This window comes from Comamonas sp. C24C (assembly GCF_053345995.1).
This window is the reverse complement of the sequence record NZ_JBKFBC010000015.1, coordinates 95581-152638: the sequence shown is the minus strand read 5'-3', so window position 1 is coordinate 152638 and position 57058 is coordinate 95581. Positions and strand designations below refer to the sequence as shown.

The 57058-nt window shown below is 64.0% G+C and carries 47 protein-coding genes, 2 tRNA genes and 1 pseudogene (1 of these 50 cut by a window edge); 24 read left to right on the top strand and 26 right to left on the bottom strand.

Annotation, left to right across the window (positions count from 1 at the left end):
- The 8 genes from ACLBXN_RS22945 to ACLBXN_RS22910 form a co-directional block, all read right to left on the bottom strand.
- On the bottom strand, positions 1-345 hold the 5' portion of the coding sequence (locus ACLBXN_RS22945; RefSeq protein ID WP_447613673.1) for a Bug family tripartite tricarboxylate transporter substrate binding protein. Its footprint begins 669 nt before the window's first position; only the first 345 of its 1014 coding nucleotides appear in the window; it begins with the start codon at positions 343-345; its stop codon lies beyond the left edge, outside the window.
- A 212-nt stretch (positions 346-557) separates the two neighbouring features.
- The gene (locus ACLBXN_RS22940; RefSeq protein WP_407714050.1) at positions 558-1574 is read right to left on the bottom strand and encodes a Bug family tripartite tricarboxylate transporter substrate binding protein; all 1017 of its coding nucleotides are present in this window, start codon (positions 1572-1574) and stop codon (positions 558-560) included.
- Between the two features lie 78 nt (positions 1575-1652).
- Positions 1653-2906 (bottom strand): CaiB/BaiF CoA transferase family protein, encoded by a 1254-nt coding sequence (locus ACLBXN_RS22935; protein WP_211456795.1) that lies wholly within the window; start codon positions 2904-2906, stop codon positions 1653-1655.
- A gap of 39 nt (positions 2907-2945) precedes the next feature.
- Entirely contained in the window at positions 2946-3737 is a 792-nt protein-coding gene (locus tag ACLBXN_RS22930; RefSeq protein WP_447613672.1) for an oxepin-CoA hydrolase, alternative type, read from the bottom strand.
- Between the two features lie 47 nt (positions 3738-3784).
- Positions 3785-4918, bottom strand: coding sequence for an acyl-CoA dehydrogenase family protein (locus ACLBXN_RS22925; protein WP_447613671.1), 1134 nt, complete (start codon positions 4916-4918; stop codon positions 3785-3787).
- Between the two features lie 140 nt (positions 4919-5058).
- Entirely contained in the window at positions 5059-6258 is a 1200-nt protein-coding gene (locus ACLBXN_RS22920; protein WP_447613670.1) for an acyl-CoA dehydrogenase family protein, read from the bottom strand.
- 157 nt (positions 6259-6415) lie between these two features.
- Positions 6416-7612 carry an acetyl-CoA C-acyltransferase gene (locus ACLBXN_RS22915; RefSeq protein ID WP_447613669.1) on the bottom strand — a complete coding sequence of 399 codons (1197 nt, stop codon included), beginning with the start codon at positions 7610-7612 and terminating at the stop codon, positions 6416-6418.
- A gap of 261 nt (positions 7613-7873) precedes the next feature.
- Positions 7874-9991 carry a 3-hydroxyacyl-CoA dehydrogenase NAD-binding domain-containing protein gene (locus ACLBXN_RS22910; RefSeq protein WP_447613668.1) on the bottom strand — a complete coding sequence of 706 codons (2118 nt, stop codon included), beginning with the start codon at positions 9989-9991 and terminating at the stop codon, positions 7874-7876.
- Between the two features lie 112 nt (positions 9992-10103).
- Between ACLBXN_RS22910 and ACLBXN_RS22905 the strand changes: the two genes are divergently transcribed.
- A complete protein-coding gene (locus tag ACLBXN_RS22905) occupies positions 10104-11021 on the top strand; it encodes a LysR family transcriptional regulator (RefSeq protein ID WP_167005125.1) in 918 nt (305 codons plus the stop codon).
- A gap of 73 nt (positions 11022-11094) precedes the next feature.
- Here the strand turns inward: ACLBXN_RS22905 and ACLBXN_RS22900 are convergent, their stop codons facing one another.
- A complete protein-coding gene (locus ACLBXN_RS22900; protein WP_343678286.1) occupies positions 11095-12111 on the bottom strand; it encodes an AraC family transcriptional regulator in 1017 nt (338 codons plus the stop codon).
- 349 nt (positions 12112-12460) lie between these two features.
- On the opposite strand from ACLBXN_RS22900, the gene ACLBXN_RS22895 reads away from it, so the two are divergent.
- On the top strand, positions 12461-13303 hold the full coding sequence (locus ACLBXN_RS22895; RefSeq protein WP_003052153.1) for a TauD/TfdA dioxygenase family protein: 843 nt from the start codon (positions 12461-12463) through the stop codon (positions 13301-13303).
- 427 nt (positions 13304-13730) lie between these two features.
- Here ACLBXN_RS22895 and ACLBXN_RS22890 read toward each other — a convergent pair whose 3' ends face one another.
- Positions 13731-14789 (bottom strand): 3-keto-5-aminohexanoate cleavage protein, encoded by a 1059-nt coding sequence (locus tag ACLBXN_RS22890; protein WP_447613667.1) that lies wholly within the window; start codon positions 14787-14789, stop codon positions 13731-13733.
- Between the two features lie 285 nt (positions 14790-15074).
- Entirely contained in the window at positions 15075-15554 is a 480-nt protein-coding gene (locus ACLBXN_RS22885) for a VOC family protein (protein WP_003062636.1), read from the bottom strand.
- A gap of 412 nt (positions 15555-15966) precedes the next feature.
- Between ACLBXN_RS22885 and ACLBXN_RS22880 the strand changes: the two genes are divergently transcribed.
- From ACLBXN_RS22880 to ACLBXN_RS22865, 4 genes are all read left to right on the top strand, one after another.
- The gene (locus ACLBXN_RS22880; RefSeq protein WP_211456803.1) at positions 15967-16575 is read left to right on the top strand and encodes a (2Fe-2S)-binding protein; all 609 of its coding nucleotides are present in this window, start codon (positions 15967-15969) and stop codon (positions 16573-16575) included.
- 2 nt (positions 16576-16577) lie between these two features.
- Positions 16578-18872 carry a molybdopterin cofactor-binding domain-containing protein gene (locus ACLBXN_RS22875; RefSeq protein WP_447613666.1) on the top strand — a complete coding sequence of 765 codons (2295 nt, stop codon included), beginning with the start codon at positions 16578-16580 and terminating at the stop codon, positions 18870-18872.
- A 23-nt stretch (positions 18873-18895) separates the two neighbouring features.
- A complete protein-coding gene (locus ACLBXN_RS22870; protein WP_447613665.1) occupies positions 18896-20191 on the top strand; it encodes a c-type cytochrome in 1296 nt (431 codons plus the stop codon).
- Positions 20192-20349: 158 nt separating this feature from the next.
- Positions 20350-21423 (top strand): XdhC family protein, encoded by a 1074-nt coding sequence (locus ACLBXN_RS22865; RefSeq protein WP_407714060.1) that lies wholly within the window; start codon positions 20350-20352, stop codon positions 21421-21423.
- Between the two features lie 11 nt (positions 21424-21434).
- Here the strand turns inward: ACLBXN_RS22865 and ACLBXN_RS22860 are convergent, their stop codons facing one another.
- Positions 21435-22163, bottom strand: a complete 729-nt coding sequence (locus ACLBXN_RS22860; RefSeq protein ID WP_447613664.1) for an aspartate/glutamate racemase family protein — start codon at positions 22161-22163, stop codon at positions 21435-21437.
- 57 nt (positions 22164-22220) lie between these two features.
- Between ACLBXN_RS22860 and ACLBXN_RS22855 the strand changes: the two genes are divergently transcribed.
- Together ACLBXN_RS22855 and ACLBXN_RS22850 are read left to right on the top strand one after the other, a co-directional pair.
- Positions 22221-23021 (top strand): helix-turn-helix domain-containing protein, encoded by an 801-nt coding sequence (locus tag ACLBXN_RS22855; protein ID WP_447613681.1) that lies wholly within the window; start codon positions 22221-22223, stop codon positions 23019-23021.
- A 118-nt stretch (positions 23022-23139) separates the two neighbouring features.
- Positions 23140-24177: a DNA/RNA non-specific endonuclease gene (locus ACLBXN_RS22850; RefSeq protein WP_447613663.1), complete on the top strand. Its 1038-nt coding sequence runs from the start codon at positions 23140-23142 to the stop codon at positions 24175-24177.
- 126 nt (positions 24178-24303) lie between these two features.
- On the opposite strand, the gene ACLBXN_RS22845 is transcribed toward ACLBXN_RS22850, so the two are convergent.
- Positions 24304-24603 (bottom strand): hypothetical protein, encoded by a 300-nt coding sequence (locus ACLBXN_RS22845; protein WP_447613662.1) that lies wholly within the window; start codon positions 24601-24603, stop codon positions 24304-24306.
- 199 nt (positions 24604-24802) lie between these two features.
- Positions 24803-27019: a hypothetical protein gene (locus ACLBXN_RS22840; protein WP_447613661.1), complete on the bottom strand. Its 2217-nt coding sequence runs from the start codon at positions 27017-27019 to the stop codon at positions 24803-24805.
- 270 nt (positions 27020-27289) lie between these two features.
- On the opposite strand from ACLBXN_RS22840, the gene ACLBXN_RS22835 reads away from it, so the two are divergent.
- The 5 genes from ACLBXN_RS22835 (at position 27290) to ACLBXN_RS22815 (ending at position 32207) form a co-directional block, all read left to right on the top strand.
- Positions 27290-28024 carry a GntR family transcriptional regulator gene (locus tag ACLBXN_RS22835; RefSeq protein WP_447613660.1) on the top strand — a complete coding sequence of 245 codons (735 nt, stop codon included), beginning with the start codon at positions 27290-27292 and terminating at the stop codon, positions 28022-28024.
- Positions 28021-28842 (top strand): 3-hydroxybutyrate dehydrogenase, encoded by an 822-nt coding sequence (locus ACLBXN_RS22830; protein WP_447613659.1) that lies wholly within the window; start codon positions 28021-28023, stop codon positions 28840-28842. Before ACLBXN_RS22835 ends, ACLBXN_RS22830 begins: the two co-directional genes overlap by 4 nt.
- A gap of 108 nt (positions 28843-28950) precedes the next feature.
- Positions 28951-30264 carry a fumarylacetoacetase gene (fahA, locus tag ACLBXN_RS22825; RefSeq protein WP_447613658.1) on the top strand — a complete coding sequence of 438 codons (1314 nt, stop codon included), beginning with the start codon at positions 28951-28953 and terminating at the stop codon, positions 30262-30264.
- A 96-nt stretch (positions 30265-30360) separates the two neighbouring features.
- Complete coding sequence (locus tag ACLBXN_RS22820; protein WP_447613657.1) at positions 30361-31698, top strand: SPOR domain-containing protein; 1338 nt, start codon at positions 30361-30363, stop codon at positions 31696-31698.
- A gap of 161 nt (positions 31699-31859) precedes the next feature.
- Entirely contained in the window at positions 31860-32207 is a 348-nt protein-coding gene (locus ACLBXN_RS22815) for an I78 family peptidase inhibitor (protein ID WP_230630486.1), read from the top strand.
- A gap of 15 nt (positions 32208-32222) precedes the next feature.
- Here the strand turns inward: ACLBXN_RS22815 and hemW are convergent, their stop codons facing one another.
- The 4 genes from hemW to ACLBXN_RS22795 all read right to left on the bottom strand — a co-directional run bounded on the left by hemW (position 32223) and on the right by ACLBXN_RS22795 (position 36254).
- Positions 32223-33452 carry a radical SAM family heme chaperone HemW gene (hemW, locus tag ACLBXN_RS22810; protein ID WP_447613656.1) on the bottom strand — a complete coding sequence of 410 codons (1230 nt, stop codon included), beginning with the start codon at positions 33450-33452 and terminating at the stop codon, positions 32223-32225.
- Between the two features lie 175 nt (positions 33453-33627).
- Positions 33628-34230, bottom strand: a complete 603-nt coding sequence (locus tag ACLBXN_RS22805; protein ID WP_043009205.1) for a non-canonical purine NTP pyrophosphatase — start codon at positions 34228-34230, stop codon at positions 33628-33630.
- Positions 34231-34320: 90 nt separating this feature from the next.
- Complete coding sequence (locus ACLBXN_RS22800; RefSeq protein WP_447613655.1) at positions 34321-35226, bottom strand: PP2C family protein-serine/threonine phosphatase; 906 nt, start codon at positions 35224-35226, stop codon at positions 34321-34323.
- Positions 35223-36254 carry a serine/threonine protein kinase gene (locus tag ACLBXN_RS22795; protein ID WP_043009200.1) on the bottom strand — a complete coding sequence of 344 codons (1032 nt, stop codon included), beginning with the start codon at positions 36252-36254 and terminating at the stop codon, positions 35223-35225. The genes ACLBXN_RS22800 and ACLBXN_RS22795 overlap by 4 nt, the downstream gene beginning before the upstream one ends.
- An 89-nt stretch (positions 36255-36343) precedes the next feature.
- Between ACLBXN_RS22795 and ACLBXN_RS22790 the strand changes: the two genes are divergently transcribed.
- From ACLBXN_RS22790 to ACLBXN_RS22770, 5 genes are all read left to right on the top strand, one after another.
- Positions 36344-37237, top strand: coding sequence for a YicC/YloC family endoribonuclease (locus ACLBXN_RS22790; protein WP_283245766.1), 894 nt, complete (start codon positions 36344-36346; stop codon positions 37235-37237).
- Between the two features lie 61 nt (positions 37238-37298).
- Positions 37299-37928, top strand: a complete 630-nt coding sequence (gene gmk, locus ACLBXN_RS22785; RefSeq protein WP_043009299.1) for a guanylate kinase — start codon at positions 37299-37301, stop codon at positions 37926-37928.
- Positions 37929-37946: 18 nt separating this feature from the next.
- Positions 37947-38150, top strand: a complete 204-nt coding sequence (rpoZ, locus tag ACLBXN_RS22780) for a DNA-directed RNA polymerase subunit omega (RefSeq protein WP_003052081.1) — start codon at positions 37947-37949, stop codon at positions 38148-38150.
- Between the two features lie 104 nt (positions 38151-38254).
- Positions 38255-40510, top strand: a complete 2256-nt coding sequence (locus tag ACLBXN_RS22775; RefSeq protein ID WP_211456818.1) for a RelA/SpoT family protein — start codon at positions 38255-38257, stop codon at positions 40508-40510.
- Positions 40511-40641: 131 nt separating this feature from the next.
- A complete protein-coding gene (locus ACLBXN_RS22770; protein ID WP_447613680.1) occupies positions 40642-41979 on the top strand; it encodes a lytic murein transglycosylase in 1338 nt (445 codons plus the stop codon).
- A gap of 132 nt (positions 41980-42111) precedes the next feature.
- On the opposite strand, the gene greB is transcribed toward ACLBXN_RS22770, so the two are convergent.
- The 3 genes from greB to ACLBXN_RS22755 all read right to left on the bottom strand — a co-directional run bounded on the left by greB (position 42112) and on the right by ACLBXN_RS22755 (position 43080).
- Positions 42112-42678 (bottom strand): transcription elongation factor GreB, encoded by a 567-nt coding sequence (gene greB / locus ACLBXN_RS22765; protein ID WP_003052072.1) that lies wholly within the window; start codon positions 42676-42678, stop codon positions 42112-42114.
- 101 nt (positions 42679-42779) lie between these two features.
- A tRNA-Arg gene (locus tag ACLBXN_RS22760) sits at positions 42780-42856 on the bottom strand.
- 147 nt (positions 42857-43003) lie between these two features.
- Positions 43004-43080 (bottom strand) — tRNA-Arg (locus ACLBXN_RS22755).
- 264 nt (positions 43081-43344) lie between these two features.
- On the opposite strand from ACLBXN_RS22755, the gene pdxR reads away from it, so the two are divergent.
- Positions 43345-44868: a MocR-like pyridoxine biosynthesis transcription factor PdxR gene (gene pdxR / locus ACLBXN_RS22750; RefSeq protein ID WP_447613654.1), complete on the top strand. Its 1524-nt coding sequence runs from the start codon at positions 43345-43347 to the stop codon at positions 44866-44868.
- Between the two features lie 51 nt (positions 44869-44919).
- Here the strand turns inward: pdxR and ACLBXN_RS22745 are convergent, their stop codons facing one another.
- On the bottom strand, positions 44920-46356 hold the full coding sequence (locus tag ACLBXN_RS22745) for an amino acid permease (protein WP_211456820.1): 1437 nt from the start codon (positions 46354-46356) through the stop codon (positions 44920-44922).
- A 190-nt stretch (positions 46357-46546) separates the two neighbouring features.
- Positions 46547-46945 carry a nuclear transport factor 2 family protein gene (locus ACLBXN_RS22740; RefSeq protein WP_043009186.1) on the bottom strand — a complete coding sequence of 133 codons (399 nt, stop codon included), beginning with the start codon at positions 46943-46945 and terminating at the stop codon, positions 46547-46549.
- Positions 46946-47566: 621 nt separating this feature from the next.
- Here ACLBXN_RS22740 and ACLBXN_RS22735 point away from each other — a divergent pair.
- The 4 genes and pseudogenes from ACLBXN_RS22735 (at position 47567) to ACLBXN_RS22720 (ending at position 52263) form a co-directional block, all read left to right on the top strand.
- Positions 47567-48988 (top strand): FAD-binding oxidoreductase, encoded by a 1422-nt coding sequence (locus tag ACLBXN_RS22735; protein WP_343678306.1) that lies wholly within the window; start codon positions 47567-47569, stop codon positions 48986-48988.
- Positions 48989-49551: 563 nt separating this feature from the next.
- Positions 49552-50559 carry a taurine ABC transporter substrate-binding protein gene (gene tauA, locus ACLBXN_RS22730; RefSeq protein ID WP_447613653.1) on the top strand — a complete coding sequence of 336 codons (1008 nt, stop codon included), beginning with the start codon at positions 49552-49554 and terminating at the stop codon, positions 50557-50559.
- 66 nt (positions 50560-50625) lie between these two features.
- Entirely contained in the window at positions 50626-51414 is a 789-nt protein-coding gene (locus tag ACLBXN_RS22725) for a taurine ABC transporter ATP-binding protein (protein WP_447613652.1), read from the top strand.
- Positions 51407-52263: pseudogene (locus ACLBXN_RS22720) on the top strand (ABC transporter permease subunit). Before ACLBXN_RS22725 ends, ACLBXN_RS22720 begins: the two are co-directional and overlap by 8 nt.
- Before the next feature lie 147 nt (positions 52264-52410).
- On the opposite strand, the gene ACLBXN_RS22715 reads toward ACLBXN_RS22720, so the two are convergent.
- From ACLBXN_RS22715 to ACLBXN_RS22705, 3 genes are read right to left on the bottom strand one after another with little or no spacing between them, the layout of a single operon-like run.
- Positions 52411-54111 carry a cobaltochelatase CobT-related protein gene (locus tag ACLBXN_RS22715; RefSeq protein WP_447613651.1) on the bottom strand — a complete coding sequence of 567 codons (1701 nt, stop codon included), beginning with the start codon at positions 54109-54111 and terminating at the stop codon, positions 52411-52413.
- Positions 54108-55091: an AAA family ATPase gene (locus tag ACLBXN_RS22710; RefSeq protein WP_447613650.1), complete on the bottom strand. Its 984-nt coding sequence runs from the start codon at positions 55089-55091 to the stop codon at positions 54108-54110. The genes ACLBXN_RS22715 and ACLBXN_RS22710 overlap by 4 nt, the downstream gene beginning before the upstream one ends.
- Entirely contained in the window at positions 55084-55908 is an 825-nt protein-coding gene (locus ACLBXN_RS22705) for an IclR family transcriptional regulator (protein ID WP_043009178.1), read from the bottom strand. Before ACLBXN_RS22705 ends, ACLBXN_RS22710 begins: the two co-directional genes overlap by 8 nt.
- Positions 55909-56042: 134 nt before the next feature.
- Here ACLBXN_RS22705 and ACLBXN_RS22700 point away from each other — a divergent pair.
- Positions 56043-57058, top strand: a 1016-nt coding sequence (locus ACLBXN_RS22700) for a thiamine pyrophosphate-binding protein (RefSeq protein ID WP_447613649.1), incomplete at its 3' end; no start/stop codon positions are given.

Sequence of the window (57058 nt, the reverse complement as noted above, 5' to 3'; positions counted from 1 at the left end):
CAGATGGGGCGCCAGCAGCGTGGGCGTGGCCAGCATCATCAGCGTGTAGCCGTCGGCCGGGCTCTTGGCGACCTGAACGGCCGCGATGGAGCCCGAGGCACCGGGACGGTTTTCCACGACCACGGTCTGCTTGAGGCGCTCGCCCAGCTTCTGGCCCACGATGCGCGATGCCGTATCGGTGGGACCGCCTGCGGGGAACGGCACGACCAGGCGCAGCATCTTGGTGGGCCAGTCGGTCTCGGCCAGTGCACCTCCGGCCAGGCCGGCCAGCAACGGCGCGGCGGCCAGGGCCAGAACGCTGCGCCGGCTGGTGCAGGCCTGGAGTGCGGGATTGCGCTTGTGCATGAAGTCTCCTGTCAAAGCTGTCTCAGCAGTCGTCGGTGGTGGCCCGCTGCCGCAGGCCGTAAAAATCAGTCACTCAGTGATCCATAGCGTTGCGCGCCACCCGCAACCTATGAAACTGTCGCGGCGCAAGCGCGGGACACCGAGCAAGAGCCGCCTCGCAGCGAGGGTGTCGTCCCCCTTCAAGGGGGAAGGAGCGAAGCGACTCAGGGGGGTCAATCAAGCTTGGCGCCAGCTTGCTCCACCAGCGCCTTCCAGATCGGCATATCGCGCTGGTAGTTGTCGCGGAAGGCCTGGGGGCTGTTCATCATGGGGATGAAGCCGGCACCCGTGATGCGCTCCAGCACCTTGGGGTCCTTGATGATCTCGCGCAGGTGGCCATAGAGCTGATCCACGACCTCCTTGGGCGTTCCCGCAGGCGCACCCATGGCCACCCAGCCGTAGATCGAATAGGCGTCGTCGGTCACTCCCTGCTCGAAGATGGTCGGCAGCTTGGGCAGGATTTCCATGCGCTCCTTGCCGGTCACGCCGATGGCCTTGAGACGGCCGGAATCGATGAAAGGCTTGGTGTTGAGCGCGCTGGAAAAGCACAGCTGCAGCTGGCCGCCGATCAGCTCCTGGATCATGGGTGCCTCGCCCTTGTAAGCGGCGTGGTTCATGTCGGCATCCATGGTCTTGCTCATATAGGCACCGGCCAGATGGGCGTACGAGCCCACGCCCCAGGAGCCATAGGACAGCTTGCCCTTGTGTGCTTTCACATAGGCCAGCAGCTCCTTCATATTGTTGGCAGGCACCGAAGGATGGACCACCAGCGTGACGGGCGCCGCTGCGACCTGGGTGATCAGCGCGATGTCCTTTTGCGGGTTGTAGGGCAGCTTGGTATAGAGGAACTGGTTGATCAGCATGGAGGTGCTGAGCGACAGCAGCAACGTATGGCCATCGGGCGCTGCCTTGGCCACGGCATCGGTGCCGAGGATGCCGGCCGCACCGGCCTTGTTGTCCACCACCACGGGCTGACCCAGGCGCTTGGCCAGCACCTCGCCGATGGTGCGCGCCATGATGTCGGTGGCGCCCCCTGCGTTGAAGGGCACGACCACGCGGATGGGCTTGCTGGGCCATGCCGGCTTGCCGGCCTGTGCGAAGGCGCTACTGGCGCCCGTGACCAGCAGACTGCCGCCGCCGATGGCGGCCAGCCCTTGCAGAAGATCGCGGCGTGTGACTGGGATGCTCATGGTTTGTCTCCTATGAAGTCGCTGTCTTTGTTTGCCGTCTTGTGCGGCTTGATGTGGTCCGGTGCCCGGCCTAAAAAATCAACTCGATGCAGGTTCCTGGGGCAGCGTGAGAACGCCCTTGGCCTGCAGGTCCTGCAATTGCGCATCATCGAGCGTCAGCAGGCGCTGCAGCACTTCGCGCGTGCCCTCACCCAGCGTGGGCGGCGCATGGCGGATGGGCAGACGCTGACCGTCCAGACGGTAGGGCGGCGCGAACACGGGCGTGGTGCCGGCCACAGGATGGGGCATGTCGCGCAGCAGGCCGCTGCGGCGCGTGCGCTCGCTGGTCAGGGCTTCGTGCAGGCCGGCCACGCGGCCGCAGGGAATGCCGGCGGCCGTCAGGCGCTCCAGCAGCAGATCGCGCGGGAAGCTGCCAATCAGCTCCTTGAGCATCGGCAGCAGCTCCAGACGGTTTCTGGCACGGTTGACGTTGGTGGAAAAGCGCTGATCCTCGACGATGTCGGGACGCAGCACGACCTGGCGGCAGAATTTGTCGAACTGGCTGTTATTGCCCACGGCGATGATCAACGGCCCGTCGGCGGCCTCGTACATGCCGTAGGGCACGATGGAGGGGTGAGCATTGCCGTAGCGCTCGGGATCGTGGCCCAGCTGCAGGGCATCCAGGCCGTAGTAGCCGGTGACCGTGATGCCGCTGTCGTACAGCGCCATCTCGATGAGCCGGCCCTTGCCCGTGCGGTCGCGGCGGAACAAGGCTGCCAGCACGGCCTGGGCTGCATACATGCCGGTGACGAGATCCACCACGGCCACGCCGAACTTGAGCGGCGGCATGTTGGCATCGCCGTTGAGCGCCATCAGGCCCGCCTCCCCCTGGATCACCAGGTCGTAGCCGGGACGCTTGGCCTCGGGGCCGCTACTGTCGTAGCCAGCCACGGCGCAATAGATCAGGTCGGGCTTGATCGCCTTGAGCTGTTCATAGCCCAGGCCCAGCTTCTCGGCGCCGCCGGTCTTGAAGTTGTGGATCACCACGTCGAACTGGGGCAGCAGCTCGTGGACGATCTTCACGCCCTCGGGTGTCTGCAGATCCAGCGTGATGGACCGCTTGTTGCGGTTCATGCTGTTGTAGTAGGTGGTCTCGGTCTTGCCGATGCGCATGCCCCAGTCGCGCGTATCGTCGCCACGGCCCGGGTGCTCGACCTTGACCACCTCGGCGCCGAAGTCGGCCAGCACCATGCCGCACAGCGGCCCGGCGAAGACGCGCGACAGATCGAGTACCTTCACTCCTTCCAGCGGGAAGTCGATGTCCTGGTTCTGTTCGGTATTGCTGTCGGCCATGAGCCTTGTCTCCTTGAAAATCTTGGTTTTGTCGAGCGCTCAAGCACGCAATTTGTTGAAATCGGCGCTGCGCTTTTCGAGAAAGGCGGCAATGCCTTCACGGGATTCCTCGCTGCCCTGGGAGCGCACCATGTGCTGCGCCTCCAGCTCCAGCTGCTGCTCCAGCGTGTTGCGCGGTGCCTGGCGGCACAGATCCTTGATCAGGGCCATGGCCTGGTCCGGTCCGGTCGCGATCTGCGCGGCCAGCGCGACGGCATCGGCCAGGGCCTGGCCGGGCTCGGCCAGCCGGTTGACGGGCCCCAGGGCGTGCAGGCGTTCGCCGCTGATGCGCTCTCCGGTCAGACACAGCTCGGTCAGCACCTGGCGCGAGACGAACTCGGCCAGAAAGGCCGTGGCACCGCCGTCGGGCGTCAACCCCACCTTCACATAGGCCACGGAGAACAGGCTGTTGCGGGCGGCCACCAGCATATCGCAGGCCAGGGCCAGCGACAGGCCAGCGCCCGCCGCCGCGCCTTCGACGGCAGCGATGACAGGCTTGGGACAGTCGCGCACGGCGCGAATCAGGTCATGCAGGCCTTCGAGCTTTTCACGGCGCTGCTCCAGCGGCAGCTCCCGGCGTCCGGCCAATTGGCGCAGATCGCCACCGGCGCAGAAATGCCCGCCCTCGCCCGTGAGCACGACCGCGCCCACACTGGCGTCAGCCGCAGCCTCCGCCAGCGCGGTCGTGACGGCCGCGTAGAACGCGGGCGACAACGCATTGCGCGCAGCCGGGTTGTTATTGCTCAGCACCAGCACGGCACCTTCGCGGCGAATCAGCAAAGCGTCACTCATTGATGTTCTCCATGTCTAGCGAAACCGCAGCAACTTAGCCCCGAAGCTCAGGCCTGCGTCAAGGCCATGAAACGCGCCAGGTGATGGTCCTCGTCGCCAAACTGGTGGTCGATCATGATCAGTCGCTTGGCGTAATGCGCCAGCGGCAGCTCCCAGGTCATGCCGATGCCGCCATGCATCTGTATGCTTTCCTCGGCCACCAGGGTCCCCACGGAGCCCACGGTGTACTTGGCAGCAGACAGCATCTTCTCGCGCTGCGTGCCCTGGGCGTTGTCGATGGCATCGGCCGCATTGATGACGGTGGAACGCACCTGCTCCACCTCCAGCAGCAGATCGGCCATGCGGTGCTGCAGCGCCTGGAAGCTGCCGATGGCCACGCCGAACTGCTTGCGCGTCTGCAGATACTCCAGTGTGTTCTGCTTGGCCACATCCATGGCGCCCAGCGCCTCGGCAGCCAGCGCCAGCAAGGCAAATCCCTGAACATGCTCGAGCACGCCATGGCCCTGCCCCTCGGCACCCAGCAGCGCATCCTCGGCCAGCTGCACATTCTCGAAAGTCAGCTCGGCGGCGCGGCCGCCTTCCATGCGGCTATAGCCGCGCTTGGCGATACCGGCGGCCTTGCCGTCGACCAGGAACAGGCTGATGCCGGCAGTATCGAACATGCCGCCTGCGGTGCGCGCGGACACCAGCAGCAGATCGGCTTTTTCGCCAAAGGCGACCACGCTCTTGGCGCCGTTGAGAACCCAGCCCGTGGCGGTCCTGACCGCGGTGGCCGTGACCTTGTTGAGCTCGTAGTGGCTGCCTGGTTCGTCGTGCGCCAGAGCGGTGATCGCGCTGCCGGCGATGATGTCATCCAGCAGGCGCTTCTGCGCTTCGGTGCCGGCCGCAATCAGCGCCTGGCCCACGACCAGCGCGCCCAGCAGCGGCTCGGCCACCAGGCCGCGGCCCAGTGCCTCGAACACCACGCTGATGTCAAAGCCCGAGCCGCCAAAGCCGCCCACCGCTTCGGGAAACAGCGCGCCGATCGCACCCAGCTCGGCAAATTGCGCATACAGCGCGGGGCTGTGACCTTCTGCGCCATAGGCCAAATGGTTGCGCTGCTCGATGCCGTACTGCTCAGAAACAAAGCGGTTCAGGCTGTCCGCCAGCATGCGGCGGTCTTCGGTGTGTGTGAAGTTCATGACAAATTCTCTCTACCCAATCGAACGAATCGGTGTCGCATGCCACCGCCCGGTTCGCCAGGGACGCCCAGCAAGGGCCGCCCCGCAGCGAGGGCGTCGTCCCCCCCGGGGGGAAGGCACGCAGCGACTCAGGGGGGATTTCACAAGCCCAGAATCATCTTGGAGATGATGTTCTTCTGGATTTCGTTGGAGCCACCGAAGATCGACAGCTTGCGGTAGTTGAAGTAGTTGGCCGAGGCCGTGGCGGCTTCGTCGATACCGCCCAGGGGCGCCTGGTCATAGCCTTCGTACTGGGCCTCGTCGATATAGGGCACGGCATACACGCCCATGGCACGGCGGATCAGCGACAGGATCTCCTGGCGGATCTCGGTGCCACGGATTTTCAGCATGGAGCTTTCCGCACCGGGCACGCCACCACCGGCAACGGCAGCGATCACGCGCAGATTGGTGGTCTTCATGTTCTCCAGGTCGATCTCGACGCGCGCCATGCGGGCGGCGAACAGCGGGTCCCGGTTCAGCGGCTGGCCGTTCTTGTGCACCTTGGCGGCGATGACCTTGAGCTTGGCCAGGGCCGAGATGCAAAAGCCCACGCCCGCAATGCCGGTGCGCTCGTAGGTCAGCAGATACTTGGCATAGGTCCAGCCCCGGTTTTCCTCGCCCACCAGATTCTCGACCGGCACCTTCACATCGGTGAAGAAGACTTCGTTGACTTCCTTGTCACCGTCCAGCGTGCGGATGGGACGCAGCTCCACGCCGGGGCTGTTCATGTCCACCAGCAAAAAGCTGATGCCGGCCTGGGCCTTGGCCTCGCGGTTGGTGCGCACCAGGCAGAAGATCATGTTGGCGTGCTGGCCCTGGGTGGTCCAGGTCTTCTGGCCGTTGACGATGTAGAAGTCTCCATCGCGCACGGCCGTGGTCTTCACCGAAGCCAGATCGGAGCCCGCGCCGGGCTCGGAATAGCCCTGGCACCACCAGTCCTGCCCGCTCAGAATGCGCGGCAGCCAGTGCTTCTTTTGCTGCTCGTTGCCGTACTTGATCAGCACCGGCCCGAGCATGTTCACGCCGAAGGGCACGATGCGCGGACCGCCGGCCAGCGCGCATTCGGTGTCGAAGATGAACTTCTCGACCGCTCCCCAGCCCGGGCCGCCATGCTCCTGGGGCCAGTGATTCGCATACCAGCCGCGCTCGTTGAGGATGGCATGCCACTCGTCCTGATCGGCCTTGCTCAGACGCTGGCCGGCCTTGATCTTGAGCGAAATATGCTTGGGCAGCTTTTCCTTGAGAAAAGCCTGCACTTCGGCGCGAAACGCCTCTTCCTGGGGGGTGAATTGCAAATCCATTGCTATTTCCTGGTAATCCATGGCGCAGCGCGCCTTTGCAGCCTCTGACACCGACACGCTCTGAACCAGAGGCGCCGAGCAAGAGCCGTCTCGCAGCAAAGGCGTCGTCCCCCTCCCGAAGAGAGAGGGGGAAGCGGCGCCAGCCGCTCAGGGGTGTTTAGAAAATCTCGAACAGGCCAGCAGCACCCATGCCGCCGGCGATGCACATGGTCACCACGCCGTACTTGACCTGGGGATTGCGGGCCTTGCGGCGCTGGCCTTCGAGCAGGATGTGGCCGGTCAGGCGTGCACCCGTCATGCCGAAGGGGTGGCCGATGGAAATCGCGCCGCCGTTGACATTCAGGCGCTCGTTGGGAATGCCCAGCTGACGCTGGCAATACAGGGCCTGCGAGGCAAAGGCTTCGTTCAGTTCCCAGAGGTCGATGTCATCCACCGTGAGGCCGTGGCGCTTGAGCAGCTTGGGTACGGCAAACACGGGGCCAATGCCCATCTCGTCAGGCTCGCAGCCGGCCACGGCAAAGCCGCGGAAAGCGCCCAGGGGCTTGAGGCCCAGACGCTCTGCCAGCGTGGCTTCCATCACCACGCAGGCGCTGGAGCCGTCGGACAGCTGCGAGGCATTGCCGGCCGTGATGAAGTTGCCAGGGCCCTTCACAGGCTCCAGCTTGGCCAGCCCCTCCAGCGTGGTGCTGGCGCGGTTGCAGTTGTCCTGCGTGGCGACCACGTCGCGGTAGGTGACTTCGCCGGTTTCCTTGTTCTTCTCCATCATGCGTGTGGAGCAGGCAATGATCTCGTCCTTGAACAGATCGGCGGCCTGGGCCGCAGCCGTGCGCTGCTGGCTTTGCAGCGAAAACGCATCCTGGTCTTCACGCGTGATGCCGTAGCGCTTGGCGACCACATCGGCGGTGTCGATCATGGCCATGTACAGCTCGGGCTTGTGCTCCACCAGCCAGGGGTCCATGTCGGTGGGCAGGTTGTTGCCGGCCCGGATGCCGGAGATGGTTTCGATACCGCCGGCCAGCATCACGTCCACACCCTCGGCCACGACGCGACCCGCCGCGATGGCGATGGATTGCAGACCCGAGGCGCAAAAACGCGTGATGGTGGTGCCGGCGATCGACAGCGGCAGCCCGGCGCGCAACACGGTCTGGCGACCCAGATTGCGGCCCTGGAAACCGTCGGGGTTGCCGCAGCCCAGAATCAGATCCTCGATCATTTCGGGATCGACACCCGAGCGCTCCACCGCCGCCTTGACGGAGAAAGCAGCCAGCTGGGCGGCGGGAGTGACGTTGAACTCGCCGCGATGCGACTTGGTCAGCGGTGTGCGGGCGGTGGAAACGATAACGGCTTCACGCATGGTGCTTGTCTCTGTGAATGTTGAAAACTATTTTTGATAGCTGTCTTCGCTTTTCATTCATAGCTTTCAGATACTTTTCATACTGAAATCAATACAAATAAAGCGATAGCAGCTACTTTTTTTTAATTAACTGGGCGATAAAAACTGGCGCACTCCAAGCGCGAGACGCCGAGCAAGAGCCGCCTCGCGGCGGGGCCGCCCAGGCGATGGCGTCGTCCCCTCCCGAAGAGAGAGGGGAAGCCGCGCAGCGGCTCAGGGGTGTTACTTGTTCAAGCTTTCGAAGTCCTTGCCCTCGGCCACCAGCTTCTGCAGCAGCGGCGCGGGCTTCCAGAACAGCGCGTCTTCCTTGGCAAAGGCCTCGATATCGGCCAGCACCTTGGGAAGGCCCTGCATATCGGCCCATTTCATGGGGCCGCCGCGGTGGCGCGGAAAGCCGTAGCCGGAGATAAAGGTCACGTCCACATCCAGCGGGCGCAGCGCAATGCCCTCGCCCACCACCTTGGCACCTTCGTTGACCATGGCGGCCATGTAGCGGCGCATGATGTCCTCGGCCGTGAACGAGCGCGGCGTCACGCCCTTCTTGGCGCGCTCGGCATCCACAATCGCCAGCACTTCGGGATCAGGCTGACCGATGCGCGCGCCTTGCGGATAGAGGTAAAAGCCGCGTCCCGTCTTCTGGCCGAACCAGCCGTTTTCACAGATGCGGTCGGCAATCTCCACATAACGGGCCTTGGGGTCGCGCGTGGCAGCACGGCGCTTGCGCGTGGCCCAGCCGATATCGCCGCCGGCCAGGTCGGTGACCTGGAAGGGCCCCATGGCAAAGCCGAAGCCGCGCACGGCCTCGTCGATCTCGTAGGGGCTGGCACCGTCTTCCATCAGGTAGTCGGCGGCCTGCTTGTAAGTGGCCAGAATGCGGTTGCCGATAAAGCCGTCGCAGACGCCGGCGCGCACCGGCACCTTCTTCATCTTCTTGGCCAACTCGAAGGCCGTGGTCACCACATCGGGCGCCACCTTGGCGGGCACGACGATCTCCAGCAGCTTCATGATGTTGGCCGGGCTGAAGAAGTGCAGACCGATCACATCCTGCGGGCGGCTGGTGACGGCGGCAATCGCATCGATGTCCAGATACGAGGTGTTGGTGGCCAGCACGGCGCCGCTCTTGCAGACGCGGTCCAGTTCCTTGAACACGGCCTTCTTGACTTCCAGGTCTTCGAAGACCGCCTCGATCACCAGATCCACGTCGGCAATGTCGTCATAGCGGGTCGAGGGCGTATAGCGCGCCATGATGGCGGCCTTGGCCTCCTCGCTCATGCGGCCCTTGGCGATCAGGCCGTTGTAGACCTTCTCCACATTGGCCTGGCCGCGTGCGATGGATTCGGCGTCGCGCTCGATCATGGTCACGACCAGACCGGCATCCAGCGCAGAGACGGTGATGCCCGCGCCCATGGTGCCGCCGCCGATGATGGCAATCTTGCTGAAGGCGCGCGGCTGGGCGGCACGGGCTTCGGGAATCTTGGCCGTCTCGCGCTCGGCAAAGAAGGCATGGATCAGGCCAGCGCGCTGCGGGCTGTCGATACAGGCCAGAAACTGGGCACGCTCGAACTTCAGGCCTTCGGCAAAAGGCAGATCCAGAGCGGCTTGCACGCAATCAATGATCTTCAGCGGCGAGAACAGGCCGCGCGACTTCTTGGCGGTGTCGGCACGCAGCGCATCGAGTTCCGCCTGGGCTGCGGCCTTGTCGGCCAGACGACCCGGCGTGGCGCTGACGGGACGCAGCGGCGCGCCCTGGGCCAGCAACTCACGCGCATAGGCCAGGCCCGCGGCGACGGGATCCGCGCCATCGTCCAGCTTGTCCACCAGGCCGGCTGCCAGTCCGGCCTTGGCGCCGATCTGCTGGCCGCTGAGCATCAGCTCGGTCGCGGCCTTCACGCCCATCAGGCGCGGTGCACGCTGGGTGCCGCCGGCGCCGGGAACCAGACCCAGAGAGACTTCGGGCAGACCCAGCTTCGCGCCAGGCAGCGCCAGGCGGTAATGCGCCGACATGGCGATCTCCAGACCGCCACCCAGTGCCGCGCCATGAATCACGGCCACCACGGGCTTGCTGCAGGCCTCGATACGGTTGCAGACGTCGGGCAGGAAAGGCTGGACCGGTGGCTTGCCGAATTCGCGGATATCGGCACCGGCGATGAACGCCTTGCCCTGACCCACGATCACCACGGCCTTGACCGCGGCACTGGCATCGGCCTGCTCCATGGCCGCCATCAGACCCTGGCGCACGGCAGCGCCCAGCGCATTGACGGGCGGATTGTTGACGCTGACGAGCAGGACGTCACCGTCTTGCTTGAGTTCAACGACAGAAGTGCTGGCTTCGGCGGTCATGCGAGTCTCCTGAATCTCTTTATGGAATGGGCTTTATTTTTACGACGACAATGTTTTCTAACAATCCCATGAATCATTGACAGACTGTCAAAGAAAATTAGACAAACACGCCATGGACTCGCAATCGCTGACCCTGCTGGTCGAAATCATTGATAGCGGCAATCTCAGCCAGGCCGCGCGCAAGCTCAAGATGACGCGTGCCAATGTGAGCTATCACCTGACCCAGCTGGAAAAGGCAGCGGGCGTGCAACTGGTCAAGCGCACCACGCGCCGCGTGGAGCCCACGGAGATCGGCATGCGCCTGTACGAGCACGGGCGCAACATCCACAACGAAATGCTGGCCGCACGCGAGGCCATCACGGCGCTGGGCCAGAGCCTGCAGGGTCGCGTGGGCATCAGCGTGCCCAGCGGCTACGGCCAGATCGTGATGAGCGAATGGCTGATCGAGTTCAAGCGCCTGTACCCGGGCATCGTGCTCGACGTGCTGTTCGAGAACCGGGCCGACAATCTGCGCGACGATGTGGACATCATCGTGCGCGTGATCCAGGAGCCGCCCCTGTCCCTGGTGGCGCGCAGCATGGGCACGGTGCGCTACCTGGCCTGTGCCTCGCGCGAATACGCCCAGACCCACGGCCTGCCCAGAACCCTGCATGCGCTGCGCGCCAGCCCGCTGATCACCGCCGGTGTCACGGGGCGGCAGTTGCGCCTGGCCGCCTACCTGGGTGCCGAGCGCCACGAGGTGATGCTGGAGCCCACCATGATCTCCGAGCATTTCCCTTTTCTGCGCGACGGCATCCTGGCCGGTCTGGGTGTGGGCCTGGTGCCCGACTATGTGGTGCAGGACAAGCTGGCCACGGGCGAGGTACTGAGCACGCTGGACGAGTACCGGCTCAGCATCTTCGGCACCCATATGTATCTGCTCTACCTGCCCAACCGGCACCAGACCAAGGCCGTGCGCACCTGTATCGATTTTCTGCTGGCCAAGGCCCAGCCCGAAGCCAGCCGGCTGGCCGTGACGCCCCAGCCCTGAGCCGCAACGCAAAACGCCAGCGCGCAGGCTGGCGTCTTCATCCGGAAAGAAGTCTTGGAACCGGCTTGCGTTCTCAGGACAGCCTGCGGCTCAGATTCTGCTGACGCCAGCTGCTGGGGCTTTGCTGAAAATGCTTGCTGAACCAGCGCGTGAACGAGCTGTTCTCGGCAAAGCCGGCCTGGGCTGCCGCTTCGCTCACCGACAGCTGCGGATTCTGCAGCGCACGCAGCGCGGCCTGGCTGCGCACGGCGTCCAGGGTTTCCTGAAAGCTGGTGTTCTGGGTTTCGAGATGGCGCTGCAGCGAGCGGGCCGTGTAGCCAAGCGCACCGGCCACATGGGCGATGCTGTGGCGCCCGTGGGGCAGCAGCGACTGCAAGGTGCTGCGCACCTGCTGCTCCAGCGACCGGGCCATGGGCCGGGGTGCATGGTTCTCCATCAGGCTGCGGGCGTGGCTCTCCATGAGGCTGTCGTGATCGGCATCGACGGCCTCCAGATCCTCGTTGCTCACCACGATGCCATCGAAGTCCGAGCCGAACACGATCTCGCTGCCCAGCACGCGGCGATGGTTCAGGGTGCTGCCCGGTGCGCTGTGCGAGAAGTGGATGCTGGCCGGACTCCAGTGCTTGCCCAGCTGATAGCGGCACAGGCTCATCAGCGCCGTGATGCCCAGCTCCACCGGGTGGCGCCCCGGGTTCTCGCGCTCGGTATCCAGGTTCAGCTGAATGATGGAATAGCGCCCCTGGGTCACCACCTCGGTGCCCACGGTGGTGCTGATCATGTGGTCATAGTCCTTGAAGGTCTTGAGCATGCTGGAGAGGCTGGCCTGGTGCTGCAGCAGCAGGCTGATCGGCCCGAAGTCGGACAGACGCCAATGCGAGCCCATGAGCAGGCCCAGCGACGCCTGCCCGGCCTGGGCGGACGACGCCTCGAGCAACTGCGCAAATGCAGCTTCGGGAACCATGAGATCGGGAGAGCTCAGACAGCTGTGATCCAGCCCCACCTGGCGGAACATGCGCAGCGGGTCGATGCCGAGCTCGTTCGCCACCTTGGCGTATTTGCACAGGCTGACACTTCGGATACGGGGCTTCATCGTGACCTGGAAAACGGTTGACCCGGGTCCTGCGCGACAGGCCCGGATTTCATGGAGGGAAACAGGACCTGGGGCAACCTGCAATTTCGGACATTGATGTTTATCAATATCGGGATGACTGGTCAATCGATGGATACCAGTAGATCGCGACCACTGGAAGCGCCCGGCATGCCGATGCCCCCTACTCATGACGCTCTCTGTCACTGCCTAGGGTTTTCCTTTGGCCCACCCAAGAGGGCAACAAGCTGACGCGATCGGTCAAGCCCCGGTGCTGTGGCTGCGCCGAGAATTTTTCCATCAGACGGCGGTGCCCTGCATCAAGGCCTTGCCGGGAACTTAGGAGAAGACCATGAAAGTCGAACAACTGACCTGCAGCATCGGTGCTGAGGTTTCCGACATCCACCTCGGCGACGCGTCCCGCGACAAGGGCCTGGCCGAGGAGATTCGCGCCCTGCTGCTGCAGCACAAGGTGCTGTTCTTCCGCGATCAGGACATCACGCGGGCCGAGCATGTGGGCTTTGCCCGCCACTTCGGCGATCTGGAAGACCACCCCGTGGCCGGCAGCGACCCCGAGCACCCCGGCCTGGTGCAGATCTACCGCAGCGAAAAGCGCGAAAACTACGAGAACACCTATCACAGCGACGGCCAGTGGCGCGAGAACCCGACCATGGGCTGCGTGCTGCGCTGCATCGAAGGCCCGGCCGTCGGCGGCGACACCATCTGGGTCAATATGGCCGAGGCCTACCGCAACCTGCCCGAGGACATCAAGCAGAAGATCGACGGCCTCAAGGCCAAGTCCAGCATCGAGCATGGCTTCGGTGCCGTCATGCCCGAAGACAAGCGCCTGGAGCTGGGCCGCCAGCATCCTCCGGTCGAGCATCCCGTGGTGCGTACCCACCCCGAAACCGGCGAGAAGGTTCTCTACGTCTGCAGCTTCACCACCCACTTTGCCAACTACCACACGCCCGAGAACGTGCGCTATGGCCAGGACAAGACGCCGGGCGCCAGCATGCTGCTGAACTATCTGATCAGCCAGGCGGCCATCCCCGAGTACCAGGTGCGCTTTCGCTGGAAGCCCGGCAGCGTCGCCATGTGGGACAACCGCTGCACCCAGCATTACGCCGTGCAGGACTACTGGCCCGCGGCGCGCAAGATGGAGCGTGCAGCCATCATCGGCGACAAGCCTTTCTGAGCGCGCTATCCGAGCCGCTTCTCTGACCAGCCATTCCAGCCACCGGCGCCGTCGCACAGCGGTGCTGCACAAAAACAATAGCTGGCATCGCTTTCCTACTCTTTAAAGCAAAGCCATAGCTGCCTGAAACGCTTTGGAAACAAGCGCAGGCAGCTATTATTTTTCCTTCATCTCCGACAGTATGAATGCGCGGCGCTGTCTTGCGTCGGCCGCACCGTGGCGCCTGGCGCGCATACCGTGCCCCCTTTCCGTTTGACGGGGCCTGACCCGGCCCAGGCGCTTTCGGGCTGCGGCATCAGGCCCTGCCCCGACCTTGCCGCAGCCATTCTTGCGGGCCTGCCCACCATCATCCGGACATGAAAAAGGCCTCCCGATGGAGGCCTCTTGCGCATGTCGGTTCAGATTCGGCAAAGCCGGCTCCGGAGGATCAGGAGGTCTTCCTGAGGAACCCCTGGTTGGCGCCGGGCCGGTTGGGCGCAAAGCCGTTGGCGGCCAGGCTTTCCTCCACGCTGTCGTAGAACACGCCGATCTGGCTGATCTCGCGCGCCTCCTTGGCAGTGGCGACAGGGCGACCGAATTCGCGCGAGATGCGCACCAGCTGCTCGATCTGCGAGACCGTGCTGGCCTTCTCGGTGCGCGCCTGGTTCCACAGGCAGTCCTCGGTGCCGCAGCGCACATGCAGACCGGCGGCAATGCCCCACATGTTCACGGGCAGCACATTGCGCACATTGCTTTCCACGGTCAGCACGGCGCCATCGGGCACGGCGCGCACAAAGTTGGCCAGGCTGTACAGGCTGGGCGTGTCCATGCCGCCGGCAATCGCCACCCAGTTCATGACCAGCGGGCCCATGTAGAAGCCGCGGCGCATCAGGCGCTCCACCGACTCGAAGCTGTTCAGGTTGTAGCACTGGAAGGCGCTCTGGATGCCGGCCTTGGTCAGGCGGCGCACATGCTCCTCCACCCAGCCCGGCTGGGCAGGCACGGTCATTTCCTTGTAGGCATTGAACAGCGTGGGATTGGCGCGCGAGGTGCCCGCAAAGTCCGCGTCTTCGGCCTGATCGGTCACGTTCATCTGCGAGGTGTTCACCGTCACGGTCACCTGATCGGGCACCGGGTCCAGATCGGCCAGCATGTGGCGGGTGTCGTCGGAGAGCCATTTGGCCGCCTGACCTTCGTCCTCGGGTGCAAAGCTGATGGAGCCGCCGACCTGGATGATCATCTCGGGCACGGCCTTGCGCACGCCGGAGATCAGCTCATTGAACTTGGACAGGCGCTTGCTGCCCTTGCCGTCCAGCTCGCGCACATGCAGGTGCAGCACCGTGGCGCCCGCGTTATAGCAGTCCACGGCTTTCTGGATCTGCGCCTCCATGCTGACGGGAATGTCTTCAGGGAAGTCCGAAGGCAGCCAGCCCGGTGCATAGGGCGCCGCCGTGATGATCAGGGGCTGCTGGTTTTCAGGGAATAGATGGCCGTCGAGAAAGTTCATGACATGTCTCCAAGTGAATGCAGGCTTCGACGCACAACCACGGGCGCGGCTTACCCGCCCTGTGCAATGCCGCCAGGCATTCAGAAGACATGGGCAACACCGGCCGGCAGGTACCGGATCGTCGAAATTGAAAGCAATTTCACTGTAGGAGAGCTGTTCGCAAAGCGTTTGCCCTAAGACGTTCGAGTCTTGGCAAAGTGCGCCAGCGCATGCGGGCGCCCCGATGCACCCTCGGGCCGGCCGCGACGATGAATGCAGCCCGGCCTTGCGATCGCTGCCGGCCGCCTAGCCGCGCCAGGCAGCCTCGATGGCGGCGATATCGATCTTTCTCATCTCCATCATGGCTTCAAAAGCCCGTCTGGCGGCCGCGCGGTCCGGGTCGGCAATGGCCGTGGTCAGCACGCGCGGCGTGATCTGCCAGGACAACCCCCAGCGGTCCTTGCACCACCCGCACTGGCTTTCCTGGCCGCCGTTGCCGACGATGGCATTCCACAGCCGGTCCGTTTCCTCCTGATCGTCCGTCGCGACCTGAAACGAAAACGCCTCGTTGTGCTTGAAGACAGGGCCGCCATTCAGCCCCAGGCAGGGGATGCCCATGACCGTGAATTCGACCGTCAACACATCGCCCTGCTTGCCGGACGGATAGTCGCCCGGCGCATGGTGGACCGCGCCCACGGCGCTGTCGGGAAAGGTCTGGGCGTAGAACCTGGCGGCTTCCAGGGCCTCGCCTTCGTACCAGAGACAAATCGTGTTTTTGCTGACCATCTTGGCTCTCCTGAACAGGGACTGATGAATGTCTGCAAACCCGCAGACTGCGGACCCCTCGCTATCGAGGCACCGGTGCACCGTGCGCCTATGCACCGGCGGCTTTCGGCGTCTGTGCATTGAAGCCGCATTTCCCCAGCGCTTCAATCCCCATATCAGGAGCGCAGGGTCATCCCCTGCCGAACAGCCTGGCAGTCCGGCCCTCGCCACGGCTGCGGCCCGGACCGTTTGCGGTGCGCGCGGGGCCGCACGCCGGAACGCTGAAGCCGCCGCTCGGCACCGATCTGCTTACCCCCTCGCTAGCGCACACCAGAGCAATCGAATCTGCTTTATATCAAGCGAGGCACCTTTATTTTTGTCTAGTCATATAATTGACTACACATATATAAGACTGACACTTGAAACCTACGTCATGAAATTCACTCTGAACGGCCAGGAAGTGGACGCGCAAAGCGCCGCTGCCGACACACCTCTTTTGTATGTGCTGCGCAATGACATGCAGCTCAACGGCCCCAAGTTCGGCTGCGGCCTGGGCGAGTGCGGTGCCTGCGCCGTACTGATCGACGGCAAGGTGGCGCGCTCCTGCTCCGTGCCTCTGAAGGCGGTCGACGGCAAGAAAGTCACCACGCTGGAAGGCCTGTCGCCTGACGCCAGCAAGGCCGCCAACGCGCAGGCCCTGCAGGACCGCGCCGTGCTGGATGTCAGCGCCGCCGAGACAAAGGCGCCAGCCACCCCGCGTACCTACACCCTGCACGTGGTGCAGCAAGCCTTTGTCGATGCACAGGCTGCGCAGTGCGGCTACTGCACCAACGGAATGATCATGGCGCTGGTCGCCCTGTTCAACCAGCAGCCCAAGGCCAGCGACGAAGAAATCAGGCACGCCCTGTCCGGCCATCTGTGCCGCTGCGGCACCCATGTGGAAATCATGCAGGCCGCCGCCCGCGCCCGCGAGCTGATTGCCAAGGGCCACAGCCCGGCCCTTCCCGCCGCCGGCGCATCCACCACCGCAAAGGCTGCCTGATCATGAAATTCTTCACCAAAGACAATCACGCTCAACTGACTCGTCGCCAGCTGCTCAAGGCCGGCGGCATGCTGATGGTCGGCTCCGTGGCAGGCGGCCATCTGCTGATGGCCCAGACCGCCCCCGAAGCGGCTGCCAAGGGCGCGTTCCCCATTCCCTCGGCCAAGCTGGTGGACAGCTTCATCGCGATTGGCGCCGACGGCTCCGTCACGGCCTACAACGGCCACGTGGACCTGGGCACGGGCGTGCGCACGGCTCTGGGCCAACTGGTGGCCGACGAGCTGTATGTGGACTTTGCCGCCGTGACCATGGTGCTGGGCCACACCGCCCGCACCCCGGATCTGGGCCCCACCATTGCCAGCAACACCATTCAGGTTTCGTCCCTGCCCATGCGCCATGCCGCAGCGCAGGTGCGTCAGCTGCTGATCAAGCTGGCCAGCGAAAAGTCCGGTGTTCCCGCTGACCGCATCACCACCCAGAAAGGCTTTGTCATCGCCGGCGGCAAGCGCTACGGCTATGGCGAGCTGGTTCAGGGTCAGGATCTGCAGATCGAGGTCGACGACAAGATCGAGCTGCGCAAGTCGGGCTTCGAGTACATCGGCAAATCGGTGCAGCGCGTGGACATCCCCAACAAGGTGCTGGGCGCGCTGACCTATATCCACGACCTGCGCGTGCCCGGCATGCTGCACGGTCGCGTGATCCGTCCTCCCTACACCGGTGCCGATGCCACGGCGCCCCTGGGCTCCAGCCTGGTGTCGGTGGACGAAAAGTCCATCGCCCATCTGCCCGGCATCGTCAAGGTCGTGGTCAAGGGCGACTTCGTGGGCGTGGTGGCCGAGCGTGAAGAGCAGGCCATCGCTGCCATGCGCCAGCTCAAGGTCACCTGGAAGGAATGGAACGGCCTGCCCGATATGTCGCTGAGCGGCCTGCACCAGACCCTGGTGGACCACGCCAAGACCGACCGCGTGCTGCAGGAAGACGAAGGCGCGCTGCAGGCCGTCGAGCAGGTCAAGACTGCGCTGACCCGCGACTATGTCTGGCCCTATCACGCTCACGGCTCCATCGGCCCGTCCTGTGCGATTGCCCAAGTGGGCAACGGCCAGATCCAGGTCTGGACCGGCTCGCAAAACCCTCACGACGTGTGCAAGGACATTGCCAAGCTCATGGACGTGAATGCCGACAACATCAACGTCACCCGCCTCGAAGCCTCCGGCTGCTACGGCCGCAATTGCGCGGACGACGTCTGCTCGGATGCGGTGCTGATGTCGGCCGCCGTGGGCAAGCCCGTGCGCGTGCAGCTGATGCGCGAGCAGGAAGCCGGCTGGGAGCCCAAGGGCACGGGCCAGCTGATTCGCGTGCGCGGCGGCCTGGACGAGCAGAACAATGTGGCCGCCTACGAGCTGCGCACCTGCTACCCCTCGAACAACGCCTCGGCGCTGGCCCTGATCCTGACAGGCAAGGTGTCCGCCAAGATCGAGGCCCAGCAAATGGGCGACCGCACGGCCATCCCGCAGTACGAGTACCCCAAGATGCGCGTGATCTCCCAGGACGCCGTGCCCATCGTGCGCGCCTCGTGGATGCGTGGCGTCTCCGCCTTGCCCAATGTGTTCGCCCATGAGTCCTGGATCGACGAATGCGCCTACCTGGCCAAGGCCGACCCCATCGAATACCGTCTGCGCTATCTCAAGGACCCGCGTGCCGTGGCGCTGATTGCCGAAGCCAAGAAGCAGTGCAACTGGCAGGAAGGCCCGGCCCGGCGCAATGCGGCACCGGACGACCAGCGCCTGGTCAAGGGTCGCGGCTTTGCCTATGCCCGCTACTTCCACAGCAAGTTCCCCGGCTACGGTGCGGCCTGGGCGACCTGGGTGGTCGACGTGACCGTGGACCGCGAAACCGGCGAAGTCAAGGTCGACAAGGTCTTTGTCGCCCAGGACACCGGTGCCATGGTCAACCCCGCAGGCGTGCGTCATCAGGTGCACGGCAACGTGGTGCAGTCCACCAGCCGCGTGCTCAAGGAGTTCGTCACCTTCGACAAGAGCGGCGTCACCTCCGTGGAATGGGGCGGCTACCCCATCCTGCGCTTTGACGAACTGCCCGAGATCGACTCGCTGCTGGTCGAGCGCCCCAACGAGGCGCCCATGGGCGCCGGCGAATCGGCCTCCGTGCCCAGCGCCGCCGCCGTGGCCAACGCCATCTTTGACGCCACCGGCGTGCGCCTGCTGGAAGTGCCGTTCACGCCCAGCCGCGTGCTGGCCGCGCTCAAGGCAGCCAAGAGCGGCGCCGCCTCGTCCAAGTGACTCCACCGATAAAGAACATAGATATGCGAACGTTCCAAAAGATTCTGGCGGGCGGTGCGGCTGTAGTGGTCGTGCTGGCTGCCGCCGGCCTGGCTCTCACCCATCAGGGCGAGATTGCGCCCCAGTCAGCCATTCCCGCTGCCGACTTCACGCCCCAGCAGATTGCCAAGGGCAAGCTGCTGGCCGCCATGGGCGACTGCGCCGTCTGCCACACGGCAGCCAACGGCAAGACCAACGCAGGCGGTCTGGCCATGCCCAGCCCCTTCGGCACCATCTACACCAGCAACATCACGCCCGATCTGCAGACCGGTATCGGCAGCTGGAGCTATGAAGCCTTCGAGCGCGCCATGCGCCACGGCGTGGACCGCGAAGGCCAGTACCTCTACCCCGCCTTCCCCTACACGGCCTTCAGCCGCGTGACGGATGAGGACATGAAGGCCTTGTACGCCTTTCTGATGAGCGAGCCCGCCGTAGAGAACCAGCCGCCCAAGACGGCGCTGAACTTCCCCTACAACGTGCGCCGCGGCATTGCGGCCTGGAACTGGCTCTACCTCAAGCCCGGCGTCGTCAAGGACGATGAAAAGCAGGCTCCCGAGTGGAATCGCGGTGCCTACCTGGTCGAAGGCCTGGGTCACTGCAGCGCCTGCCACACACCGCGCAACGGCCTGGCCGCCGAGAAAACGGGTGAGTTCCACCTGACCGGCGGCAGCGCCGAAGGCTGGGATGCCCCCGCTCTGACGGACAAGACGGCCTCGCCCCTGCCCTGGACCAAGCAGGATCTGGTCGACTACATGAAGACCGGCTTCTCGGCCCGTCACAGTGTGGCAGCCGGCCCCATGGCTCCCGTGGCCCACGGCCTGTCGCAGCAAAGCGATGCCGACCTCGACGCCATTGCCACCTATCTGATGAGCTACCGCAAGGCCGACGCCGCCCCTGGCGATGCCAAGGCACTCATCGAAGAGAAGACCGCCAAGCCCAAGCTGGCACTCGATGCCGAAGGCTATCGCCTGTATCAGGGCGCCTGCATGGCTTGCCACAAGGCAGACCCCTCGGGCAGCAGCTTCGGCGTGCGTCCCCAGCTGGCGCTGAGCACCAGCCTGCACTCTGCATCGCCCGACAACGCCATCATGGCCGTGCTTGAAGGCGTGCAGCATCCGGCCCATGCCGACCTGGGCACCATGCCGGCCTTCCGCCATGCGCTCAGCGATGCACAGATCGCCACCCTGCTCAACACCATGCGTGCCCAGTACGGCGTGGACGAGTGGAAGGACCTGCCTGCCAAGGTAGGCCAGCTGCGCAAGCAGACCCAGGCGCATTGACAGCAGGCGCTGCCAAAGCGCTGCACAAGCCGGCCTTCCCTGTCCTTCAGGCCTCGGAAGGCCTTTTTGCGGGTGATCATTTACGGGTAGCGCCGCTACCCGGTGCCCGCCTGATGCATCAAAATTGCGGCGAGCGAGAGAAACAGAGAAAGCAAGCAATGGACAATATCGACGTCTTGGTACTCAAGGCACTGCGTGACTGGCGCTCGGCCGGCCAGCATGCCTTGCTGGCCACCGTGGTGCGCACCTGGGGCTCGTCCCCGCGCCCCGTGGGCTCCATGATGGCCTTGCGCGAGGACGGACGTGCCATTGGCTCGGTATCCGGCGGCTGCATCGAGGACGACCTGATCGCCCGCCACACCAAGGCCCTGAACCAGAACCTGGGCATTCCGGACGGCCCGCCGCAGCTGGTGCGTTACGGCGTGAGCGCCGACGAGGCTCACCGCTTCGGCCTGCCCTGCGGCGGCACGCTGGAGCTGCTGCTGGAATTCAACCCCGATGCGGCCAGCCTGCAGCAACTGGTGGCCGAGCTGGAGGCCGGCTCACTGGTGAAACGCAGCGTCGACTGCAGCAGCGGCGAAGTCCGCCTGCAGACGGCCGAGCACCCCGACGCGCTGGAGTTTGACGGCCAGCAACTCGTCAACCACCTGGGCCCCGGCTACCGCATGCTGCTGATCGGTGCGGGGGCCCTGGCCGAATACCTGGCCACCATGGCCTTGTTCAACGGCTTCACGGTCACCGTCTGCGACCCGCGCGAGGAATACATGGGCAGCTGGTCGGTGCCCCAGGTCAACACCGTCACCGACATGCCGGACGATGCGGTCACGGCCTTCAAGCCCGATGCGCGCAGCTGCATCGTCGCCCTCACCCACGACCCCAAGCTCGACGACCTGGCCCTGCTCGAAGCCCTGCACAGCCCGGCCTTCTATGTGGGCGCCATCGGCTCGCGCCGCAACAACCACTCCAGGCGCGAGCGCATGATGGAGCACTTCGGCGAGACCGAAGCCTCGCTGGCCAGGCTGCGCGGCCCCATCGGCCTCTATATCGGCAGCAAGACTCCGGCAGAGATCGCGGTGAGCGTGATGGCCGAGATTCTGGCCGTGAAGAACGCCGTGCCGCTGCCGCAAGCCATGTCGGTGGAAGTGGCCAAGCACGAGCATGACATCGCCATGAACGAAGCCAGCACACATTGCGCCATTCCGGAAATTCTCCAGCCGGGCTCGGCGCACTGATATCCGTCAGCTCAGGCCTGCAGCGCAAAATCCACGGCCGCTGCAGCATGCAAGACCGTGGTGTCCAGCACCGGCAGCACGCTGTCTGCGGGCTTGATGAGCAAGCCTATTTCCGTGCATCCCAGCACCACGGCCTGGGCTCCGCGGGCCGCCAATGACTCGATGGCTCGCTGATAGAGCTTTCGCGACACATCGCTGATCTGCCCCGCGCAAAGCTCCTCATAGATGATGCGATGCACCTGCGTGCGCTCGGCTTCGTCTGGCACCAGCACCTTCAGGCCGAACTGCTGCTCCAGCCTCTCGCGCATGAACGGCTGCTCCATGGTGAAGCGCGTACCCAGCAGCCCCAGCACCTGCACACCGGCTGCACGCGCAGCCGCCCCGACCGGGTCGGCTATGTGCACAAACGGAATCGACACGGCTGCCGCCACCTGATCCGCCACCTTGTGCATGGTGTTGGTGCAAAGCAGCACACAGTCGGCGCCTCCGGCTTGCAGGCGCCGGGCAGCATCGGCCAGCAGCGCCGCCGCATCGGCCCAGCGGCCTTCATGCTGGGCCTGCTCGACAGGGCCGAAGTCCACGCTATACATCAGCAGTCTGGCCGAGCGCAACGCACCCAGACGCTCCCGGACACCCTGGTTGATCAGGCGGTAGTACTCGGCGCTGGACTCCCAGCTCATGCCGCCGATCAGGCCTATGACGCGTTGCGGCCCGGTGCTTGTTTGCAAGTCTTGATTCATGAGCGCCAGTGTGAGGCCGGCCGGCCGCCATCGTCTATCATGAAATTTCAGCCCGCCATGAAGACCCATCTGATTCAGCCTTCGGCAACCGATACGCCATCCGTGCAGATCCATTTGCTCGGCCGCGCCGCCTACAGCAGCCGCGACCCGGTGCGCATGCATGCGCTGGGCATTGCGCTGCAAAGACAGCAAGGCGTGCACGCCATTGCCTCCGACAGGCGCGAGGACTTCGACACCTGGCCAGGCACCCTGAGCTATACGCCGCCAGGCGTCGAGGTGTTTTCCGAGTCGGCTACCGGCGGCGAATATCTGGTGCTGCGCTATGCCGCCCATGAGGCTGACGCGCCCAGGCCAGCGCAGCGCATCTCGCAACATGGCCAGCGCTCCGCATTGCAGATGGCACTGCATCTGCGCCTGCTGCTGCTCAGCCCCCGACCGGACGCTCTGGCCATCGAGCAGGCTGCGCTGCAGTTCATGGCCTGCCAGGAGGGCAGCTCCAGCAAGGCCGACGCCCGCCCCGGCACCGGCTATGGACGCGTGCTGGACCGCATTGCCGCCGAATTCGAGCGGCCGCTGAGCATTGCCGATCTGTCCACCATGGTGGACACCAGCCCCTTGCGCTTTCTGCGCGAATTCACACGGCTTACGGGCATGACGCCGCATGCCTGGATCACGGAGACCCGGCTGCAGGCTGCGCGCGCCATGATGCGAAGTGCCGAACTGCCCCTCACGCAAATCGCGCTGGACTGCGGCTTCAACCAACAGTCGCATATGGGCCAGCTGTTTCGCAAGCACCTGGGACTGACGCCGGGACAATATCGGCAGCATCATGGCCTGAAGCACGCAGGCTGCCCCTGAATCGCAGGCCTCTTGGCCGACAGTTCACATACGGTTTCATTGCCGGACACACAAAGTGCGGCCGACGGCCCGCATCACGCCTCAAGCAGCATTCAGGCGGCGTACCATTGCCGCCTGAATGACGACCGCCAAGAAAAAGAAAACGCCTGCGCGCAAGCGCGGCACCGCTTCCAGGACTGCCGGCTACAGCTTCTCACGCATCAGGCGCTTTGCCCTGTCTGCGGGCGCTGCGGCACTGGCCAGCTTCCAGATTGCCAGTTGCAGCTTCAACCCCAGCGTTTCCGCCGAGAAACTGCTGGGCCAGGCGCTGGCAGCCCTGCATATCCCCGCACTCGATGCGCTCGGCCAGACCCTGCAGGCCTTTCGCAAGAACGGCTGGCCGGATCTGGATGGTCTGCGTTCCGGCTCTGGTTCCAGTTCCGGCGCCCACACGCCCAGCGTGGGCGGCAAGGTGGACAAGGCCGATGTCACGGCCACGGCCCTGCCCACACACTTTGCCCGCTGCCCGCAGTTCTTTCCCGGCGGCAAGGCTCCGGCCCTGCAGCTTCACCCCCGCGAGCGCGAGCTGTGTTTTTCGGGTTTTGCCGTGCTGCACAACGGCAGCACCAAGACCCCGGTATTCGTCGCCGAGCGCCTGAATCGCCAGGTGCTGCAGCAGGCCCAGGGCTTGCAACGCAGCGACAAGTTCTATGCCGACGCCCGCCTGCCGCGCGCCGAGCGCTCCGAACTCGACGACTACAAGCGCTCCGGCTTCTCGCGCGGCCACATGGCCCCGGCGGCCGACATGAGCACGCCCGAGGCCATGGCCCAGAGCTTCAGCCTCGCGAACATGGTGCCGCAGAACCAGGTGCACAACGCGGGTGCCTGGAGTCAGGTGGAACAGGCCACGCGTAAATATGCGCTGCGCGCCCGGGGTGATGTCTTTGTCTTCACTGGCCCTGTCTTCAACAAGAACGCCGCCACCATCGGTGAGAGCAAGGTGGCGGTGCCCGACCACCTCTTCAAGCTGGTCTATGACGCCAGCACCGGCAAGAGCTGGGTGTACTGGCAGGCCAACAGCGCCGACACCCGCATGGGCCCGCCCATCAGCTACGAGGAGTTCACGCGCCGCACCGGCATGCCGCTGCTGTCGGCCGTGCATCTGCCTCAAGCATAAAAAAAAGAGCTGACTACGCAAGTCATTCAAAGATTTCAACGGCATTTGATATTGAAATCCTTGAATGACGTGCGCAATAAGCTCACTTTTCAATAGCTACAAAGCTCCACAGAGATTGCGGGGAACTCAGGCCGGCTCGCCCGCCAGCCGGCGCACCACCTCGGACAGCACCTGAGCCTTCTGGCGGGTGCGCTCATTGGCCATGCCCGTGAAGCCACGCTTGGTGGCCGTGTGGTGCAGCGTGTGGCCGACCTGCCGGCGATACAGCGCACGCGCCCGATCGCGCATGGCGCGGGCGCGCTGCAACTGCAGACGGCGCTGGGCCGGGCTCAGCCTGACCAGGGCCGTATCGGACCGGGAAAGATCGTAGAGCTCACGCTCATTGGTGGCGAGAAGTTCATGCGCGGAATGGATGGCACGTCCCATGGCTTGCTCCTGTCATCAAATGCAATGAAAAAGCACCTTGAATGCATGCACATCCAAGATGCTTCGGTGAGTACAGAACAGCACTCTAGGACAGATTCCGGCTCCAGCCCCCAATACCGCACCCATGCAAGCGGTATTGGGTGGTGCAGCGAAGCGATGGGCCTTCCGCCAGCCTCTGCAGGCGGCGCACGCCTCTGGCTTACCTGACAGCGGACTCTGCTGCGGCCGCTGCCGGTGCGGTGACCGCTGGCGCGCTGGCCGCCGCCGGGACATGCTGCCAGCTGGCGGGCAGCACGGCGTCCAGCCAGTGCATGCGCCAGGACAGCAGCACGGCAAGGGCCAGCAGCGCCAGCAGGCACAGGCTGTTGCGCAGGCCGTGGCTGTCGGCATAGGGGTCGGCAAAGTTGCGCTTGGCATTGACCGGCACCCTGGCCGTCTGCGACAGGCTTCGACCCAGACCCAGATTGATGTTCATGCGGCCATTGATGGCCCAGCCGCTGGCATCCAGAATCGGTCCCAGGCTGCGCTGGCGCAGCTTGAGCCAGGCAATCAGCATGCTGGGGCCGGAGATGGCCAGGATCAGGCCCAGAATGGCCACCGGAATCCAGGGCCCCAGTTCGATGAACTTGCCGAAGATGCCGACGATCACGGCGCTCAGCGAACCCAGCGCCACGCCGATGGCGGCCACCGTGCCCACATCGGTCTTGCGCGTGGCGGCGGCGGCCGGCGCTGCGGTCAGTTCCTTGGGCGCCGTCACCAGCTTGGTCGCGTTGTCGCCGAGGCTGGTGTTCACCACATCGTTCTTGGCCGCTGCATGCTTGGCGACCTGCTCCTCGATCATGCGCAGGAACTTCTTGTAGGGCGAGAAGAAGGCCTGGCCGATGCTGGTCGGGTTGTCGATGAGCTTGACGATGGTCGCATCCCAGTCCTGGCCCGCACGGTCGTAGAACACGCCGTTGCGCCCCACGAACAGAAAATCCACATCGCCTGCCGTGAAGGCCGCAACGATGATTTTCTTCTGCCCCTCGCGCTTGCACTCGCAATAGGCCAGATAGGTTTTCGCCATGGCGGCCAGTACCGAGTGGGCGGCAGCATCTGCCACCTCCACGGTCAGATCGCAGCTGCGGCCGTCCAGGAACAAGGTTCCGGCCTGGAAGGCAGCGCCTTCGCGGCGATAGAAGCTGGAGAAGGAGACAAAGTTGTTGAGCAGAGGCAGCAGATCGCGCTGCAGCCGGATCAGCTTTTCCAGGGCCATGGCCTGCACGGCATGCTCCTTCTCGGCATCGTCCTGGTCCAGCAGCTGCATCAGCGCGTCCTTCAGGCCGCTGGCCAGCAACTGCTGCACCTCGGCCTCGGCGATCGAGCCCAGCGGCGTGGCAGGGCACTCGGCCAGCCATTGTTGGCAATGGGCCAGCATGGTCTTGAGCTGCTCCCACTGGTCTTCGGTCAGCGCGCTCAGGGCCTCGCCAAACACGGGCTGCACGGCCTGCTCGCGCAGGGTCTGCAGGGCCGCTGCCCAGGCGGGGTTGACGCCATGCACCAGCGGCAGGCTGCGCTCGCCGGTGACGGCGGCCAGCGGCAGCGCCGCCAGAGACTCCGAGGCATTGCTGAGCACCTGCGCTCCCAGAGCCGCATAGCCTTCTTCCGTGGGGTTGAGCGGCGCCCGTGCATTGGCATCGAATTCCACCAGTCGTGTGCGCGCAAAAAAGTCATCGACCTTGGCCTGCACGGCGTTCACGGCCTCGGCCGCCGCCAGTGCCAGCGCACGCGGCTGCAAATGGCAGCCCAGCTCGGCCGCCTGGGCAAACCAGGTCTGCAGGGCTTGCACGTCCTCCCAGAAGGCCTCTGCCTTGCTGCGATCGATGCCGGGCACGCCATCGCTGCCGTCCACGGCACCGTACAGCTCCTGAATGCGCGCAATCAGAGCGGCCAGAGCCTCGTCGCCTTCGGCCGTGGCCGCACTGACGATGCCGTCGCCATTGAAGCGCAGGGCCTGCAGCGAGGCCATGCGCTCCTGCACCTGGGCCAGCGTGATGGCTGCGGCATCGGGCAGGCCTGCGAGTTCCAGCACGCGCCTGGCTTCGGCCAGCAGCAGCGCGCCTTCTGGCGTCGCATCGTTGATGCTGCCCAGCTGCAGCACATCGCCGCCATCGGCCAGCACCTGCGGGTCACGCACTCTGGCCACGGCCCATTCACAGGCGGCCACCAGCTCGGGGGGACGGATGCGGCCGTCCTTGCTCTCGTCGATCAGATCCAGCGTCGCGCTGTCGAACTCGATGCCACGTGTGGGACAGGCCAGGGCCACCCACAGCTTCTGATCCAGCTCACCAATATGGGCAATGTCCTGGCCCGTGCGAATGACCACCTGGTCCACTTCGCCGGCGCGGAAAAACTGCCACTCGTACTGCTTGTGCATGAAACTACCAACTCCCTGGCGGGGGATCTCCCCCTATCAAAGCGCATTGCAACCAATGGCTGCTTGCACTGTCCGCTATCAAAAGCTTGGAGTTTAAAAGTCATTTGCACCAGCAGAATGGTGACATTTGTGAACTCTTGCGCTGCGCACGGCCAGGTGCGCTGCAGGTCTCTTTCTCATTGCTCCATTCCGGGCGCCTGCGTGCCCCTCTTAATAAAGTATTTATTTAGATACTTTATTTGCTACACTGGCCCCGTCCAATCCGTGCTCATGACTGCTGTGTCCACCGCTTCCCAATCCCGCGACAAGCTGCACCTGCAGCTGGCACGCCTGTTCCGCAACAAGATCGCGACCGGCGAATGGGCGATCGGAGACAGCATTCCCACGGTCGAAGAGCTGGAGGCGCTGCACAGCGTCTCGCGCACCACGGTGCGCATGGCCGTGCATGCGCTGGTCGACGAAGGCCTGCTGGAGACCCGCAAGCGCGGCGGTACCAGGGTGGTGAGCCAGCCCTGCAAGCCGCCGTCCTTTCTGCTGCCCACCAGCTGGCGGGAGCTCGTGGCTTTTGGCGAGCAGATTCAGCAGACCACGCTGCAGCAGGCCAATGACTGCGTGCCGCCGATTCCGGCCGGCTTTCCCAGCCCTGGCGAACTGGCCCCGGCCTATACCTATTTTCTGCGCGTGCACAGGCATGGCGAGGCCCGCTTTTGCCTGTCCGAGCTGTACCTGGAGCAGAACCTCTATCCCAAGCTGCAGGAGCAACTGGAGCGCGCCACGCTGGCGCAGGCGCTGGGCAACGACCCCGCGCAGATCGCTGCAGCGCGCCAGTACCTGAGCGTGGCCCCGGCCGACGAGCTGATTGCCGAGCACCTGAGTGTGCCGCTGGGCACGCCGCTGATGCAGGCGCTGCGCTGGGCCCGCAACCCCCAGGGCCTGGTCGTCTACTGGGCCAAGGTGCGCTTCATCAGCGAATACGTGCACATGGAAATGGACTTGCTCAAATGACCGCCGTCCTGCCCCTGAACCCGCCCCTGTCCAAACCCCATGCCGGTCGTGTGGCCTGGATCACCGGCTCCACCAGCGGCATAGGCTGGGCCGTTGCCAGGCAGCTGGCCGGCGAAGGCGCCGCCATTGCCCTGCATGGTAGCGCCCAGGCGTCTGCCAGCACCGATGCCCAGCTGGCCGAGCTGCACGCACTGGGCGTAGCCGCCCGCTATTACCCGCTGGATCTGAGCGACGGCCAGGCCATTGCGCCCCTGGCCCGGCGTATCGCCGCCGAGCTGGGAGCGGTGGACATTCTGGTCAACAACGCCGGCATCCAGCATGTGGAATCCGTGCTCAGCTTTCCGCCAGACCGATGGAACACCATGCTGGCCGTCAACCTGAGCGCACCGTTTCACACCATACAGGCCTGCACGCCGGCGATGCTGGAGCGCGGCTGGGGGCGCATCATCAATATGGCCTCCGTCAGCGGCCTGGTCGGCGTGGCCCACAAGCCCGCCTACGTGGCCAGCAAGCACGGCCTGCTGGGCCTGACCAAATCCGTGGCACTGGAGCTGGCCACCACGCCCGTGACCTGCAACGCCATCTGCCCCGGCTGGGTGCTGACGCCGCTGGTCCAGACCCAGATCGATGCCCTGGCGCAGCGCGAGCAGCTGGACGAGGCGGCAGCCCGTGCCAGGCTGCTGGGCGCCAAGCAGCCTTCACAGGCTTTTGTGACGGTGGAGCAGGTGGCGGCCCTGGTCGGCTTTCTGGCCAGCGACAACGCCGCCCAGGTACGCGGCGCGCAGTGGAATATGGACGGGGGCTTCACCGCCGCTTGAGTGCGGCATCGGCAAGACTCCATCTATCGGTCACCCATTCACGGCTGATGGCGCTCGGCAGATAAGCGCTACAGCCTGTTTTATTCAAATCGTTCCAAGGAGATGAACATGGCATTGAACGAAACCCACGACGCCGGCCTGCAAAGCTGGGTCGCCAGCGCCAACAACGGCAGCAGCGACTTTCCCATCCAGAACCTGCCGTTTGCCGTCTTTCGCCGCAAGAGCAGCAGCGAAGCCTTCCGCGGCGGCGTGGCGATTGGCGATCAGGTGCTGGATATGGCGGCTGTTCGCGATGCCAAGGCACTGAGCGCCGATGTGCAAGCCCAGGTCGAAGCAGCGGCGCAGGGCCAGCTCAACAGCTTGATGGCCATGGGCCCTGAGGCTTGGTCGGCCCTGCGCCTGGCCCTGTCGCGCGCACTGCGTGCCGGCGCTGCCGAAGAGGCAGCACTCAAGGCCTGCCTCGTGCCCCAGGCCGATGTGGAGTACAGCGTACCCGCCCAGGTCGGCGACTACACGGATTTCTACACCTCCGTGCATCACGCCACCAATGTGGGCAAGCTGTTTCGCCCCACCAACCCGCTGATGGAAAACTACAAGTGGGTGCCCATCGGCTACCACGGTCGCGCGTCCAGCATCCGCATCTCGGGCGTGGACTTCAAGCGCCCCAACGGCCAGCTCAAGGCCCCCGATGCCGACCCTGTGCTCAAGCCCTGCAACCGTCTCGACTATGAGCTGGAGATGGGCATTTACGCAGGCTCGGCCAATGCCTGGGGCGAGGCGGTCGACATCGAGGATGCCGACCGGCATATCTTCGGCCTGTGCCTGCTCAACGACTGGTCGGCCCGCGACGTGCAGGCCTGGGAATACCAGCCGCTGGGCCCGTTTCTCTCCAAGAACTTCGCCACCAGCATCTCGCCCTGGATCGTGACGCTGGAAGCACTGGAGCCCTATCGCACGGCATTCGTGCGCCCGTCCGAGGACCCGCAGCCACTGCCCTACCTCAGCTCCGAAGCCAACTCGCAGCGCGGAGCACTCGATGTGCAGCTCACGGTCGCCATCCAGACCGAGAAGATGCGCGCCGAAGGCAAGGCCGCCGAGCAGATCACCCGGACCAGCTACCGCCACGCCTACTGGACCATGGCCCAGCTGATTGCCCACCACACCGTCAACGGCTGCGATCTGCAACCCGGCGACCTGCTGGGCACGGGCACGCTGTCCGGCCCCACCATGGCCGAAGCCGGCGCCCTGCTGGAAATCACCGAAGGCGGTAAAAAGCCCCTGAGCCTGAGCAACGGCGAAACCCGCACCTTCCTGCTCGACGGCGACGCCGTGGTCTTTACCGGCTGGTGCGAAAAACCCGGTGCCGCGCGCATCGGCTTTGGCGAATGCCGCGCCACCGTGCTGCCCGCGCACCAGGCCTGAGCGCCTTGACCATCCTGCAAAGAACCGGCCTGGCGCCGGTTTTTTGTTGGGAATCTGCCCTCGGCCTGTTCGTAACGCCATGACACAATTGCAGCCATGCCTTCCGCTTCGGACACCCCCACCCCTGCGCTCGCCCCCACTGGCCGGAACACGCGCCAGGAACCTGTGCTGGACCAGCCTCTGCGCTCGGACGCCAGCCCCCTGCCTGCCTCCATCGCCGGAGCCTTTGCAGCAGCGGCCTATTCCATGCAGCACAGCCTGCAGCACGAGGCCGGGCAGACCGCTGCGCCCGAAGAGGAGGACAGCGGTCTGCTGCCCCAGCTCTATGCCAGCCGCCTGAACCCGCGCTCGCGCGACTTCTACCTGGCCCAGTTCAAGCGCTTTGACGCACTGGACCGCAGCCTGCCCAGCTGGAATATGGCGGCCGCCTTGCTGACCCTGGCATGGTGCAGCCTGCACGGCCTGTGGCGCGAGGCTGCCAAATACCTCGCAGCCGTCACGGCCGCCGCGCTGATCTGGTGGTTCGGCCTGCGTCCTGCCCTGCCCGAGGCCATGGCTCTGGGCCTGGGCATTGCCCTGTGGCTGGTCGCCGTGGCCGTGCCCGGCCTGCTGGGCAATGGCTGGTACTGGCGCAAGATCAAGGCCCAGACGCTGCAGGCGATCACGGACGCGCCCAATATGGCCGCAGCCCATGCCAACCTGCAGGAGCAGGCTGCAGCGCCGCGCAACAGGACTGCCGCCATGCTGGTTCTGGCCCTGCCTGCGGCCGCAGCCGCAGGCGCAGGCATGGCACTGCTGCCCGCCGAAAATCCAGCACCGCTGCCAAACGCGGAACCTGCAGCCATCACCAGGCCCGCAGCCGACAGCGCCACCAGCGCCGCCGCCCCTCGCACCATGGCAAGCCCGGTCCCGGCAGCTCCTGCCGCCGCTGCCACCCAACCCGAGACCCGCCCACCAGAGCCGGCACCCACCGCAGCAGCCGAGACTGGCGCCAGCGCCGGCAAAGCGGCGCCCCAAGCCCCTGCCCTGGTGCCAGACAAGACAGCGGCCCAAGTCGAGCCCAGCAAAAAGCCGCCGGCACCACCGGCTGACAAGCCCGCCGCCAAGACTGCGGCAGAGCCCAAAGAGCAGCCTGTAAAAGCCGCGTCAAAAGAAGTGCCGCAAGTCGGCACGGATCTGGTTGCAGGCAAGTTCTATCTGAATCTGGGCGTCTACTCGGAGGCCCGCAATGCCGAGAAGATCGTGGCCCAGCTGAACCAGTCCAAGCTGCCCGCACTGACGCAGAAGATGGCCAGCAACAAAGGCGAAGTCATCCGGGTACGCAGCGGCCCCTTCGAAAGCCGCAAGCGCGCCGAAAAGGCCGCGCGCAAGCTGCAGGCAGCGAATATCGAGGCCGGCATCTTTCAGAGTGCGGACGGAACCCACAAGCCATAGGCCAGACACAAGCACGCCATAAATTGATGTAAAACACCCTCAATCCCTTGATGGCATTGCGCTTAAAGCTATCAATTTTGACGACCACCTTGTTGCACCCGCTTGCATATCGGGGTCTGGTCTGGCAGGCGCGGGTACCTGGGGGCGCTATGGTGTGGGGCATGAAGCATAGAACCACTACTTTGCCAATTTCCACCCGCGCCTTGCTGGGCCTGACCGGTGCCACTGCGGCCTTGCTGATGGCCGGCTGCGCCAGCAACGGTACAGCCACCGACGGCACGCGCGCGCCGCCTGCGCGCCAGCTGCAGGTATGCCATGCCGAGCCGGTACAGATCTATCTGGGCCACAACACCGTGGCGTCGACGCTGGAAACCATCCGCCAGAAGTCCGGCTCTTACCTGCTGCGCGTGCTGCGCGAAGGTCAGCCCGCCACCATGGACTACAACCAGGAGCGCCTGAACGTCATCACCAATGACGCGGGCAAGATCACGGCGCTGCGCTGCGGCTGATTCTCCTTGCCGGGCCTACAGGAACATTTCCTGCAGGTCGCTGAGGAAGTCGAAGCCACGCTCGGTCGGCACCACACGGCCCAGGTCGCGCGAGATCAGGCCCTTGGCCTGCGCCTGATCCAGTCCCTTGGCGATGGCTGACATGGGCAGGCCCGTGCGCTCCATGAACTCCTGCAGCGCGAAACCGCCGCGCAGGCGCAGCGCGTTGAGCATGTATTCGAACGGCAGCTCTGTGCGCTTGACCTCGTTGTCCTGTGCCAGCGGCGTGCCGGCCAGCGCCATGTCCATATAGCGAGCCGGATCGCGGAAACGCACCTGGCGCACGATGCGATGGGCAAAGCTCAGCTTGCTGTGCGCACCCGCGCCAATGCCCAGATAGTCGCCGAACTGCCAATAGTTGCTATTGTGAAAGCACTGGTGGCCTTCCTTGGCATAGGCCGAGACTTCGTAGCGCTGCATGCCGGCTCCCTGGGTGCTGGCCGTGATCAGGTCCAGCATCTCATAGGCCGTATCGTCCTCGGGCACCAGGGGCGGGTATTTGGCGAAATAGGTGTTGGGCTCGATGGTCAGGTGATAGATCGACAGATGCGGCGGTGCAAACGATAGTGCCGTGTCCACATCGCGCTGCAGATCGAGCAGGCTCTGGCCGGGCAGCGCATACATCAGGTCGATATTGAAGGTCTCGAAATTGTCCGCTGCCTCGCGCACCGCCGCCTGGGCCTGCGCCGCATCGTGCACGCGCCCCACGGCCTGCAGATAGCGGTCGTCAAAGCTCTGCACCCCGATTGACAGGCGGTTCACGCCGGCCGCACGGAAGGCCTTGAAGCGGTCCTTCTCGAAGGTGCCGGGGTTGGCTTCCATGGTGATCTCGCAATCGGGCTCCATGCGCAGACGCGCACGCAGACCGGCAATCAGCTTGTCTATGGACTCGGGCGAGAACAGGCTGGGCGTGCCCCCGCCCATGAAGACGCTGTGCACCGTGCGCCCCCAGATCAGCGGCAGTGCGCTCTCCAGATCGGCCATCAGAGCATCGATATAGCGGTCCTCGGGGAGTGCATCCCCCTTGGCCCAGGCATGCGAGTTGAAATCGCAATACGGGCATTTCTTGAGACACCAGGGCAGATGCACATACAGCGACAGCGGCGGCAGGCTGCCCAGCTGCAGCGTGCCGGGACGCATGTAATGCTGAATATCGCGCTGCACCGCCGCTTCGGCGGTCTCTGCTTGAGGCTGAATGGGGATCATGGGAAATATGCTTTTCTAGCGCAAACAAAACCGACGCCGCTAAAACTAGCACACCCCAGCCAGGGGACAGCAAGCAAGGGCCTGGGCGGCCCCGCCGCCCCGCAGCGAGGCCGTCGTCCCCATCCCGCGAAGCGAGAGAGGGGAAGGCGCAAAGCGCCTCAGGAGGAAGCGCTGGTTATAACCAGCGCTCCTTCACCATCTCGATCATGGTGCGCGAAGAACGACCGCGATGGCTGTGGGCATGCTTGAGCTCGGGCGTCATCTCGGCAAAGGTCAGGCCCAGCTCGGGGATCAGCAGTACCGGGTCAAAGCCGAAGCCATTGCTGCCACGGCGCTCGGTCGTGAGCAGGGCCTGCACACGGCCCACGGCAATCAGCGGCTCGGGGTCCTTGGGCGAGCGCACGCCCACCAGGGTGCTGACCATGGCGGCACGGCGATTGGCCACGCCCTGCATCTGCTCGAGCAGCGCGCGCACATTGTTGTCGTCACTCTTCTCGTAGCCGAACTGGGTGCAATAGTAGGCCGTATCTACGCCGGGCAGACCGCCGAAATGATCCACGCACATGCCGGCATCATCGGCAATGGCAGGCAAGCCGGTCTTCTCGGCCGCGAAGCGCGCCTTGGACAACGCATTCTCGACAAACGTGCCATAGGGCTCGGGGGCTTCGCCTTCGAACAGATCGCCCTGGCGAATCAGCTCCACGCCCAGCGGGGCAAACATGGCCTGCAACTCGACGAGCTTGCCGCGGTTGTTGGATGCCAGCACAATTTTCTTCATAAAAATCCATGCAAACGCTTGTGGCGGTTGCGCAATCAGCTATTGATTCAGTAGTTTCAAGCCCAGGCCTGCTGCTGCCTGCAACCCGATTCAGGTCTTGGCTTTCTGGCGCTGTGCCGAGCGACGTATGGCCTCGTTGATTTCGGCGATCGATCGCTCGATGGCCGCGTCGTCGAGCTCATCCTCGCAGTCTTCGAGCGGCCCCACCTGTATCGTGGACTCAAAGCCCTGATCCTCGATCTCCTGGGTGGAGATGGAGGACGGTTCGAAATTATTCGGTGTTTCCCATACCAGTGCCAGCACGGTGACATTGTCGCTGCTGTCCCCGGCGCGCTTGAGTGCGGTGTCGACCAGCATCGGCACAAAGTGGGCCACGGCCTTGCCGTTCATGATCTGGAGAATTTCCGGCGTCGGCACCGCACCCCAGAGGCCGTCCGAGCACAGCATCAGCTGATCGCCCTCCTCCAGCCGCCTGGTCTCGCTCACATCGAAGATGGGCTTGGAGGGCGAGCCCAGGCAGGTGAACAGCACATTGCGGTTGGCCTGGGCGAGCACGGCCGAGACCTTGCGCATCTCGGTGTACGAGTGGTCGCGCGTGCGTTCAACGAGCTGCCCCTCGCGCACCCAGTACAGGCGCGAGTCGCCGCAATGAATCCAGGTCACCTTGCCTTCCTGCAGCACCGCCGCCACCAGCGTGGTGCGCGGCGTGTCCATCATGCCCTTGGTGCTGGCATAGCGCAGGATCTGGCGATGGGCAAGCAGCAGCGCCTCTTCCAGGAACGCGGCCGGATCTTCCACCAGTGGCTTGGCCTTCTGCTGAAACAGCGTGGAGACCACCTGCAGTGCAATCTGCGCGGCCACCTCGCCGTCCGGATGCCCGCCCATCCCGTCCGCCAGCACGAACAGCGCCGCCTCTCGCGTATAGCAGTAGCCCATACGGTCTTCGTTGAGGGCACGGCCTCCGCGGCGGCTGAGCTGGAAGACGGAAAATTTCATGGTTTGCGATTGCTGTCGGTCACCGCTCCACGTTCGGAGCCGCCGAGTTTCTGAAGATTCTTCCTGGCGTCATGCACCATATTGTCAAACTGCATGCGCATGCGTTCCTGCATGCTGAGCTTGGTATAGCGACGCTCGCCCTCGCGGCTCAGCTCTTTTTGCAGGGCAAACACCGACTGCGGGCGCGAGAGCGGGTCCATGGCCATGCACCATTCCACGACCTCGATCAGATTGTCCGAATACACGCCGCGCAGCTTGTTCAGGGCCAGGGCCAGGCGGTCCTTGTCCTGACGCTGCGGTGCTTCGTTGGGCGGTATGCCCTGCATGCAGGCATAGATGCAGGCGCCAATGGCGTAGATATCGGTCCAGGGACCCAGCTGGGAGTCGCGCCGGTACATCTCCGGGGCGGCAAAGCCCGGGGTGTACATGGGACGGATGAAGTTGCCCTCTTTCGACAGCACTTCGCGCGCCGCGCCGAAATCGATCAGCACGGCCTTGTCGTCATTGGTGATGAAGATATTGGCGGGCTTGATGTCCAGGTGCAGCATCTTGTGCTGATGCACGATGCGCAGGCCGCGCAGCACCTCGTCAAACAGGGAACGGATGGTCGACTCTCTGAAGACCTTCTCGGCCTTGAGCTCGCGCGCCGTGACGATGAACTCCTGCAGGGTCGCCCCTTCCAGGTAGTTCATCACCATGTAGACGGTTTCATTTTCGCGAAAGAAATTCAGCACGCTCACCACGGAGGCGTGCGAGATCTGCGCCAGCGAGCGCCCTTCCTCGAAAAAGCTCTTGAGCCCGAGGCGATAAAGGGACAACTTCTCTGGCGCCACGACGGGCTGCAGTTCGGCGGGCGCCCGAGTGGCAAGCGAAGCAGGCAGATACTCCTTGATCGCTACCTGCTGGCCATCGCCATCCAGAGCCAGGTAGACAATCCCGAACCCCCCCGAGGAAATCCTGCGCACCACCCGGTATCCGCCTATTGTGCTGCCCGGCGGTAGGGGCGCTGGCTTGTTTTTAGTAGACATTTTTTACCGGTAAACCTCAAGGATGATTCGAAACCCGGATAATCGGGAAATTGCAAGCATCCATCAAAAGTCCAATGCCAGTTTACAGCATGACCGGATACGCCAGTGCCCAGCACAGCGCATCCGCTGAGGGTGGTCAAGAGTCCCAGTCCAACAGCCGTCTGGGCCTTGAGATCCGCGCGGTCAATAGCCGCTTTCTGGATTTGTCCTTCCGCCTTCCCGACGAACTGCGCGCCCTTGAGCCGGCCCTTCGCTCCTTGCTCACCGCTCGCCTGAAGCGCGGCAAGGTCGAAGTACGTGCCGCCATCGACGTCTCCAGCAACCAATCCCTTCCCCTTCCTGCCGCCTCTCAGCTGCAACGTCTGCTGAGCCTGCAGGACGCCGTCCAGGCCTGGCTGCCCAAGGCACGCGACCTGTCCGTGGCCGACGCGCTGCGTCTGTGCAGCGGCACCGGTGCAGCCACCACGGACTGGAGCGAAATCGCTCCGGCCCTGGCCGAACAGGCCATCACCGACCTGCTCGCAGCTCGTGCCCGCGAGGGCGAACGCCTGGCCGAGATGCTGCTCGACCGCATCAAGCAGCTGCGCGCGCTGGCCAAGACCGCCGTGCCTCTGGTGCCGCAGCTGGTGGAGCAACAGCGCCAGAAGTTTCTGGAGCGCTGGAAGGAAGCCATGGCCCTGGGCGAAGGCTCGGTGGCCCCCGAGGCCGCCCAGGATCGCGCCCTGGCCGAAGCCACGGCCTTTGCCATCCGCATCGATGTGGCCGAAGAAGTCACGCGCCTGGGCTCTCACCTCGACGAAATCGAGCGTCTGCTCAAAAAGGGCGGCGACATCGGCAAGCGTCTGGACTTCCTGATTCAGGAACTGCACCGCGAAGCCAACACGCTTGGCTCCAAATCAGCCACGCTGGAGCTGACCCGCATCAGCGTCGACATGAAGGTACTGATCGAGCAAATGCGCGAACAAGTGCAGAACATCGAGTAAGCAAGCCCTGGGCGTACCCACACCGTACGCTCGATTCATGCCCAAAGTCATGCCCAAAGTCATGGACCATCCCGGAAATCTATTTGTCGTGTCGGCACCCAGCGGTGCCGGCAAATCCTCCCTGGTACGCGCCCTGCGTGAATTCGACGCACGCGTCTACCCCTCCGTCTCTCACACCACGCGCGCGCCGCGCGGCCAGGAAAAGCATGGCCGTGAGTACTACTTCGTCTCGGACGCCGAATTCGACGCCATGGTCGCCAACAACGGCTTTGTCGAATGGGCCAATGTGCACAGCCGCCGCTACGGCACGGCCAAGAGGTCTCTGGAAGAGCGCATCCAGAGCGGCACCGATGTGCTGCTCGAGATCGACTACCAGGGTGCCCTGCAGGTCAAGCAGGCCTTTCCCAATGCCGTGCTGATCTTCATCCTGCCGCCCAGCTGGGACGAGCTGCGCGCGCGCCTGGAAAATCGCGGCGAGGATGCACCCGAAGTCATCGAGATGCGCCTGAAGAACGCCGAAGAGGAAATGGCGCAGGTCGCAAAATTCGACTTCGTTATAATCAACGAACTGTTTGAGAGTGCGCTCTTTGATCTCAAGGCGATCATTCACGCGCAACGCCTCAAATATGCGGCCCAGCGGCGCCTTCGCGCCGACACCTTCGAGTCGCTCAATATCCCTGAATCCAACTGACCGTTCCCGGAGTTCCTGATGGCACGCATTACTGTTGAAGATAGCCTGGAGCAGATCCCCAACCGCTTCCAGCTCGTTTTGGCCGCGACTTACCGCGCCCGCATGCTCAATCAAGGCCACACCCCCAAGATTGAAACCAAGAACAAGGCCAGCGTTACCGCCCTGCGTGAAATCGCAGACGGCAAGGTAGGCCTGGAAATGCTGAAGAAGGTGCCGGGTTAAGCTGTTGCATCGCAGCACCAAAACAGACAATTAAGCACCGCTCGTCGGTGCTTTTTTGTACCTATCACCTTGCACTCGGTACTTGCAGGCTACATTTAAGGAATATGACAGCGGCCCAGAACTCGACGATTGCACCTTCTTCTACGGCACCGGCCAAGCCTCAGCGCATGCCCGCTGAACAGGCTGCACGTGTGTCGGCTGCTGCTTTTGACGGGTTGATGGAGCATCTGGGCTATCTGGATGCCGACAGCGCCGAGCGCGTGCGCCAGGCCTATGTCTACGCAGATCAAGCACATACCGATCAGTGGCGCAGCAGTGGAGATCCCTATATCACCCACCCCATCGCGGTCACGGGAATCTGCGCCAACTGGAAGCTCGACGCCCCTGCCCTGATGGCGGCCCTGCTGCATGACTCCATGGAGGATTGCGGCATCACCAAGCTGGATCTGAAGGAGCGCTTCGGCGAGGACGTGGCTGAGCTGGTGGACGGGCTGACCAAGCTGGACAAGCTGCAGTTCAATACCCGCGAGGAAAACCAGGCCGAATCCTTTCGCAAGATGCTGCTGGCCATGGCGCGCGATGTGCGCGTCATCCTGATCAAGCTGGCCGACCGCACCCACAACATGCGCACCATGAGCGACATGCCGCGCAGCAAGTGGGGCCGCATCTCGTCCGAGACGCTGGAGATCTATGCGCCCATCGCGCACCGCCTGGGTCTGAACCAGACCTATCGCGAGTTGCAGGACCTGTCGTTCAAGCATCTGCATCCCTGGCGCTATGCCACGCTGGAAAAAGCCATAGGCCGCTCGCGCACGCGCCGCCGCGATCTGGTGCAGCGCGTGCAGGACGAAGTCAGCACCGCCTTTGCCACGCACAGCCTGGCGGTACGGCTGCTGGGCCGCGAAAGCACGCTGTATTCGCTGTACCAGCGCATGCAGAAGAACCAGCTGAGCTTTGCCAAGGTCACCGACATCTACGGCTTTCGCATCATCGTCCCCAAGACGCTGGACTGCTACACCGCCCTCGGTGTGCTGCACCAGAAGTACAAGCCCATGCCGGGGCGCTTCAAGGACTACATCGCCATTGCCAAGAGCAATGGCTACCAGTCGCTGCACACCACGCTGGTCGGCCCCTCCAGCGTCAGCATCGAATTCCAGATTCGAACGGAAGAGATGAACATCGTGGCCGAGGCCGGCGTCGCGGCCCACTGGCTGTACAAGGCCCAGCAGGGCCATGACTCCGAGCATCTGTCCACCCAGTGGCTGCAGTCCCTGCTCGATATCCAGAACGAGACCCGCGACGCGGCGGAGTTCTGGGATCATGTCAAGGTCGATCTCTTTCCCGATGCCGTGTACGTGTTCACGCCCAAGAGCGAGATCATGGCCATGCCGCGCGGCGCCACGGTGGTGGACTTTGCCTACGCCATCCACAGCAAGATCGGGCACCGCACCACGGCCGCCAAGATCAATGACGAGGAAGTGCCGCTGCGCACCGAGCTCAAGAGCGGCGATGTGGTGCAGATCATCACCTCCGAAACCTCCACGCCCAACCCGGCCTGGCTGAGCTTTGTCAAAACCGGGCGCGCGCGCTCCAAGATTCGCTCCTACCTCAAGAATGCGGCGCAGACCGAAGCCGGCCAGCTCGGAGAAACGCTGCTGGCCCAGGCTTTGCGCGCCGAAGGCATTGACAGCGTGCCGTCGCAGGACGATGCCAACAAGGGCGTCTGGGACGAGATTTTGCGCATCACGGGCAACCGCACACCGGCAGACCTCATGGTCGATATCGGCATGGGTCGCCGCATCGCCTCCCTGGTGGCCGCGCGCATGACCAGCTTCATGACCAAGCAAGGCGTGCGCCCCGATGCGCTGCTCATCACACAGGAGCGCTTCAACACGCACAACCGCCCCTTCCAGGGCGCAGTCACGCTCAACGGCGACGAGAGCAGCTCGGTCTACTACTCGCACTGCTGCCGTCCCGTGCCGGGCGATCCGATTCTGGGCTACCTTGGCGGCCAGGGCCTGGTCGTGCACCACGCCCATTGCAACAATGCCATCAAGCTGCGCGAAAAGGATGCCGACCGCTTCATCACCGTGGACTGGTCCGACGACATCACGCGCCTGTTCGAAGCCGGCATCGTGGTCACCGTGCAGAACAACAAGGGCGTGCTGGCCCGCGTGGCGGCCGAGCTATCGAATGCCGAAGCCGATATCGTGCGCGTCGAGATGACCGACGAAGCAGCGATCGGCACCACGGATCTGCGCTTTGTCATCTCCGTGCAGAACAGCGTGCAGCTGGAGAATGCGCTGCGCAATCTGCGTCGCCTGCATTCGGTGATTCGCGCCAGCCGCGTCATGGCCTGATCCGCTGCCCGCCCACTCGCTCAAGGCCGCCGCTGGCGGCCTTTTGCTTTGTGCCGGACGAAAGATTTTGTTGCATTCTGCAAGCACTATCGCGCCCCGCAAGCACTCCCCGGCCGCGGCTGCAAGCGACAATCACAGCCATGCCCCAAACCGCCAACTCGCTCCTGAATGCCCGTCAGCACCTGCTGGCCACCGCCATCGCGGCAGCGCTGCTCGCAGGCTGCGCCACCCGGCCCGAACCTCCAGCGGCGGCCGCGCCCGAGCCGGCGAGCGCCGCCAAGGCAGAGCAATCAACGGGCGAGTCGGCAGCAGCGGAAAACCCCATACAGGCCCGCAACTTCGCGCACTGGAAGCAGGAATTCGCCCCGCGAGCACGCGCCGCGGGCATTTCGGAACGCACGCTTGGCAGTGCCCTGGCCGGCGCCAAGCTGCAGCCCAGCATCGTCAGGCTCGACCGCTCCCAGCCCGAGTTCACGCGCACGCCCTGGCAATACCTGGATAGCGCGGTATCCGCACAGCGCATCAAGACCGGCAAGCTCAAGATGCAGGAGCACGGCGCCAGCCTACAGGCGGCCAGCCAGCGCTATGGCGTACCGGCGCCGATGATTGCAGCCATCTGGGGCATGGAAAGCAATTACGGCAGCAACTTCGGCAGCTTCTCGGCCGTGGATGCGCTGGCCACTCTGGCCTTCGACGGTCGCCGTGCCGAATGGGCACAAAAAGAGCTGATTGCCGCGCTGCGCATCATCGACAACGGCGATATCGACGCCGCTCACATGATCAGCTCCTGGGCAGGCGCCATGGGCAACACCCAGTTCCTGCCCTCGGTATTCCTGCAATATGCCGTGGATGCCGACGGAGACGGCCGCCGCGACATCTGGGGCTCCATGGCCGACGTGGCCGCATCCACGGCCAACTATCTGGCCAGCGCGGGCTGGAACGCCAGCGAGCCCTGGGGGATCGAAGTGCGCCTGCCGGCCAATTTCGACTACGCGCGCGCCGAACTCGCCACGCGCCAGAACAGCCCGGCCTGGGCCGCAGAAGGCGTGCAGGCCGTGAACGGCCAGGCCTTGCCCGCCATGGCCGGTGCCAGCATCATCGCGCCGGCCGGCGCTCGCGGCCCTGCCTTCATGGTGGGCAGCAACTTCCGCGCCATCCTGCGCTACAACAACTCCACCAACTATGCGCTGGCCGTGAGCCTGCTCGCCTCACAGCTGGCAGGCAATGGCGGCGTCAGCGCCGAGTGGCCGCGCGAGCTCGGCGCCCTGACGCGCGAGCAGACCAAGGCAATGCAGACCGCGCTCAGCCAGCGCGGCTTTGCCACCGGCGCCGCCGACGGCGTGATGGGTCCGGCCACCCGGGCCGGGCTGCGCCAATACCAGCAAAGCGAGGGCCTGGTGGCTGACGGCTACCCCACGCTGGAACTGCTGCAACGCCTGCAGGCCGGAAACCCATCTCAAAAACAATAGCTTTTAGCGCTTGATGATCAACGAATTCAATACCAAAACTATCTGAAATCATTGAATATCAAGCGAGTGCAGCTCACAAAATAAAAGCGCGGTTTCCGATGTGGAAGCCGCGCTTTTTTGCAGCTCGTGCACTCAGGAACGTGCTGCAGGCTGCGGATAGCTGACGTCCAGAATCTCCAGCATGCGCACACCGGCCGGCGTGGGCAAGGCCACCTCGTCACCCACGCGCGCCTTGAGCAGCGCGCGCGAAACCGGGGCAATCCAGCTGACCTGGTTCTGCGCGCTGTCCGCCTCGTCAATGCCCATGATGGTGATGGTGCGCTCCACGCCCTCGTCATCGACATAGCTGACCGTGGCGCCGAAAAAGACCTGGTCGCTGCCCGCATGCACGGCAGGGTCGACCACCTCGGCGATTTCCAGTCTCTTGGTGAGAAAGCGGATGCGGCGGTCGATCTCGCGCAGACGCTTTTTGCCGTAGAGATAATCGCCGTTCTCGGAACGGTCGCCGTTGCTGGCTGCCCAGTGCACGATCTCCACGATCTTGGGGCGCTCGTTGTCGATCAGATCCAGCAGCTCGTCCTTGATGCGCTGGTAGCCCTGGGGCGTGATGTAGTTCTTGCCGCCAGCGGGCAATGGCGGCAGAGCGCCGACGTCGTCATCGTCGTCGCCGTCCGATTCTTTGGTGAAAGCCTTGCTCATGAGGCCGATCTTCACACAGATCCGTGCCTGCCTTGGCCAGCCTCTGTCAAAGTCCGGAAACGAAAAAGCCTCAGAACTTTGCAGTTCTGAGGCTTGTCGTTTGGTGCGGCTGGCAGGAATCGAACCCACGACCCCTTGGTTCGTAGCCAAGTACTCTATCCAGCTGAGCTACAGCCGCTAAGCCTCGAATTATATACAGATTTTGGAGCCACTCGGTGAAAACCCGGATTTTTCTTCAAAGACATCCAGCACCGGCAATCCTGCCGCCACAGGCAAGGCAGAAACGAAAAAGCCTCAGAACCTTTCAGTTCTGAGGCTTGTCGTTTGGTGCGGCTGGCAGGAATCGAACCCACGACCCCTTGGTTCGTAGCCAAGTACTCTATCCAGCTGAGCTACAGCCGCTAATCCTCGAATTATATACTTATTTTCAGGCCTGCAGAAAAGTCTTCCAGAAATTTCAGATCCCGCGCGCTGCCTCGGGGCTGCAACCACATGAAAAGCCTGATACCAAGCACATGCATATGCGCTAATCTTGAGAGTTGAAGCCGGGTGCCAGCAAGCTGCTGGCGGCCCCTGCGATGCCGCGTTCATGGGCCCGAAGAACCAGACCCCGCGCATCGGGGCAACCGGTCGCCGCGCGCTGCGGCAGTGCATTCAGAGCCATCAATGACGACAGACAGACAACCGGCCTCGCCTTCCATTCCTCCATCCGTGGCCATGTGGGAGCAGCTGTTTCGCCGCAGTGCCAGGCCCTCTCTGAGCCTTCAGGGTCAGATTCGCGAAATGCTGGTCGATGCCATCCTGAGCGGCATCCTCGCGCCTGGCGACGCCGTTCCATCGAGTCGCGAGCTGGCCAAGCTGCTGGGCGTGGGTCGCATCACCGTGGTCATGGCCTACCAGCAACTGACCGAGGAGGCCTTCCTGCTGAGCCGCGAGAGAAAAGGCCATTTCATCCATCCCGACGTGCTGCAGGGCCGCACGGCCGAACGCACGCCGGGCAGCGGCAGGAGCGCGGACGTCGAGGCGCATACCGACTGGTCGCGCCGCCTGTGGCTGCGTCCCAGCCTGCAGCGCAGCATCGTCAAGGAAGACGACTGGCAGCGGTTTCCCTATCCGTTTCTCTACGGCCAGTTCGACAAGGACTTGTTTCCCACGGCCGCCTGGCGCGAGTGCTGCCTCAAGTCCCTGGGCGTGCTGGACATCCGCATGTGGGCGCCCGATCACATCACGCGCGACGACGACAGCCTCATCCAGCAGGTGCAGACCAAGATCCTGCCGCGCCGCGGCGTCTGGGCCTCGCCCGACGAGATCATCATCACCGTCGGCGCCCAGCATGCGCTGTACATGGTGGCCGATCTGCTGATGCGCGAAGGCACCTGCGTCGGCATCGAGGACCCCTGCTACCCCGATGCGCGCAATATCTTCAGCAGCCGCACCTCGCAGGTCATTCCGATCGGCGTGGATGGCGATGGACTGCCCATCGTCCCGGCCATGCGCAAGCTCGAATACCTCTACGTCACGCCCAGCCACCAGTGCCCCACCGGCGTCACCATGCCGCTGGAGCGGCGCGAAGCCTTGCTGGAAGCCGCACAAAAGCACGATCTCATCATCATCGAGGACGACTACGAAAGCGAAAGCAGCTTCGATGAACAGCCCATTCCAGCGCTCAAGAGCCTGGACCGCAACAACCGCGTGATCTATATCGGCAGCCTCTCCAAATGCCTGGCACCGGGCCTGCGTGTGGGCTATATCGTGGCTCCGCCCGAGCTGATCAAGGAACTGCGCGCGCTGCGCCGTCTCATGATCCGCCACCCCTCCACCTTCATTCAGCGCACATTGGCCATGTTCATCTCGCTGGGTCATTACGAGGCCCAGCTGCGCCGCCTCGGCCAGGCCCAGAAGGAGCGTCATGCCGAGCTGACGGCGGCCATGGCCCGCCACCTGCCGCAGTGCCGCATCACCCCCGTGCGCGGCGGTGGCTCATGCTGGGTGCAGCTGCCGGACCACATACCCGCCCAGGCACTGGCGCGCCAGGCCGCCGAGCAAGGGGTGCTGATCGAGCCCGGCGATGTGTTCTTCACTTCCCCCCGCAACACGGGCAACTTCATACGCCTGGGCTACCAGTCCATTCCTGCGGCACAGATCGCCCAGGGCATCCAGGCCCTGGCGCAAGCCATGCAGCGCATGTAGGAATGCAAAAAGCCCCGGCCTTGCGGTCCGGGGCTTTGCTTGACGAAAGTCTCAGTTCTTGCGCAATTTGGGCGGCGCCAGCTCGTCGAGCAGATTCTCGGGATTCATCCCGCGCCGCAGCACCTGGCGCACGCCATAGGCAATCAGCAGGATGCACAGGCTGGCCACTCCCAGTGCCAGCGGCGTGCGCTGCTCGGGGATAAAGCCCATGGCCACCACGATGGACAGCATGCCCGCAATCGCCAGCCAGGTCAGGTAAGGAAAGCACCACATGCGCACCTTGAGCAGATGAGGCGCTTCGCGCTCCAGACGCGAGCGCAGGCGCAGCTGGGAGATCGCAATCAGGATGTAGACAAAGATGGCCACCGTGCCGTAGGAGTTCACGAGAAAGGCGAACACCTTGTCGGGAGACAGATAGGACATGACGATGGCGCCGTAACCGAACAAGGTGGCCACCAGGATGGCGTACACGGGCACGCCGTTGCGGCTGACCTGGGCCAGCACCTTGGGCGCATCGCCGCGTCGCGTCAGCGCAAACAGCATGCGCGAAGAGGCATAAAGCCCGGAGTTGAGTGCCGACAGCACGGCCGTCAGCACCACGGCATTCATGATCTGGGCCGCCGCCGGCACGCCCATGGCATCGAGAGCGCTGACATAAGGCGTGGACATGCCGATGGAGTTCCATGGCACCAGGCAAGCCACCAGCAGCACCGATCCCACATAGAACACCAGCACGCGCAGGATGACCGAATTCGTGGCCTTGGCCACGGCCTTCTGGGGCTCGGCGGTCTCGGCGGCCGCAATCGTCACGATCTCCGCACCGAAATAGAAGCCGGTCGCGGCCACGGCACCCGTGAGCACCGGAACAATGCCGTTGGGCATGAAGCCGCCGTTCTGGCTCAGATTGGCGACATGCATTCCGCCGCCTCCCGGTGTCAGGCCCAACACATAGACGCCGGCGATGAACAGAAACACCACGATGGCAGCCACCTTCACGGAGGCCAGCCAGAACTCGCACTCGCCAAAGGATTTGACCGAAACCAGATTGGTCAGCGTCATCATGACCAGCAGGACCAGACTGATGCTCCAGGCCGGCACGTCGGGCAGCCAGTAGCGCACCAGCTCGGCGCCCGCCACCGCTTCGATGGCCACGACGATGACCCAGAAATACCAGTACATCCAGCCCGTCAGAAACCCCGCCAGCTGCCCCACGGCAGGCCGGTCGCGCCAGGCTTCGCGGGCGTACTCGTAAAACGAGCCGCCTGTCATGGAGCAGGCCATTTCGCCCAGCATGCGCATCACCAGCACCACCAGCAGGCCGGTGATCAGAAAAGAGATGACGGCTGCCGGTCCGGCCGACTTGATGACCACGCCGCTGCCGACGAACAGCCCGGCACCGATGACGCCGCCCAGGGCAATCATGGTCATGTGCCGCTGTTTGAGGCTGTGCGACAGCCCGTCCGGCGACGAATGCGGATTTCCAATCATTTTTGTCTCCTGTCTTGCCGGCATGGGAATACCGGTCGCCACGGCTTTATGTATCGGGTCGTGCCTTGCTGCTCATGCGGGCCGCTGCCGTGGTCGTTCAGTTATCTGCTTGAAAATTGTCGTGTGAAGCCTTGCGTGCAGCGCTCCCTTGCCGTAAAGCAAGAATGCGCGCACGCTGGCCTCGCGCGTGTCAGGAAAGCGCTACCGGAGGACGGTCCTTGCGGTAGGCGTTCTTGACGGCGATCTTGCCGTCGCGGAAGGTGAACACATCGACCATGCGAGCTTCCACACGCAGGCCGTCGGCCTTGGTGCCTTTGAAGGTGCTTTCCGAAACGCCGCGCGCTCCCTGGACAAAATGCTCTCCATCCACCCAGGCGGCATCGGGGAAGGCCTGCCAGGCCAGCTGAAAGCCTTCGCGCACGGCTTCACGGCCCACAAAGCTGCGCCCCATCAGATCGGGGCCGGCTACGGCATGGAACTCGCATTCATCGGCCATGAAGTCCATCAGTGCATCGATGTCATGGCGATTCCACGCCTCGGAAAAACGCGCCAGGAACTGGACATCGGGTTGGGATTCTTGCTTGCTCATAGGTTCTCCAGATTGCTGTCATTTCTTGGGTTCCGGCCCTTGCAGAAGCGGCCGCCCGGGATCGAAAAATGCCTGAAATTCCGATGGCTCATCGTAGGTAGCACTGGCTCCGGTTCGTAGAACCAGTTACCGGCAATCGTTAAGTCCAAGGACTTGGCGCCTCACGGCGCTGGGTCCTCGAGAAACGACGGCAGCGCGCGCGGCAGCTGCCCCGAAAGAACCCGTTTCTCCTCTGGGCGCGGCGCTCTGCTGCTGCGCTTTCGGATGCAGGCCCAAGCCATGCGCAAGGGCTTCCGCTCCCGCTTCAGTTAGGTGAAAACGATAGGAGAACACCGGCGGGCGCTGCAGGGGTATCGCGGTCGGCGGCGCGCAAGCGGGCAGCCCGAAGATCCGCCTGCCGTCCTGCCAAGGCGCCCGGGCCTCGGGGCCGCATGAGCCGTCGGTGCGCTGGCTCCATCAAAACCTGCGCCGTGGCCCTAACCAGCCGCGCAAGGGGCTGGCTATGCTGCTCTGGACACCGCAAGCAGTGGCCTGCAACGGCATCTGCATTGACTTTGCGTCCATCCATTCCATAGCCATAGAACGCCGCTTCAAACGCAGCCACACCAGGAGACGATTGCCATGAAAGCCGAGGACATCCGCCCCAGCCACCTGAATCCGTACGACCCGCAATACGACCCTCTGGTTGCGAGAAATCCCGGACATGGCGCTGGCTACGCTCCGACCTACTGGGTGGGGACGGCAGGCCGGCCGCCCGACGACGACGGTCCGGTCTGCGGCGACATGGAAGCCGACGTGGTCATCGTCGGCTCGGGCTTCACGGGTCTGTCCACCGCCCTGTTTCTCGCCCGCGAGCACGGCATCCGCGCAGTGGTTCTCGAAGCCAACCAGAGCGCCTGGGGCTGCACCAGCCGCAACGGCGGCCAGGGCCAGAATGCCAGCGGCCGCCTCTATCGCTCGCAATGGATAGAGCGCTGGGGCAAGGACGTGGCCCTGAAGCTGGACGCGGAAATCCGTGAAGGCTTCGACACCTTCAAGAACCTGGTCGCCGAGTTTCCCGAGTGCGAGCCGCAGCCGGGGGGGCATCTGTATATTGCCCACCGAGACAGAAAAATGGATTTTCTGCGCAATGAGACCCGCGTCATGCGCGAAGTCTTCGGCTATGACGCCCGCATACTCAGCGTCGACGCCGTGCGCCGCGACTATGTCGACGACGCCGACTGCCGTGGCGCGATGCACGAGCCCGACGGCATTGGCGTGCATCCGCTCAAGCTGGCGTTCGGCTATCTGCGCAAGGCCCGCGAGCTGGGAGTGAAGGTGCACCCGGCCAGCCCCGTGCTGGGCATGGAGACACGCAACGGCGTGCACTACCTCCGGACACCGGGCGGCACGGTCAAGGCACGTGCCGTCGGCTTTGCCACCGGCGGCTATACCAGCAACGGCCTGCACCCCAGCCTGCGCTCGAAGATCATGCCGATTCTCTCGAACTCCCTGGTCACCCGGCCCCTGACGGAAGAAGAGCTGGCCGCCACCAACTTCAAGACCACGCAGGTCATCACCGACACCCGTACCCTGCGCTTTTACTACCGCAAGCTGCCCGACAACCGCGTGCAGATCGGCAGCCGCAGCTCGATCACCGGCGCCGATGCGCCCAATCCTGTCCATATGGCCAAGCTGGTCGAGGGACTGCACCACAAGTTCCCGGCCCTCAGGGGAATCCAGGTGGACTACTCATGGTGGGGCTGGGTCGATGTGAGCCACGACATGATGCCGCGCATCACCCAGCCCGATCCCGGAGAAAGCGTCTTCTATGCGGTCGGCTATGGCGGCAACGGCGTGTCGTTTTCTGCGCATGCGGGCCGGCGCATGGCGCAGCGCATCGCAGGCCAGAAGATCAAGGCTTTCGAGTTGCCAATCTACAACTCATCGCTCGAATATCCGAATGTGTTCAATATGGTGCGCTCGGAGGCCTTTGCACCATTTCGCCGCATGGGCCAGCGCTTTCTCTACCACTGGTATCACATGAACGACGAGAAGAACTGACCCTTCCAACCACCGTCCGGCCGCAGACAACGAAGAGCACCTTCCACCAGGAAGGTGCTTTTTTCATGCTGTCCACGGATGCGATGCAGTGCCCCCTCGTGCGCCCCCGCCACAGGTAAAAGCCGCCTCTCTGGCACGCATATTGCGCAAGCCTTCATGCCTCCCGGACAGCCAATCCTCCCGCGTCTGTCTGCGATCAGTGAATACACCTAAGCCCATGCAGACGCCGCAAAAACGCCTTCCACCAGGACCGAGATATCCCGTGCAAGCCGCGCCCTGCAAGGCTTTGCAATGCACGGTCGCGGTGCACGCCAACCCATGCTGCGCGCACCATCCGGGACCGTGTGCGACTGGACCTAACGATTCACATCAACTGGCCCTACTGGCTGCGCAAGGTTGCTCACTACGATCCGCTCAGAAAGCTCTTTGAGCCTCGCGATGCGGCTTTCAACCGGTTCAGCCAGAAGCGGGAATGGGAAAGCAAGTCAGCAAGAGTGAGCACAGCAAGGGTTCTCTGGTCGAAGTCTTCAACCGATATCGCTCTAACCATGGAGAAATTGGCAATGAAAATGCAAAAACGATGGGTGCTGAAAGCGGGTGTCGCAACAGCCGCACTGGCCATGACCGGCTTCGCGCTGGCGCAGCAGAAAACCGTGACCTTCGCCAACCAGGACATGCTGGTGCCTCTGCGCCTGGTGATGGAATCGGGCGAGTTGGAAAAGGAGACGGGCTACAAGATCAACTGGCGCATGTTCTCGGGCGGCGGCGACGTGATACGGGCGATGGCCTCGGGCGACGTGCAGATGGGAGAGGTGGGCTCCAGCCCGCTGACCGCTGCCGCCAGCCAGGGGCAGGACATCAAGCTGCTCTGGATCTCTGCGGACATCGCCGGTGCCGAAGCCCTGGTGGCACGCGACGGTGGCGGCATCAGCAATTTCAAGAGCATGGAGGGCAAGCGCATAGGCGTGCCGTTCGTCTCCACCGCGCACTACCAGCTGGTCGCGGCCCTGGGCAAGGAGGGCGTTGACGCGCGCAAGGTCAATATCATGAACATGCGCCCGCCAGAAATTGCCGCTGCCTGGGAACGCGGGGATATCGATGCCACCTTTGTCTGGGATCCGGTGCTGGCCAAGGTCAAGCAAAAGGGCAAGGTGATTGCGACCTCCGGCTCCATTGCGCAGATGGGCTATCCGACCTTCGAGGGCATTGCCGTGAGCAGCAAGTTCGCCCAGGAAAATCCCCAGTTCTTGGTGGCTTTCATCAAGGCCCTGAATCGGGCAAGTGCCCAGGTGCGAGACAACCTGGCCAGGTGGACTCCGGACTCGCCCGAGATCAAGGCGATTGCCAAATGGAGCAAGGCCGACCCCAAGGACGTGCCCGCAGCCATGGCGCTTTACCGCTTTCCCAGCGCCGAGGAGCAGCTTGGCGCGCAATGGCTGGAAGGCGGCGCGGCCAAGGCAATGACCAATACCGCAACGTTTCTGAAGTCACAGGGACGAATCCAGGAGGTCAAGCCCGACTACGCAGCGTACGTGACCAGCAGCTATGTCAAGCAGGCTCTCGGCCGCTGACTGCCCGCCCACGACGGCCAGCCCCGTCGTGGCTCCCAGCTTTGTTTCACATAGGAGGGCAATGTCATGCCGACTCTGGATATACGCGACCTGACCGTCAATTACGAGGTCAAAGGCGGACACTTGCAGGCCCTGGCACCCGTCAACCTGACCATGCATGAAGGCGACTTCGTGGTCGCTCTGGGGGCATCCGGCTGCGGCAAGACCACGCTGCTCAACTGCATGGCAGGTTTTCTGGCGCCTTCCTGCGGCCAGATCCTGCTAGACGGAAAACCCATACAGGGCCCCGGAGCCAATCAGGGCGTGGTGTTTCAAAAGCATGCGCTGATGCCATGGCTCAATGTGATCGACAACGTCGCACTGGGACTGCGCATGCGCGGCATGGATCTGAAGACGCGCACGCAAATCGCCGAAGAGAAACTGGGCCTCGTCGGCTTGCAGGACTACGCCAGGCGCGCCGTCTATGAACTGTCTGGCGGCATGCAGCAACGTGTCGGCATTGCCCGTGCGCTGGCCAACGATCCAGCACTGCTGCTGATGGATGAACCCATGGGCGCGCTTGATGCCTTCACGCGCGAGCAGGTCCAGGAAATCCTGCTGCGTGTCTGGCATGCCACCCACAAGATGGTGTTCTTCATCACCCACTCGGTCGAAGAGGCACTGTTTCTCGCCAGCCGGTTGATCGTCATGAGCCCCAGCCCGGGCCGCATTTCCCATGTCTACGACGACATGCCGTTCTGCCATGAGTTTCTGCGCACCGGCGATGCGCGTGCCGTCAAGTCGCGCCCCGACTTCATCAGGATGCGCGAAGAAGTTCTGAGTCTGATCCACCACCGGGAGCCTGCCAATGTCTGAAGCAGTCCAAACCAACCATCTGCCCGCCACCACCGCGCGCGTGCAGCCGAAGGCCACTGCGCCGCAGGCGTCGGGACCGGTGAAGACCAGTCGCTTCAAGACCCCCGGCGAAGGCTCCAGCCTCGGCATCAGCATCGTCACCGTGGCCGTGCTGCTGGCACTGTGGTTCGCCGCCACCAATCTCGGCTGGATCAAGCCCTTGTTCCTGCCCAGCCCGCAGGCGGTGTTCCAGCAGTTCTATGAATACCTGACCGGGCAGGCCAACGACAAACCGCTGTGGCAGCATTTCTCGGCAAGTCTGCTGCGCGTGACCGTGGCGTTCTGGCTGGCCTTCATGATTGCGGTTCCACTGGGCATAGCGATGGGAATGTCACGCATCGCACGCGGCATCTTCGACCCACCCATCGAGTTCTACCGCCCCCTGTCATCATCTGGTTCGGTATCGATGAAACCCCGAAGATTCTGCTGATCTTCCTGAGCTGCTTTGCACCCCTGGCCCTGGCGGCCCGCTCGGGCATGCGCAGCGCAGCACAGGAGCAGATCAACGCCGCCTACTCGATGGGAGCGAGCTACTTCCAGGTGATCCGCCATGTGATCTTGCCGGCGGCCCTGCCCGACATTCTGGTGGGCATGCGCATTGCCATCGGCTTTGGCTGGACGACTCTGGTTGCCGCCGAAATGGTGGCGGCGAACGTGGGTCTGGGTCAGATGGTGCTCAACGCCTCGAACTTCCTGCGCACCGACATCGTGATCATGGGCATCATCGTCATCGGCGTGATCGCCTATGTGTTCGACCTGTTCATGCGCTGGGTCGAAAAGCGCCTGGTTCCATGGAAGGGACGCATGTAAGTCCGGTCGATTCCCCTGCGGAGATGGCTCCGGCAAGCAGAAAGCGGGCAGGCCTTGCGCCTTCCCGCTTTTCTATTTTTCGTTGTTTCAGCTGCTCGGCTGAGCTTGCCCGGCCTTGCGCGATACCTGTCGCACGCGCCACCCCGGTCATCGCCGGCACAGCATCTCGGCCACCGAAAACAGCAAGGCCTCGTTGATATCGTGCTGCAGATCGACGGCAAGCCTTTGACGGTAGAAGACCCCCAGATCCAGCCCGACGCCCAGGGCGCAGACCTTCACGCCACCCAAGCGCTCCTGGGCTGCAAGAACCTGCCGCAGGTGCTGATCCAGATAATGCTCGTCATTGGCCTGATCGGTCGCCGTGTCCATGGGACAGCCATCTGAGACCACGAGCAGGATGCGACGCTGCGCAGTCTTTGCACGCAGCCTCTGGCACGCCCATTCCACGGCCTCGCCGTCGATGCCTTCACGAAAGATGTCGGGCTTGCGCAGCGCCGCAATGCCGTGCCGGGCATGACGCCAGGGCTTGGCCCCGTCCTTGAAGACAATGTGCAGGCGCTCGTTGAGACGCCCCGGAAACTGGGGCTGGCCCGCGCGCTGCCAGCGGCGGCGCGTTCTGCCGCCATTCCAGGCCTGCGTGGAAAAGCCCAGTATCTCCACGCTCGCCCCAGCCATCTCCAGCGACCGCCCCAGCACATCGAGCAATAGCGACAGGGGCCTGGCAAAGGTTTTCATGGAGCCCGAGCAGTCCATGAGAATAGTGACTGCGGTCTCGTTGACGGGACGCTGCATCTCGTCCTTGAAAATCGCACGTTGCTGCGGGTCCGTCACCAGCTGGGACAGGCGGCTGCCGTCCAGATGACCTTCCTCCAGCCCGAAGTTCCAGCCATTGCGCTGCGTGCTGGCCAGGCGCTGTTGCAGATAGCGCGCCAGCCGCCCGGCCTGCTGCAATCCCGAACGCGCCAACTCCTCATCCATCTGCTCCCGGAACTGGGCCAGCTGCAGCGCACGGATCAGCTCAGCGGCCTGCACCTCCCTATCGAACTCGCGCGTGAAGACCCGGTAGCTTTGCGCGGTGCCGGCCCAGGCCCGGCTGTCGCTGCTTTGCGCCACGGGCATGCCGTCCTGACTCTGGGATTCAAAGTGCAGAGGCAGGGCAAAACTGCTGCGCCGCCTGGGGCCGCCGGCACCGCGCGGCGCATCCTCCTGCGCCGCACGCAACGCCATGCCAACCCAGCGGCTGACGGCCAGGGCAGGCTCGACAAACTGCTGTTGCCGGTCTCTGAAGCGCCGCAGCCCATCCCAGTGCCGGCCCAGCGGAGAAGCCATGGACATCCGCGTGGACTCCACCAGATCGGCCATGCGCTCCGGTATCTCGTGTCCGGTCAACCGGCTCCAGGCCGTGATGGCCACCGCGAACAGCAAGATGCCCAGACTGCTTTCCGTGAGGCCGGAATCCACGAATGCCTGGCACCAGTTCACAAAGCGCTGGCGCATGTTCTCGCGCGCTCCGGGCCAGGCCTCGGGCACGAGACTCTCCACGCGCAACTGCTCGAGCAGCTCGAACACCATGCGCTCCACCGGGTCCTGCGGCAGATGGGCCTGAAACAGGGCCTGGTCGCTCCACTGCAGACGCAGCCCCATGCTGTCGAGCAGGCCGCGCTGATCCGTCTGCTGCACCGGCACCTGACTATGGTGGGCCGCCGCCTGGGGTATGGGCGTGGTGCCGCGGTACAGCGTCTGGCCGCTCCATTGCAGGTTGGCGTCGCCGGTGACCGCGCGCAGCATGGCGCCGCCCCAGGCCTCCATGCAAGACAGCGAGGCAGGGCCGGAGGTCTCGGCGCTCATGCCAGCAACGCCAGTGCTGGTTCCTCGGGCTGCGCCAGCTCCTGGGCGAAGCAGCGCTGGAAATACTCGCGCACGATGGCGCGCTCGGCAGGCTCGCATTTGTTGAGGAACGACAGCTCGAAGGCCAGCTTCAGGTCGTGGAAGATGACGATGTTCTCGGCCCAGCTAATCACCGTACGCGGAGACATCAGCAAGGACAGATCGCCCACCGCAAAGCCCTTGCGCGTCAGCCCGGCCAGCGCCACCATGGCGTCCACCTTGCGGCACCCGTCGGCCGTGGCCAGCTCCGGCACGCGCGCCAGCACGATGGCCGCTTCCTCGGCCGGGGGCAGATAGTTCAGGCTGGTGACCAGATTCCAGCGATCAAGCTGGGCATGGTTGAGCTGCTGGGTGCCGTGATAGAGCCCGTTGAGATTGCCCTGGCCCAGGGTGTTCATGGTGGCAAACAGCCGAAAGCAGGGATGCGGCTCAATCACCCGCTTCTGATCGAGCAGGGTAAAGCTGCCCTCACGCTCCAGAACCCGCTGGATGACGAACATCACGTCGGGGCGTCCGGCGTCGTACTCGTCAAACACCATGGCCACGGGCCGCTGCAGCGCCCAGGGCAGGATGCCTTCCTGAAACTGGGTCACCTGCTTGCCATCCTGCAGCACGATGCTGTCCTTGCCCACCAGATCCAGGCGGCTGATATGACCGTCCAGATTCACGCGCACGCAGGGCCAGTTCAGCCTCGCCGCCACCTGCTCTATATGTGTGGATTTGCCCGTGCCGTGCAGGCCCTGAATGACGACGCGCCGGTTGTGCGAGAAGCCCGCCAGAATGGCTTGCGTCACCTGCGGATTCAGGCGGTAGGCCTTGTCAATGGCGGGAACATGCTCGCTGCGCTCGGCAAAAGCCGGCACGGTCATGTCCGTGTCGATGCCAAATACATCGCGCACGCTGACGGTACGGGTGGGCTGCAGCAGGCTCAGGTCAGTCATCATCGGCTTCCGGTGGAACGTCATCGTTAATGCGGGCGATCGCCGCGACGGCCGCCTGCAGCTTGGGGAGAAAGGACAAGGCCTTCTCCTTGGAAAAACGCATGATGGGTGCCTGCACGGCAAGCCCCATATTGGAGTTGCCCTGGGGCGCTGGCACCAGCACGCCAAGGCACAGCAGCCCGGGCAGGAACTCCTCGTTGTCGAAGGCATAGCCTTGCGCCCGCACCTGATCGAGCTCCTGGTCCAGCGCCTCGAAGGTCGTCAACGTATTGCCGGTGAACGTTTCCAGCGGCACATTGGCCAGCAGCCGGCGGCGCTGGGCGGGCGACATCTGGCTCAGGAACAGCTTGCCCGTGGCCGAACAGTGCGCAGGCACGCGCGAGCCCGGGTGCAGATAAAAGCGCAGTGGCGCCGGCGTCTCCACGCGGTCCAGATACAGGACCTCGCTTCCCGAGAAAGCCGTGATGTTGCAGCTCTCGCCGAGCTCGCGCACCAGCTGGGTCAGCACCGCATGGCGCGCGCCATGCGTGGTGTTGTTGAGCAACACGTTCTCCGCCAGCCGCATCAGCCGCTGGCCCGTGCCGTAGTGGCGACCGTTGCCATCTCTTTGCAGGATTCCGGCGCCCTCCAGCTGCGCAAGCATGCGGTGCATGGTGGGCTTGGGCAACCCTGTCTCTTCCACCATGGTTTGCAAGGTGAAGGGCTGGCTCTTCTGCGCCACGGCTTCCAGCAGCGCGAACAAACGCAGATTGGGCGTGTCTCCGTCCAGGCGAGCCGAGGGGGTTTCTTCACTGTGCTTCATATCGTTGTCGATCATATTAATTTCCATTTTTCGAGTCAATTTATTCCATAAAAAGAAATTTACTTGCACGAAAACAAAAAAATGCCATAGACTGACATCGTTATTTCTTTTTTCGGAACCATAGGTTTCAAATTTTCAAGGAGACAGACATGGCTGCAACGGACAATCGTAAAGTGGTTGAAGGCGTTCACAAGATGACCCCTTCGGAAGCATTCGTGGAAACCTGCGTCGCCAATGGCGTCAGCGAGATGTTCGGCATCATGGGTTCCGCCTTCATGGATGCCATGGACATCTTCGCCCCCGCAGGCATTCGCCTGATCCCGGTGGTGCATGAGCAAGGTGCGGCCCATATGGCCGACGGCTATGCCCGCGTCTCGGGTCGCCACGGCGTGGTGATCGGCCAGAACGGCCCCGGCATCAGCAACTGCGTGACCGGGATTGCCGCAGCCTACTGGGCGCACAGCCCGGTGGTGATCGTGACCCCCGAGACCGGCACCATGGGCATGGGCCTGGGCGGCTTCCAGGAAGCCAATCAGCTGCCCATGTTCCAGGAGTTCACCAAGTACCAGGGCCATGTCTGCAACCCCAAGCGCATGGCCGAGTTCACGGGCCGCGTCTTCGACCGCGCCATGTCCGAGATGGGCCCGACCCAGCTCAATATTCCGCGTGACTACTTCTACGGCGAGATCGAGTGCGAAATCCCCAAGCCCATGCGCGTGGACCGCGGCCATGGCGGCGAGGCCAGCCTGCAGGCCGCCGTGGAGCTGCTCAAGACTGCAAAGTTCCCGGTGATCCTGGCCGGCGGCGGCGTGGTCATGGGCGATGCGGTGGAGGAAGCCAGACAGCTGGCCGAGCGCCTGGGCGCTCCCGTGGCCACGGGCTATCTGCGCAACGACGCCTTCCCCGCCAAGCACCCGCTGTGGGCCGGCCCTCTGGGTTACCAGGGCTCCAAGGCCGCCATGAAGCTGATCGCCCAGGCCGACGTGGTGATTGCGCTGGGCTCGCGCATGGGTCCCTTCGGCACCCTGCCCCAGCATGGCATGGACTACTGGCCCAAGACCGCCAAGATCATCCAGATCGAGGCCGATCACACCAACCTGGGCCTGGTCAAGAAGATCGCCGTGGGCATCAACGGCGATGCCAAGGCCGTGGCGGCCGAGCTGAG

What these genes read in the sequence shown, in the direction of transcription:
- ACLBXN_RS22940 (WP_407714050.1), bottom strand. Translation starts at nt 1,574, where the DNA reads ATGAGCATCCCAGTCACACGCCGCGATCTTCTGCAAGGGCTGGCCGCC.
- ACLBXN_RS22935 (WP_211456795.1), bottom strand. Translation starts at nt 2,906, where the DNA reads ATGGCCGACAGCAATACCGAACAGAACCAGGACATCGACTTCCCGCTG.
- ACLBXN_RS22930 (WP_447613672.1), bottom strand. Translation starts at nt 3,737, where the DNA reads ATGAGTGACGCTTTGCTGATTCGCCGCGAAGGTGCCGTGCTGGTGCTG.
- ACLBXN_RS22925 (WP_447613671.1), bottom strand. Translation starts at nt 4,918, where the DNA reads ATGAACTTCACACACACCGAAGACCGCCGCATGCTGGCGGACAGCCTG.
- ACLBXN_RS22920 (WP_447613670.1), bottom strand. Translation starts at nt 6,258, where the DNA reads ATGGATTTGCAATTCACCCCCCAGGAAGAGGCGTTTCGCGCCGAAGTG.
- ACLBXN_RS22915 (WP_447613669.1), bottom strand. Translation starts at nt 7,612, where the DNA reads ATGCGTGAAGCCGTTATCGTTTCCACCGCCCGCACACCGCTGACCAAG.
- ACLBXN_RS22910 (WP_447613668.1), bottom strand. Translation starts at nt 9,991, where the DNA reads ATGACCGCCGAAGCCAGCACTTCTGTCGTTGAACTCAAGCAAGACGGT.
- ACLBXN_RS22905 (WP_167005125.1), top strand. Translation starts at nt 10,104, where the DNA reads ATGGACTCGCAATCGCTGACCCTGCTGGTCGAAATCATTGATAGCGGC.
- ACLBXN_RS22900 (WP_343678286.1), bottom strand. Translation starts at nt 12,111, where the DNA reads ATGAAGCCCCGTATCCGAAGTGTCAGCCTGTGCAAATACGCCAAGGTG.
- ACLBXN_RS22895 (WP_003052153.1), top strand. Translation starts at nt 12,461, where the DNA reads ATGAAAGTCGAACAACTGACCTGCAGCATCGGTGCTGAGGTTTCCGAC.
- ACLBXN_RS22890 (WP_447613667.1), bottom strand. Translation starts at nt 14,789, where the DNA reads ATGAACTTTCTCGACGGCCATCTATTCCCTGAAAACCAGCAGCCCCTG.
- ACLBXN_RS22885 (WP_003062636.1), bottom strand. Translation starts at nt 15,554, where the DNA reads ATGGTCAGCAAAAACACGATTTGTCTCTGGTACGAAGGCGAGGCCCTG.
- ACLBXN_RS22880 (WP_211456803.1), top strand. Translation starts at nt 15,967, where the DNA reads ATGAAATTCACTCTGAACGGCCAGGAAGTGGACGCGCAAAGCGCCGCT.
- ACLBXN_RS22875 (WP_447613666.1), top strand. Translation starts at nt 16,578, where the DNA reads ATGAAATTCTTCACCAAAGACAATCACGCTCAACTGACTCGTCGCCAG.
- ACLBXN_RS22870 (WP_447613665.1), top strand. Translation starts at nt 18,896, where the DNA reads ATGCGAACGTTCCAAAAGATTCTGGCGGGCGGTGCGGCTGTAGTGGTC.
- ACLBXN_RS22865 (WP_407714060.1), top strand. Translation starts at nt 20,350, where the DNA reads ATGGACAATATCGACGTCTTGGTACTCAAGGCACTGCGTGACTGGCGC.
- ACLBXN_RS22860 (WP_447613664.1), bottom strand. Translation starts at nt 22,163, where the DNA reads ATGAATCAAGACTTGCAAACAAGCACCGGGCCGCAACGCGTCATAGGC.
- ACLBXN_RS22855 (WP_447613681.1), top strand. Translation starts at nt 22,221, where the DNA reads ATGAAGACCCATCTGATTCAGCCTTCGGCAACCGATACGCCATCCGTG.
- ACLBXN_RS22850 (WP_447613663.1), top strand. Translation starts at nt 23,140, where the DNA reads ATGACGACCGCCAAGAAAAAGAAAACGCCTGCGCGCAAGCGCGGCACC.
- ACLBXN_RS22845 (WP_447613662.1), bottom strand. Translation starts at nt 24,603, where the DNA reads ATGGGACGTGCCATCCATTCCGCGCATGAACTTCTCGCCACCAATGAG.
- ACLBXN_RS22840 (WP_447613661.1), bottom strand. Translation starts at nt 27,019, where the DNA reads ATGCACAAGCAGTACGAGTGGCAGTTTTTCCGCGCCGGCGAAGTGGAC.
- ACLBXN_RS22835 (WP_447613660.1), top strand. Translation starts at nt 27,290, where the DNA reads ATGACTGCTGTGTCCACCGCTTCCCAATCCCGCGACAAGCTGCACCTG.
- ACLBXN_RS22830 (WP_447613659.1), top strand. Translation starts at nt 28,021, where the DNA reads ATGACCGCCGTCCTGCCCCTGAACCCGCCCCTGTCCAAACCCCATGCC.
- fahA (WP_447613658.1), top strand. Translation starts at nt 28,951, where the DNA reads ATGGCATTGAACGAAACCCACGACGCCGGCCTGCAAAGCTGGGTCGCC.
- ACLBXN_RS22820 (WP_447613657.1), top strand. Translation starts at nt 30,361, where the DNA reads ATGCCTTCCGCTTCGGACACCCCCACCCCTGCGCTCGCCCCCACTGGC.
- ACLBXN_RS22815 (WP_230630486.1), top strand. Translation starts at nt 31,860, where the DNA reads ATGAAGCATAGAACCACTACTTTGCCAATTTCCACCCGCGCCTTGCTG.
- hemW (WP_447613656.1), bottom strand. Translation starts at nt 33,452, where the DNA reads ATGATCCCCATTCAGCCTCAAGCAGAGACCGCCGAAGCGGCGGTGCAG.
- ACLBXN_RS22805 (WP_043009205.1), bottom strand. Translation starts at nt 34,230, where the DNA reads ATGAAGAAAATTGTGCTGGCATCCAACAACCGCGGCAAGCTCGTCGAG.
- ACLBXN_RS22800 (WP_447613655.1), bottom strand. Translation starts at nt 35,226, where the DNA reads ATGAAATTTTCCGTCTTCCAGCTCAGCCGCCGCGGAGGCCGTGCCCTC.
- ACLBXN_RS22795 (WP_043009200.1), bottom strand. Translation starts at nt 36,254, where the DNA reads ATGTCTACTAAAAACAAGCCAGCGCCCCTACCGCCGGGCAGCACAATA.
- ACLBXN_RS22790 (WP_283245766.1), top strand. Translation starts at nt 36,344, where the DNA reads ATGACCGGATACGCCAGTGCCCAGCACAGCGCATCCGCTGAGGGTGGT.
- gmk (WP_043009299.1), top strand. Translation starts at nt 37,299, where the DNA reads ATGGACCATCCCGGAAATCTATTTGTCGTGTCGGCACCCAGCGGTGCC.
- rpoZ (WP_003052081.1), top strand. Translation starts at nt 37,947, where the DNA reads ATGGCACGCATTACTGTTGAAGATAGCCTGGAGCAGATCCCCAACCGC.
- ACLBXN_RS22775 (WP_211456818.1), top strand. Translation starts at nt 38,255, where the DNA reads ATGACAGCGGCCCAGAACTCGACGATTGCACCTTCTTCTACGGCACCG.
- greB (WP_003052072.1), bottom strand. Translation starts at nt 42,678, where the DNA reads ATGAGCAAGGCTTTCACCAAAGAATCGGACGGCGACGACGATGACGAC.
- pdxR (WP_447613654.1), top strand. Translation starts at nt 43,345, where the DNA reads ATGACGACAGACAGACAACCGGCCTCGCCTTCCATTCCTCCATCCGTG.
- ACLBXN_RS22745 (WP_211456820.1), bottom strand. Translation starts at nt 46,356, where the DNA reads ATGATTGGAAATCCGCATTCGTCGCCGGACGGGCTGTCGCACAGCCTC.
- ACLBXN_RS22740 (WP_043009186.1), bottom strand. Translation starts at nt 46,945, where the DNA reads ATGAGCAAGCAAGAATCCCAACCCGATGTCCAGTTCCTGGCGCGTTTT.
- ACLBXN_RS22735 (WP_343678306.1), top strand. Translation starts at nt 47,567, where the DNA reads ATGAAAGCCGAGGACATCCGCCCCAGCCACCTGAATCCGTACGACCCG.
- tauA (WP_447613653.1), top strand. Translation starts at nt 49,552, where the DNA reads ATGAAAATGCAAAAACGATGGGTGCTGAAAGCGGGTGTCGCAACAGCC.
- ACLBXN_RS22725 (WP_447613652.1), top strand. Translation starts at nt 50,626, where the DNA reads ATGCCGACTCTGGATATACGCGACCTGACCGTCAATTACGAGGTCAAA.
- ACLBXN_RS22715 (WP_447613651.1), bottom strand. Translation starts at nt 54,111, where the DNA reads ATGAGCGCCGAGACCTCCGGCCCTGCCTCGCTGTCTTGCATGGAGGCC.
- ACLBXN_RS22710 (WP_447613650.1), bottom strand. Translation starts at nt 55,091, where the DNA reads ATGACTGACCTGAGCCTGCTGCAGCCCACCCGTACCGTCAGCGTGCGC.
- ACLBXN_RS22705 (WP_043009178.1), bottom strand. Translation starts at nt 55,908, where the DNA reads ATGATCGACAACGATATGAAGCACAGTGAAGAAACCCCCTCGGCTCGC.